This is a genomic window from Amycolatopsis sp. NPDC004378 (genome assembly GCF_053602455.1).
In genome coordinates, this window is record NZ_JBSGDR010000001.1 from 389,038 (window position 1) to 445,950 (window position 56,913).

The window sequence follows — 56,913 nt, forward strand, 5'->3', positions numbered from 1 at the left end:
GAGGTTACGAGGGGCCGCCGCCGATGCCGAGCTCGTTTCCTTCGGGGTCGCGGTAGATGATCTTGCGCACGCCGTTGCCGTAGGTTTCCCGCTCGGCGGGCTCGATGCCGCGGGCGGAGATCCCGGCGACGCGCTCGTCGAGGTCGTCGACGAAGAGGGTGTGAAAGGCCCGCCCCGCCCGCTCGGGCCGCAGCTCGACGACGACCGACCCGTGCGAAGCGACTTGCCAGAGGGCTTCGGTATCGCTGACGACGTAGGTCGGCGGGGAGCCGAAGAGGCGTTCGTACCAGGCGAGGGCCGCGGGGTAGTCGCGGACGGCGATGCCGGCGAAGAGGTCGGCGGTCACAGGACCTCGAACCCGTTGGCCTTCGCGGCATCGGCCTGACGCTCGTCGCGGGTGACGAAGGTGACCGGCTCGCCGCCGGTGAGCTCGGCGGTGTCGTGCATCGCCACCGCGATGTGGATCGCGTCCAGGGTGCGCACCGGGTAGTTCTCCACGACCAGTCGCCGGGCGGCCATGATGACCCGGTTCGGGTTGAACGGGATCAGCATCAAGCCGCCGGCAGGCGACGCGAACTCATCAAGGTGCGCGAGCAGGATCGAGGCATCCGGGATCCGCCCGGTCCGCTTGGCGGCGGTCACCGCACCGGCGAACTCGATCCGGGTGAAATCACTGCTCAGGATGAAGTCATCGCCGTCGAGCAGCAGCTCGCGGAACCTCGCGTGCTCCGGCTCGTCCGGGAGGTAGGCCGTGACCAGCGCGCTGGTGTCGGCGTAGAGCACGGTCACCATTCACCTCGCGTCCAGTCGAGAGCTTCGCTGACGGCGGTGCCCCAGCCCCGGGCGTGTTCCTCGATCTCATCGAGGGTCGGCACCCGAGCGGGCGGCTCGACGTGCACCACCTTGCCTTCCGCGATCATGCGTTGTTTCCACTCCGCGCGGGTTTCGGTCTTCGCGACCACGCCCCGCAGGGCCTCGGTGACCAGGTCGTTCATGCTGCGCCCCTCGGCTTCGGCTCTCGCCTTCAACCGAGCGTGCAGCTCGTCGTCGATCCGGGCGATCAATTGTTTCACCGGTTCATGATAACACTAACCCATTAGTGTTATCACTGTTCAATACGCACAACAAAGGGCCGCCCCGAACACTTTCGGGGCGGCCCTGACCTGCGGAAACGCTAAAACCTCAGTACCGGTAATGCTCCGGCTTGAACGGCCCTTCGACGTCGACGTCGATGTACTCGGCCTGTTCCTTGGTCAGCTTCGTCAGCTCGCCGCCCAGGGCGTCGAGGTGGATCTTCGCGACCTTCTCGTCCAGCTTCTTGGGGAGGCGGAAGACCTCCTTGTCGTACTCCTCGTGCTTGGTGAACAGCTCGATCTGCGCGATCACCTGGTTGGAGAAGCTGTTCGACATCACGAACGACGGGTGCCCGGTCGCGTTGCCCAGGTTCAGCAGGCGGCCCTCGGACAGCACGATGATCGTGTTGCCGTTCGGGAAGATCCACTCGTCGACCTGGGGCTTGATGTTGATGCGGCGGATGCCCGGGTAGCGGGCGAGCCCCGCCATGTCGAGCTCGTTGTCGAAGTGGCCGATGTTGCCCAGGATCGCCTGGTGCTTCATCTTCGCCATGTGCTCGACCAGCACGACGTCCTTGTTGCCGGTCGTCGTGATGACGATGTCGGCTTCCGGCAGCGCGTTCTCCAGCGTGCGAACCTGGTAGCCGTCCATCGCCGCCTGCAGCGCGCAGATCGGGTCGATCTCGGTGACGATCACGCGCGCGCCCTGGCCGCGCAGGGACTCCGCCGCGCCCTTGCCGACGTCGCCGTAGCCGCAGACCACCGCGACCTTGCCGCCGATCAGGACGTCGGTGCCGCGGTTGATGCCGTCGATCAGAGAGTGGCGGATGCCGTAGCGGTTGTCGAACTTCGACTTCGTCACCGCGTCGTTGACGTTGATCGCCGGGAACAGCAGCTCACCGGCCGCGGCCAGCTGGTACAGCCGCAGGACGCCGGTCGTGGTCTCCTCGGTGACGCCGCGGATGCCCTCGCCGATCTTCGTCCACTTGCCGGTGTCGGCCGCCACCGAGTCGCGCAGCAGCTCGAGGAACACCTTGAACTCGTCCGAGGTGTTCTCGTCCGGGGTCGGCACGACGCCGGACTTCTCGAACTCGGTACCCTTGTGCACCAGCATCGTGGCGTCGCCGCCGTCGTCGAGGATCATGTTGGGACCCTCGCCGTCCCAGGTGAGCATCCGCTCGGTGCACCACCAGTACTCCTCGAGCGACTCGCCCTTCCAGGCGAAGACCGGGACGCCCTTCGGTTCCTCGGCCGTGCCGTGCGGGCCGACGACGACCGCGGCCGCCGCGTGGTCCTGCGTCGAGAAGATGTTGCAGGAGGCCCAGCGCACCTCCGCGCCCAGCGCGACCAGCGTCTCGATCAGGACGGCCGTCTGCACGGTCATGTGCAGCGAGCCGGAGACGCGCGCCCCGCGCAGCGGGTAGACCTCCGCGTACTCGCGCCGGAGGGCCATCAGGCCCGGCATCTCGTGCTCGGCGAGGCGGATCTCCTTGCGGCCGAACTCCGCGGCATCGAGGTCGGCGACGGCGAACTCGACGCCGTTGCGGGTCTCGTGCCGCTTCGCAACGCTTTCGGGGGGCATAGTGGCGATTCCTCCAAGACTCGATGACACCGGAACACTACCGTTGTCCGCTCGACCTTCCCTAGAACGGTTAGGAGACCCTTACCGTGCCCATGCCCGGCCCGGACACCCGCGTCGTCGAAATCCGCGTCGCCGGGCTCGTGGGCACCAGCGGCGAGACCCTGCTCGACGCGGTCTCGACCGTCGACGTCGCCGGCGACGGGCTGGGTCGCGTGATCCGCCCGGCGGACCGGCTGCGGCGGCCGGCGCCCGGACCCGTGCTGCCGGCGCTGGGCCGGTCGATCCCGCGGACCCTCGAAGGCTACCTGTGGCACGGGATGACCTCCGGTGGCGCCGCGAAGGCCACCTGGGCCCTGCTGTTCCCGTTCTCGCTCGCCAACGTCGCCTTCTGGATGCTGCCGCCGGCGGCGCCGGGCCGCCGTCTCCCCCGCGTGCTCGGCGGGATCTGCCGCGGCCTGCTGCGCGTCGGCGCGCTGCTGCTGACCATGCTGCTGATGGGCCAGCTAGCGACGATCGCGCTCGACCTGTTCGCCGCGCAGTGCCTCGCGCCCGCTTCGGGCTGCCTGCCGGTGGTCCCGGACGTCCTGCGCTCGGTCCCCGCGCGGATCGCGGTCGGCGTGCTGCCCCTGCTGGCCGTGATCTTCGTCCTGCACCGGATCTCGAGCGCGACCTGGGCGGTGCACGCCGACGGCGACCTGTCCGAGGGGCCGCTGCGGATGCGCGCCGACCCGGAGACGCCGGCGTTGCGCTGCCTCCACACCGTCGCGGCGCTGGACTCGATCGCCCTGCTGATGCTCGGCGGGCCGTTCCGCGTGCCGGGGAACGTCTTCGACCTGGTCGTCTGGATCGTGACGCTGGCCCTGGTGCTCGCGACGATCGCGGCCGCGGCGGTCGGCGCCGACACCGGGCGCTGGGCCCGCCCGGGCGTGATCGGGCTGGCGGGCCTGCTGGTCGTCGTGGCCGCGGTCCGGATGCGGCCGGGGACCGGCCCGCTGCCGGGGACCAACGGCGTCGTCGAGGGGCTCGGCGCTGCCCTGGTCGCGGTCACCGTGCTGTTCGCGCTGTTCCTGCTCCCGGCCGCGCTGCTGGCCCGGCCTGGCTGGCAGCACAAGCCGCGGCGGCTGCGGCCGTGGCTGGGCGGCTGGGCCGCCGCACCGGTGCTAGCGCTCGCCGGCCTGCTTGGCGGCGGGTTCGGCGCCGGCCTGGCCGAAGCCGTCCGGCGGCTCTCCGGTGCGGGCCTGTTGCGGGTGCCCGACACGTACCTGCTGGTCACGGTCCTGTGGGGGGCCGGGCTCGCGCTGGCCGCCGTGCTCGCGGTGCTGGGCTTCGCGGTCGCCGTCCCGATCCGGCGGCTGCGGCGGGGCATCCCCGAGATCGTCGAGCTGATGGAACACGACGAGCGGCAGGAAGCCCAGGCCGCGGCGGCGTGGGCGCGTTCGGCGTGGGAGCGGCGGCACCTGCACCACCTCGCGCTGGCGGTCGCGTCAGCGATGTCCGTGGGCGGCGCGGCGCTGCTGGTGCTGCGCTTCGGGTTCCGGGTGGTGCCCGGCTGGTTCGGTCCTCTGTCGGCGATCGGCGTGGTCGCGCTCGGCGCGCTGGCCGCGGGCCTGTTGCGCGTCGTCTACACGGCTGCGCGGACGCCGCAGCGCAGCCGTCACCTCGGGGCATTGGCCGACCTGGTCTGCTTCTGGCCGCGGGCCGCGCACCCGACCGTGCCGCCGTGTTACGCGCTGAAGGTCGTCCCGGAACTGGCCGCGCGGGCGCGCGAGCACCTCGCCGAGCCGGGGACGCGGGTGGTGCTCTCCGGCTACAACCTCGGCAGCCTGCTCACGGTCATGGCCGCGGCCCGGCTGGCGGCCGAGCTGCCGGAGGAGGACCTGGAACGCGTCGGCGTGCTCACCGCCGGGTCACCGCTGCAGTGGGGCTACCAGCGCGCCTTCCCGGCGTTGCTGCCGCAGGAAGCGCTCGAAACGCTCTTCGCCGACCTCGGCGGCCGGTGGCGTGCCTTGTGCCGCGGCACCGACATCTTCGGCGGCGGCGTGACGACCTGGCGGCACGAGGTCTCCGACCGCTGCCTGTACGGCGTCGGCTACCAGCCCGAAGGCGGCTCGGGGCCGCTGAAGGCGAAGGCGGACCGGAACGGCGTCCTCATCCTGGGCGGCGACCACTGGCTGCCGGACCCGCTGCGCGGCCCGACCGGCCGGCACCGCTGGGCGCCGGGAGTGCTCAAGCACCAGGACTACGTGGTGGACGCGGAGTGGGACCACGCCGTCGCGATGGCCGCCGGCCTCGGCAAGCCCGCCGGCGGTGAGCAGGGCCTGCTCTTCGGGGACTTCCTCGGAAAGCCGTGAGGGCCACATCGAGTCCTTCGATGCGGCCCTCACGGCACTTCAGGTCCGGCTTACTCGGAAGCCTTGCGACGGAACTTCAGCAGCGCCAGCAGCCCGCCACCGGCCACGAGCAGCAGGCCCGCGACCCAGATCAGCCAGCTGTTGTCGAAGCCGGTGTTGGCCAGGCCTCCACCGGTACCGGACTCGTTGCCGGCCGGAACGACCGCGGCACCCGTGGTGCTGGTCGGCGCGACCGAGGTGTCCGAGGTGGCCGGAGCACTGGGCTTCGTGGTCTCGGTCGGCTTCGTCGGCTTGGTGGGAACGGTGCTCTCCGGCGGGGTGTCCTTCTTGACACCGCAGGCGAACCAGTGGCTGATGGTCGGGACGTTCCTGTAGTCCTTGCCGACCATGGGGGCGTGCAGCTTCTCCCACGGCACGGTGGCGGACAGGCCCTTCTTGCCCGGCACGTAGGTGTTGTACTCGTTGCCGCCCTTGACCACGATCGCGGCCACGGTGACACCCTTGGCCACACCGGTGACGGTGAGGAACTGGTCCTTCGTCGTGCCGCCGGTGACCGTGAGGAAGTCGGACACGTCGATGGCCTTGCCGAGGCCGATGTCCTCGCACTTGGTGGCGTTGCCGACGGTGCCTTCGGCACGGTCGTCACCGGGGACGCAGGCCAGCGCGGAGCCGGCGGTTCCCATCAGGGCGGCGGTGGTCAGCGCGACGATCGCGATCGCGCCGCGGAAGGTACGACTACGCATACAGAACTCCTGTACCGGCGGGGGAAGAGCACTGGTGAAATCTGTGATCGCGAGGCCACCGAGAGTGTGAATCACGCTGCTGTAATTCACCCGTCAGTGCCACACGAAGGATCGAAAGGTATCGCACGTCACGTCACCCGCTACACGGGGTCCCCTTTTAGGCACCAAAAGCAAGATCGTCCGATGTGAAGGCCACCAAAAAAGCCCCGCCGACCAGGGAAAACCTGGTCGGCGGGGCCTACACGATCGAGTTATGCGTCGGGGGCCTTGACCGACTCCTCGACCCCGTCCGCCTGGCGTTTGCCGAGCAGTGAATGCCGGCGGCTGTAGCCGAAGTAGATCAGCACGCCCAGCACCATCCAGGCGATGAACCGCAGCCAGGTCAGCACGGTCAGGTTCAGCATCAGCCACAGGCACGCGAGGATCGCCAGGATCGGGATCAGGGGCACCAGCGGCACCTTGAACGCGCGGGGCAGGTCGGGGCGCGTCCGGCGCAGGATCAGCACGCCCGCGGAGACCAGCACGAACGCGAACAGCGTGCCGACGTTGACCATCTCCTCCAGCTTGTCCGCCGGGAAGAAGCCGGCCGCCAGCGCGACCAGGCCGCCGACGATGAGCGTCGCGCGCTTCGGCGTGCCGTGCTCGCCCGTCTTGGCGAGCCCGCGCGGCATCAGGCCGTCGCGCGACATCGCGTAGATGATCCGGACCTGGCCCAGCATCAGCACCATCACCACGGTGGTCAGCCCGGCCAGCGCGCCGAAGGAGATGATGTTGGCCGCCCAGTCGACGCCGTTCGCGGAGAACGCCGTGGCGAGGGTCTTGTGGCTGCCGTCGCCCGCCTTCGTCGCGAGGTCCTTGTACGACGTCATGCCGACGACCACCAGCGACACCGCGACGTACAGCACGGTGACGATCGCCAGCGAGCCCATGATGCCGCGCGGCACGGCCTTCTGCGGGTTCTTCGTCTCCTCGGCGGTGGTCGCCACGATGTCGAACCCGATGAACGCGAAGAACACCAGCGAAGCACCGGCCAGCAGGCCGAAGACGCCGAACGAGCTGCTCGCGCCGCCCGCGATGAGCGAGAACAGCGACTGGTCGACGCCGGTTTCGCCCGAGCCGCCGGTCGAGCCCGGCGGGATGTACGGCGAGTAGTTCGCGCCCTTGATGTAGAAGAGGCCCAGGATGATCACGAACAGCACGACGGCGACCTTGATGCCGGTGATCACCATCGAAACCCGCGACGAGAGCTTCGTGCCGACGGCCAGCAGCGTCGTCAGGATCGCCACGACGAGCAGGGCACCCCAGTCGACGGTGACGCTCCCGATGTCGAACGTCGTCTTGGCGCCCTTGCCGAAAAGGTAGCCGAGCACCGTCTCGAGGTAGACCGACCAACCCTTGGACACGGCGGCCGCGCCGACGGCGAGCTCCAGGATCAGGTCCCAGCCGATGATCCACGCCATGAACTCGCCGAACGTGGCGTAGGAGAACGTGTACGCGCTGCCCGCGACCGGGACGGTCGACGCGAACTCGGCGTAGCACAACGCGGCCAGCGCGCACGCGATCGCGGCGAACACGAAGGCCAGCGAGACCGACGGGCCGGCGTAGTCACCGGCGGTGCGCGCCGTGAGCGTGAAGATACCGGCGCCGATGACGACCGCGACCCCGAAGACGGTGAGGTCCCACGCGCTCAGGTTCCGTCTGAGCTTGGTGTCCGGCTCGTCCGTGTCCTTAATGGACTGTTCGATCGATTTAGTGCGCCACAATCCCGTTCCGGGCACCGTTGACCTCCTGCCGCTGGCCTGCATGTATCGCGGTAGGTCACCCTATCGGGTCAAGTCCGTGACGGCTCGCCGAACGCCCGGAAGTGGATCTTGGACCTACTTCGCGAGGCTGCGGTCCAGGTCGGGCTCGAGGTAGATCAGCTTCGCGACCGGCACCTTGGCGCGCACGCGCGCCTCGGCGTCGTCGATCGCGGTGGCCACCTCGGCCGTGTCGAGCCCCGGCACCATCGCCAGCTTCGCGGCGACGAGCAGCTCGTCCGGGCCCAGGTACTGGGTGCGGATGTGGATGACGCGCTCGACCTTGCCCGCGGCGAGCTCGTCGACGATCGTCGCGAGCACCGGCTCGGTCGCGCCCTCGCCGATGAGCAGGCTCTTCATCTCGATGATCAGGATGACCGCGATGACGCCGAGCAGCAGGCCGATCGCGAGGGTGCCGACGCCGTCCCAGACCGGGTCGCCGGTGAGGACCGAAAGGCCGACGCCCAGCAGCGCGAAGACGAGACCGAGCAGCGCACCCGCGTCCTCCAGGAGGACGACCGGGAGCTCGGGTTCCTTGGCCTGGCGGATGAAACCCCACCAGGTCGCGTCGCCCTTGATCTTCCGCGACTCGCCGATGGCGGTGTAGAAGCTGTAGCCCTCCAAGCCGACCGCCACGAGCAGGATGATCACCGCGACGATCGGCGAATCCAGCGGCTCGGGGTGGCCGATCTTGTGGATGCCTTCGTAGATCGCGAAGGCGGCGCCGAGGGTGAAGAGCATCAGCGCGACGATGAAGGAGTAGAAGTACCGGTCGCGGCCGTAGCCGAAGGGGTGCTCCTTGTCCGCCTCGCGCTTCGACGTCTTCTGGCCGAGCAGGAGCAGTCCCTGGTTCGTGGTGTCGGCGAGCGAGTGCACGGACTCGGCCAGCATCGACGACGACCCGGTGACGAGGAAGCCGACGAACTTCGCGGCCGCGATCCCGGCGTTCGCCCCGAGCGCCGCGATGATCGCCTTGGTTCCGCCTCCAGCTGACACGACCGCTCCCCTGGTTGGTCCTGTATGTCCGGGTGGAGCCTAATGGGGACGGCCGGGCCGGGCCGCCACCGCCCGGGGATCCCGCGGGGACGATCAGCTCACACCCGGGGTGGCCGCGTCGGGTCCTCACGAACCGCCGGATTCTGTCGTACCCCTCCGCTAACGTGACTCTCCCTGCTCACCAGCCTGGGGAAGGTGACTCGGTGGCGTCCTTCGCCGTCCTCGGTCCGCTTGCGATCGAAAGCCCGCCGGGGCAGTGGCCGGTCCTGCGCGGCGACCGGCAGCGCACCCTGCTGGCCGTGCTGCTGCTCAACGCCAACCAGCACGTCCACGTCGACGTGCTGGTCGAGGCGCTGTGGCCGGAGCGGCCGCCGAAGTCCTACGCCTCGAACCTGCACACCTACCTCTCGCGGCTGCGCGACCGGATCGACGGCCTGCGCGTCGAGCACGGGCCGCTCGGCTACCGGCTCCGCGTCGAGACCGAGGAGCTCGACCTGCTCGTCTTCCGGTCGGCCGTCGCCGAGGGGCAGCGCGCCGGGGACGCGCTCGCCGCGGCGGGGCACTACCGGCGGGCGCTCGCGCAGTGGCGGGGTCCCGTGCTGGCCGGGCTGCACGTGCCGCGGCTCGACGCCGACGTCGCGCGCCTGGAGTCCGAGCGGCTCGCCGTGTTCGAGGACTGCGTCGACGCCGAGCTCACGGCCGGGCGGCACGGGGAGCTGACCGGCGAGCTGCAGGCCATGATCACCGAGCACCCGCTGCGGGAACGCCTCGCCGCCCAGCTGATGATCGCCTTGCACCGCGCCGGGCGGCAGGGCGACGCGCTGGAGGTCTACCGGCGGCTGCGGACCACGCTGGTCGACGAGCTCGGCGTCGAGCCCGGCGCGGAGGCCCGGCGGGTGCACGCGGCCGTCCTGCGCGGCGAAGACCCGGTGCCGCGGCTGCCGCCACCGGTGTGGCCGGTCTGCCAGCTGCCCCCGGACGTCGCGGACTTCACCGGCCGCGAAGCCGAGCTGGCCGAGCTGACCGGGGTGCTCGGCCGCGGCGACGGCGTCCCGGTCGTGGTGCTCAGCGGCGAACCGGGCGCGGGCAAGAGCACCCTGGCCGTACGGGCCGCGCACCGGCTGCGGGCGCGCTTCCCGGACGGCCAGCTGTACGTGCCGCTGGCGGGCCGCGACATCGGCGACGTCCTGGCCGACCTGCTGCGCGCACTGGGCGTGCCCGGCCCCGCGGTGCCGGACGACGGCCGGGCCCGCGCGGCCGTGTTCCGTGGTCGGCTCACCGACCGCCGGGTCCTGGTGGTGCTCGATGACGCCGTCGATCCGGAGCACGTGCGCACGCTGCTGCCGGGCACGCCGGGCTGCGCGGTGCTCGTGACGAGCCGGCGGCGGCTGAGCGGCCTGGCCGGCGCGCACCGGCTGCCCCTCGGGCCGCTGTCCGAAGGCGAAGCCGCCGAGCTGCTGAACCGGCTCGCCGGCGCGCGCGTCGAGCGTGAGCGCGCCGACGCCGGCCGGATCATCGCCGCGTGCGCGCGGCTGCCGCTCGCCCTGCGGATCGCGGGCAGCCGGCTGGCCATCCGGCCGCACCTGCGGCTCGGCGAACTGGCCGACCGCCTCGAGGACGAGGTCCGCCGTCTCGACGAGCTGACCGTCAGCGACCTCGCCGTCCGCAGCAGCATCGCGCTGAGCTACGAAGGCTTGCGGCCGCCGGCGCGGCGGGCGTTCGGGCTGCTCGGGCGGTGTCATCTCGCCGACCTGCCCGCGTGGGCCGTCACGACGCTCATCGGCACGCCGGACGCCGACGAGGCGGTCGAGGAGCTCGTCGAAGCGAGCCTGCTGGAGGCGCGCGGGCCGGACCCGACCGGCGAAGGCCGCTACCGGATGCACGACCTCGTCCGGCTGTACGCCGCGGAAGGCCCGCCGGAGACGGGCGGTGCTTCGACGGTCCTGGCCGCGACGCTCGCCCTCGCCGACGCCGCCGCGGCACGCCTGCCGCGCACGGTGCCGATGCCGGCCGTGGCGCACGGGCCGTTCGCGCAGCCGTTGCCGGACGAGCTGGTGGCGCGGCTGCTCGAGCGTCCGGAGGCGTGGTTCGCCGCCGAACGCGCGAACCTCGTGCTGCTCATCGGGTCGCTGGGCGCGCGGGAAGCGTTGCTGCTGCTGGACAAGCTGAGCGTGTACCTGTACCTGCACGGCCACTACGCCGACATGCGCGCGGCCTACGAGACGGTGCTGGCCGCGACGGACGACCGGCACTCGGCGGTGCTCGCCGAGGCGAACCTGGCGCTGCTGCGGCACGCGCGCGGGCACTACGAGGAGGCGGCGTCGGCGTACCGCGAATGCGCGAAGGAGCTCGAGGCCCACGGTGACCGTCGCACGCACGCGTGGGTTTCGGCGAACCTGGCGCACTGCCTGATCGGGCTGGGCCGCGCCGAGGAGGCCCTGTCGACCGCCCGCGGACTGTGCACTGTGGACGGTCAGGAGGAGGCGCTCCTGGTCCGGGCGGCGGAATCGGCCGCGCTGCTGCGCCTCGGCCGGGTGGGCGAGGCTCGTGAGGTCGACCGGCTGGCCCTGGCGTCGGCCCGGGAAACCGGCGACGCGCGGCAGATCGGCTCGGCACTGCACGGGTTCGCGTGGTCGTCGCTGCTGACGGGCGAAGACGCGGCGGCGGCGACGGCGATCGAGGAGTCGGTGGATCTCCTGCGCACGACGGTGGCCCGTTCGGCGCTGGCGAAGTCGTTGCGCACGCTGGGCGCGATCTCGGCGGCGACCGGTGCCCGCCACCGCGCGACGGCGGCGTTCGAGGAGGCCCGCGACCTCGCCCGCGACCTGGACGAGCGTCCCCGGGAGCTGTCGTGCACGCGCGCGATCGCGGCGAGCTGGATCGGCGAAGGCCGTGCGGCGCAGGCGATCCCGGTGCTGCGCGCGTGCCTGGACGAGTTCCGCGCCATGGGCGGCAAGCCCGCGACGGGCCTCACCTGGCTGGTCTTGGCACGGGCCTGCGAAGCCACGGGAGACGAGGACGCGGCGGCGGAGGCGGCGGCCGAGGCGGCGAACCTGGCGGAGCCCCGCGACGCGAGCGCGGCCGCTCTGCGGCGCGCCTTGCTGGCACTGACCGAGCCGACCTGATCCCCACGGCCGATCCCGGCACCGGAAACGGGGTGGTGCCGCCCCCTCGCGGCACCACCCCAGCCCACGGACGCCGGGCGCACGCCCGGCGTCACCCCCAGGGGGCTAGTGGCCCTTGCGGGCCTTGGCGTACCGGTTGATCGCCGGCAGCCACGCCAGTACGACGGCCACCAGGCCGGTCGCCAGCGCGAGCCAGGCCGTCCCGCGGACCGCCGCCGTCCCGCCCTCGACGTCGGTGGCCAGGCGCAGTGCGACGCCCGCGTTGGCCAGCGCCGCCAACGTCAGCAGCACGCGCACCCACACCGCTCCCCGCAGTGCGAGCAGGCCCCAGACCAGGAGCACCACGCCGAAGAACACCGCGACGCCCCCGCGCACCTGCAGCATGCTCTGCACCTCGTCCAGGGCCGCCTCGAACAACGCGCCGCCGTCGGCCTTCACCGAGTCCGCGGACGCGCCCGTGATCGACGCGATCGTCCGCGCCGCGACGTCCAGGGCCATGTCCCGCCCGCCGGCGATGAGCAGCACCCCGTCGACGATCGCGGCCAGCGCCGACACCACGGCCACCGCCACCAGCGCCGGCAGCGCGCCGGGCCGGGACGGGGCCGCCGCGACCGGGGCGGGCTGGGGCAGCCCGGTCGCGGCCTGGGGATGGGAAGTCACCGGCTCGTTCTCCTCGGAAATCGACGCGAAGGGGCGTAACAACCACCCCTGCGAGCGATAGTGGAGAAGAGCACCACACGGAACGCACACAGAACCGCGCGGAAGTCAGTCCTCGCAGGTTCCCGCGGTGGCGCGGAACAGCTGCGACCGCGCGCCGTCCAGCGGGCGCACGCGCACCGGCGGGTCCGCCGCCGGCAGCCACACCGACTGGCCCCGCCGCAGCTCGACCTTCTCGCCGTCGTCGGCCGTCACCAGCAGGTCGCCGGCCGTGCACAGCAGGATCTGCGGGCCGACGCTGTCGACCGCGATCTCGTCGTCCTCCCCGGCGGCCCACTCGACGCGCGACAGCTCGAACTCCGGCGCGTCCGTGCGGTACACCGCCATCCGGTCGCCCGCGTCCCCGCACTGGACCGGCATCTCGCCGCACGCGAAGTCGACCACGCGCAGCAGCTCAGGGACGTCCACGTGCTTCGGCGTCAGGCCGCAGCGCAGGATGTTGTCCGAGTTCGCCAGGATCTCCACGGCCGTGCCGTGCAGGTACAGGTGCAGGTTGCCGGCCGGCAGGTAGATCGCCTCGCCCGCGCGCAGCGTCAGCCGGTTCAGCAGCAACGCCGCCAGCACGCCCGCGTCACGCGGGTGCCCCTCGCCCAGCTCCAGGATCGTCCGGCACTCGACGGCGAACTCGCCGTGCTCCTTCACGTGCCGGACGCACGCGTCGAGCACCTCCGGCAGCAGCGAGTCCAGCGCCGACTGCGGCAGCGTGATCCACGTCGTGAACAGCGCCCGCAGCCCGGACGGGTCCGGCTGGGCCTCGAGCAGCCCGGTGTACTTCGCCAGCCCCGGCGTCTCGATCGCCTTCAGCAGCTTCACCGTGCGGTCCGGCGCGCGGAACCCGGCCAGCGCGTGGAACTCCGTCAGCGCGCAGACCAGCTCCGGCTTCGCCGTCGGGTCCGGGTAGTTGCGGTTCGGTGCGTCGCGCGGGATGCCCAGCTGCTCCTCGCGGGCGTGCCCTTCCGCGGCCTGCGCCGCCGACGGGTGCGCCTGCATCGACAGCGGCTCTTCCGCGGCGAGGATCTTCAGCAGGAACGGCAGCCGCCCGCCCCAGCGCGTCGCGCACCGCTCGCCCAGCTGCCTCACCGGGTCGGCGTCGACCAGCTCCAGCAGGCTCCGTTCGGTCCCGTCGGGGCCGATGACGTGCGACGGGTCGCCCGGGTGGGCGCCCATCCACAGCTCGGCCTCGGGGTGCGGCGCGGGTACCGGACGGCCCAGCAGCTCGGGGATCGCCGTCCGCGATCCCCAGGCGTAGGGCCGCACCGCGTTGCGCAGCAGCTCCACTGTCACCTCAACTCCACTCCTTCGGGCGCCGGCCGTGGCCGGCGCTCGGCAGCTCTCAAGCCGTCGCGGGCGCGAACCGGCCCGCGCCGCCGATGCTGCCCGCGGCGAGCCCGAGGTAGACCGCCGCCAGTTCGAACCGCAGCGCCAGCACGGCGGCCCGCACGATCTCGTCGGCCTCGATCTCCTCGGCCGGTGCGATGACGTCCGCACCGGGGAGCAGGTCCTCGGCCTGGTAGCGCGCCGCGTCCGTGGCCGGACCGGTCCGAACCGAGAGCAACAGCACCCGGGTCGGGATGTCACCTGATGGATCGTCCGGATCAGCGAAGATGTCACGCTCCGCGCCACTCGACTGCGCTGCCCGCCGCAATGCGGGACGCGCCAGCGCCTGACGATAGTCCTCGACGTCGCACACCGTGGCCGCGTGGGCCGCGAACGCGTGCGCAGCGTGTTCGCCCACGGCGACCGCGACCGGGTCCAGCCCCCACAGCAGCGGGACGCGGTCGGCGACGCGCAGCGCGAGCGCCTTGGCCGGGTTCGCGAACGACTCCCGGGCCAGGTAGTCCTTTTCGGCTTCCAGGTCGAGCTGGTCGGCCAGCACCTGGACGTCGGAGATCAGCAGGCCCAGCGCGTTCGCGGTGAGCAGCCCGGCGGCCAGGCCGCGCGGGAACGCCAGCTCCGGCGGCACCGGGATCCGCGGCGCCAGCAGCACGCCCTTGCCCGCCACGGCGGCCGCCACCGGGCCTTCCGCAGGCGCGGAGAGCACCACCGACGCGCCGTAGCGCGCGGCGCGTTCCAGCGACGCGGCGAGCTCGCGGTCGCCCGGGTCGTCGGTGTGCGCGAACACGACGTCGAGCGCGCCGATCCAGCTCGGCACGACCTCGGCGATCACGACCGGCACCGGGCACGACGGCGTCAGCAGGGCGGCGAGCAGCCGCGTCAGCGTCCGGCTCACGCCCGGCCGGTCGATCAGCACGACGGCGCGCGGCCGGCCCATGTCGAGCCGTTCGGCCAGGTCCAGCTCGGCGGCGGTCTCGGCGGTCGCGCGCACCTGGGCCCCGGCCATCGCGGCGGCCCGGAGCAGCCCCGCGCTGTCGGCCTCGGCCAGCCGCGCGGGGTCGTCGAGCAGCGAGTCGTCAAGCACTGTCGGCATCGGAGTTTCCGGTGTCGCCGGGAAGGGTCGCCTCGTCGAGGAGCAGCACCGGGATCCCGTCACGGACCGGGTACACGCGGCCGCATTCGGTGCACGTCAGTGCGTCGGCCTCCGGGTCGTCCGGCGCCCCGGGACGCAGGGGGGCGTGATCGGGCGACGGGCACGCCAGGATCTCGAGGAGCTGGGCGTCGAGCGTGATGGCCATGGTTCCTCCATACCACGCGATGAGGTGTGATGAAGGGCACCTTCGGGACACAGTTCGGCCCGGTCGCCCTCCATCGGCGGACGGTCAGTTGCGGATGATCGCGAGTACTTCGTCCACCAGCCCCTGCACCGCCTCGGCGTTCGCGGCCTCGACGTTCAGCCGGAGCAGCGGTTCGGTGTTCGACGGGCGGAGGTTGAACCAGGCGCCGCCCGGCAGCTGCACGGTCAGGCCGTCCATCTCGTCGATCTCGACGCCCGGGCGGGTGCCGAAGGTGTCCTTGACGGCCATCATCTTCGCGACCTGGTCGTCGACCGTGGAGTTGATCTCCCCCGAGGCCGCGTAGCGCGAGTACGCGCTGGTCAGCTCGGACAGCGGGCCGCTCTGCTCGCCGAGCGCGGCGAGGACGTGCATGGCCGCCAGCATGCCGGTGTCGGCGCGCCAGAAGTCGCGGAAGTAGTAGTGCGCCGAGTGCTCGCCGCCGAAGATGGCGCCGGTCTTGGCCATCTCGGCCTTGATGAACGAGTGCCCGACGCGGGTGCGGACCGGCTTGCCGCCGTGCTCGGCGACGATCTCCGGGACGCCCTTGGACGTGATCAGGTTGTGGATGATCGTGCCGCCCGGGTCCTTGGCCAGCTCGCGCACGGCGACCAGCGCGGTGATCGCGCTCGGCGAAACCGGCTCGCCGCGCTCGTCGACGATGAAGCAGCGGTCGGCGTCGCCGTCGAACGCGATCCCGGCGTCGGCGCCGACCTCGCGCACCTTCGCCTGCAGGTCGACGATGTTCTTCGGGTCCAGCGGGTTGGCCTCGTGGTTCGGGAAGGTGCCGTCGAGCTCGAAGTACATCGGGACGACCTCGATCGGCAGCCCGGCGAAGACCGTCGGGACGGTGTGCCCGCCCATGCCGTTGCCGGCGTCGACGACGACCTTCAGCGGCCGGCTGCCGGACAGGTCGACGAGGTTGCGCAGGTAGGCGGCGTAGTCGGCGAGGACGTCCCGCTCGGACACGGTGCCGCGCTGGCCCTCGAAGCCGGGCACGCCCTGCTCGACGGTGTCGCGGATCTCGGCGAGCCCGGTGTCCTGGCCGACCGGGGACGCGCCCGCGCGGCACAGCTTGATGCCGTTGTACTTGGCCGGGTTGTGGCTCGCGGTGAACATCGCGCCCGGCAGGTTCAGCGAGCCCGAGGCGAAGTACAGCTGGTCGGTGCTGGCCAGCCCGATGCTCACGACGTCGAGGCCCTGCGAGGTCACGCCCTCGGCGAACGCGGCCGACAGCTGCGGCGACGAGTCGCGCATGTCGTGGCCGATCACCACCGACGGCGCCTCCGGCTTGATGAGCAGGGCGAACGCGGCACCGAAGTCACGGACGAGCGCCGCGTCGAGCTGTTCGCCGACCACGCCGCGAATGTCGTAGGCCTTCACGATGCCCGAAAGGTCTGGCACGCCGTCTCCCCGCGAATAGTCGTCCCGGCGCCCGCTGCGCCGCGCGGAAAGCCTACCGGCGCCGGAGGTGGGTTACGCGCTCAGGCGCGGCCCGGCAGGACCCGCAGGTGGCCGCGGCGCCCGGAAGGGCCGTCCGGCTCGGGCGCGGGGGCCGGTTTGTCGGAGCGGCCGGCCTCGCGCACGGCCTCGGCCAGCGCCGTCAGCTCGTCGGCCGACGGGTCCGGCGCGGCGAAGGCGCCTTCGTGCCGGACGACTTCCCAGCCCTTGGGGACGGTCAGCCGCAGCGCGTGGGCTTCGCAGAGGTCGTACGAGTGCGGCTCGGAGGCGGTGGCCAGCGGGCCGACGACGGCGGTGGAGTCGCTGTAGGCATACGTCAGCGTGGCCACAGCCGGCTCGAGACAGCCGGTACGCGAACACTTCCGTACGCTCCGCACGATCCGAAACGATAGCGTGTCGCCGCAAGCTCGTACCGGCGACACGCGCTGCGACCCGCCGACCGCATAGACTTCGGGGGTGGCGACGGCTCGTGACTACCGACAGCGGCGGCGCCTGCGACGGGACCGGCACGGCCGGGGCCTGCGCGGGACGCTGTACCCGGCGACCCTGCCCGCCGCCGCGAGCCGCGCGGAACGCTTCGACGCGCTGGTGCTGGACGCGCTGGAGCCGATCGAAGCCCGCTGGCGCCACGAGCTGACGAAGCTGGACGTCGCGGTCGACGACGTGCCGGAGGTCCGCGAGAACGGCCGCGCCCCGGCGGACGGCGTCCTGCACGACGGCGCGGTCCCGCTGTCGCGGCTGGTCCCGGCGGGCGTCGACCGGACGGGCATGCCGACGCGCGCCCGGATCGTGCTGTACCGGCGGCCCCTGGAGGCCCGGGCGAAGGACCCGTCGGAGCTGGCGGACCTGGTGCACGACGTGCTGGTGGAGCAGGTCGCCGGCTACCTGGGCGTGGAACCGGACGTCATCGAAGGCGAGTAGGGCCGACGCCGGGCCGGGACCGCCGTCAGCAGCGTGAACAGCACCGCCGCCAGCTGGGCGAGCAGCAGCAGGTTCCGTTCCGTGCCCGGGAACTCCACCGTCACCTCGGACGACGCCGGCGGCACCGAAACCGCGACCTGGTGCCCCCACGCCGGGACGATCGGCACCGGCTTGCCGCCCACCGAAGCCTTCCAGCCCGCTTCCTGCTCGGCCGCCAGCACCAGCAGCCGCCCGGTCGGGCCGTCCGAGACCCGGACGCGCACGTCCGGCAGGCCCGCCTGCACCGGCGCCACACCCGGCGCGTTCCCGGGCGCGCTGCCGCCCGTCACGGCCGCCTTGGCCTGCTCCGGCGAAATCAAGATCACTTGCCCCGCCGGGGAAAGCAGCTTCAGGACGCCGCGGCCGTCGGACGTCGGCGCGGCCACCGAGACCATGTCCTTGGCCAGCGGGAGGTACAGCTGCGGGTCGACGCCCGCCGGCAGCACCACGAACTGCACGCCGGCCGCGGCCGCGGCGGCGAACGTGCGCTGGACCGCCGCCGCGTCACCCTGGCCGAGGTCGCGGCGCCAGCCGGCCAGCCGGGTCGTGGTGCCCGGCGTCGGGGCCAGCTCGTCGTCGCCGTAGTGGGGCAGGCGGCCGCCGGTCTGGCGGGTCGCGTCCGGGGCGAGGTCCAGCACGGACCGGCCGGACGCGGCGACCTCGGCCGCCACCTCCGGCGCGAGCGAAGGCCGGGCCCCGGCCCGCAGCGGTCCGGCCGAGCCGACCACCACCGCGCCGGCGGCCAGGGCGAGGAACACCACGACCCCGGCGACCGCGAACACCTTCGGCAGCCACGTCGCCGGCACGCCGGCCGAGCCGCCGCGCTGCCACGAGCCGAGCACGACCCACAGCAGCCCGGCGCCGACGATCAGCAGCGGCACGCCCGCGTGGCCGTGGGCCGCCGGGCCGCCCTGCATCGGCGTCGCGGTCACCAGCCGCACCAGGACCAGCCCGCCGGCGCCCAGCGCGGCCAGGGCGAGTCCCCCGGCGGCGAGCTTCGTCGGCCGGACGACGATCGCGATCAGGGCCGCCGCGATCACCGCGACGCCGATCGGCCACGCGCCCGGCCCGCCGGGGTCGAGCCCGGCCAGGTCGGTCCCGGACACCGCCGAGGCCGCGCCGCCGAGGCCTTGCACGAGCAGTTCCGGGTGCCGGAGCAGGACCGTCGGCCACGGCAGCAGCAACGCCAGCGGCAGCAGCACCACGATGCCGACCGACGCGATCCGCCGCGCCAGGCCCGTCGGCGCGGGCAGCACGACGAAGCCGACCAGCAGCCCGGCGAGCGCGAGCCCGTGCGCCAGCGGCGAGAAGGCGCCGAGCAGCGCCACGCCGAACGCCGACAGCGCGGACACGTGCAGCCAGCGCGTGTCTGCCCGGGTCAGCAGCCCGGCGATGCCCGCGGCGACCGGCGGCAGCACCAGGTGCACCACGACGACGTCGAGCCGGCCCTGCGCCACCGCGGCGGTGGCGGCGGGCAGCAGCGCGTACGTCGCGGCGACGACCGCGCGGACCCACCGGCGCACGCGAAGCCGTCGCGTGGCCACGTACGCGCTCAGCGCGGCCAAGGGGATGTCACCGAGGACGAGGATCGCCACCAGCGCGGCCGGGCCACCGATCGGCGCGAACACCGCGCCCAGCGTGCCGAGCACCGGCAGGGCCGCCGACGTCGGCGCGCCGGTGCCGCCCGCGACCGCGTGCCACGGCTCGAGGTACGACGACCAGATCTCCCCCAGCCCGCCGACCGGCAGCAGCTTGCCGCCGAAGAGGTCCAGGCCGAGGCGGGCACGGTTGACGACCAGCCCCAGCGCGGTCAGCACGACGAGCAGCACCACCGGCGGCGCGAAGATCGTCGCCGCCAGCACGCGCCGGCGGTTCACCTCGACGAAGACGAGCTCCGGCTCTTCCGCCGGTTCCTCGGTTTCGGAGACCGGTTCGGGGGCCGCGGTTTCCGGCAGCGCGACGGCGACGAGCGTGCCCGGCCGGCGCAGCCCCGACCCCCGCGAGCTGAGCCCGCGCAGCGCGCCCGCGGGCAGCGCGTCCGGCCCGACCGGGCGGGTTTCGCGCGCGTCGAGCGCTTCCGGCGTCACCCACGCCGATTCGGTTTCGACGGTCTCGGGCACCCGGCCGAGCGCGACGTCCTCCTCGACGCCGCGGCGCACGAGCCCGACGACGCCCGCGCGGACGGCGTTGCGCAGCCGCGTCACGCGTCCGGTGAAGAGCCCGCGAACGCTGCCCGGCCGCGGATTCCGCCGCCGGTGGGCCCGCGCGGCGCGCAATCCGCCGCGTCCACTGAGGAGGTACACCGCGGCGCCGAACTCGGCCCGTGCTTCGCCGGTGCGGCGCAGCACGAAGAACGCCAGCGCGCGCAGCAGCGAAAGCAGCGGGAGCCGGAGCATCCCCAGCCAGAAGGAAAACGCCGGGCAGTTGACCAGGAAGACGCGCAGCCCGTGGGCGCGGTTCGCGGCGGCGAGCGGGGTGGCGACGGCGTCGGCCGGGCGCTGCCCGGTCGTGACGGCGCGTGCGTGCCGCACCCGCGCGGTGGGCACGGAGAGAACGAGGCCGCCGGCGGCGTTCGCGCGCCAGCCGAAGTCGAGATCCTCGCGCAGCAACGGGAATTCCGGGTCGAAGCCGCCGAGCTCGTCCCAGGCGTCGCGGCGCACCAGCGAGCCCGCGCTGGGGACGGCGAGCACCTCGGCGGGTTCTTCGCCGAGGGCGGCGATCTGCTGGCGGTGCCCGGAGGCGTCGGTGGAGAGGCCGGCTTCGACGATCAGGCGGGGGTCGGTCCAGTCGAGGCCGAGCGAGCCGAGCACGGTCGCCGACGGTGTTTTGGTGGCGACGCGCAGGAGTTCGTCGAGGCAGTCGGGTTCGGGTGCGCAGTCGTCGTGCAGCAGCCACAGCCAGGATCCGGGGTCGCCCCACCGCTCGGTGGCGTGCGCGACAGCTTCGGCGATCGCGGCGGCGAAGCCGGTATCACTCGAAAGTGTGATCACCCCGGACAGGACGGGGGACGAACCGGGGCCGGGGTCTTCGGCCGCTTCGGCGAGCAGCCGCGCGGTGGCGTCGGTCGATCCGGTGTCGACGGCGAGCACGTGCCGGGGCCGGACGGTGCTGCGGCGCAACGAGGAAAGCGCCAGCGGTAACCAGTTTTCGCCGTTGTGACAGACCACAATGGCCAGAACGGGCGCGGTGCGCAGGGCGGGCGGCGCGGCGGTGCGGGGCAACGAGGACTCCGGATCAGGCGGCGGATCGGTGCGGCCACCCTACGGCCCCGGTCCGTCACCCGGCGGTGAACCCACGCCGTGCGCCCACGCAGTGGAACCACGTGGGCGCACGGACGGAGACACGATTTCCGCCGAAGCCGCGCGCTCCACGCCCAACGCGAGCCACGGCGGGGGTCCGGGGGCCTGCCCCCGGGCGGGGTCTGGGGGTTGCACCCCCAGAAGACGCTGAAACGAGCGATCGCGGTTCGCGCGTTCCGCGAACACACCTCGCCCTAGATCGCTCGTTTCTTCAGCTTCCGGCGCTCCCGCTCGGACAGACCGCCCCAGATGCCGAAGCGTTCGTCGTGGGCCAGCGCGTACTCAAGGCACTCGTCCTTGACCTCGCAGCCCAGGCAGATCCGCTTGGCTTCGCGGGTGGAGCCGCCCTTCTCGGGGAAGAACGCCTCCGGGTCCGTCTGCGCGCACAGGGCGCGTTCTTGCCAGTCCTGCTCTTCCTCGGTGGCATCGATGAGCTCGGTGAGATCGCCCAGAGCCTGCTCCGGGATCTCGCCCCAACCCATGACGTGCCCCCATTCCTTACCATCGGCTTCCAACCGCACGTCCGCCTCCTCGCTCCCTAGCACTCCCCAGGCTGGCGGTGGTGAAACGACACTCGCCGTCCCCTCTCGGCGGCGAATGACATCACTGTGATTACACCCGTGTAGTGCGGTCAGGTCAAGCGGAGTAGCGAGTTCGGGGGACGGTCGGGCCCGTTCGCGCAAGGGGACACGCCGGTAACTTCACACCGGGCATACGGAAGACTGGAACCGTGCAGAAGTCAGCAGTGCGCCCCAGCCCGGTCTTCCTCGGCATCCTCGCGCTCACCGTCGCGGGCGGCGTGATGGCCGCGTTCGGGGACATCAACACGGTTTTCGTCCGCGACCGCGATCCGCTCCTCATCGCCGGTGTGGTGATCTTCGTCGCGGCCGGCTGGGTGGCGTCGCTTTCGCTGCACGAGTTCGGCCACGCGATGGTCGCCTACCGCGGTGGCGACTTCAGCGTCGCCCACAAGGGTTACCTCACCCTGGACGTGCGGAAGTACACCGATCCGGTCCTCTCGATCGTGCTGCCGCTGATCTTCCTGATCATCGGCGGCATCCCGCTGCCGGGTGGCGCGGTGTGGATCAACCGGGGTGCGCTGCGCAGCCGCGGGACGTCGACGTGGGTGTCGCTGGCCGGCCCGCTGAGCAACCTCGCGGTCGGCGCCGCGCTGGCGCTGGTCGTCTCCCTGGTCCCGATGGCGGGCGGCCTGGTGATCGCGATGTCCTACCTGGCGCTGCTGCAGGTCGTGACGTTCATCCTGAACATCCTGCCGATCCCGGGCCTCGACGGCTGGGGCGCGATCGAGCCGTACCTGCCGCCGCAGGCCCGCGCGTTCGGCGCGCAGGTGCGTCCGTGGGCGCCGATCCTGCTGTTCGCGCTGCTGTTCTTCTTCAAGCCGGCCAACGCCGCCCTGTGGGACGGTGCGTACGCGCTCTTCAACGCGTTCGGGGGCTATGTGGACGGTGCGCAGATCGGGGTCAGCGTCTTCCAGTTCTGGCGGTGAGGCCGAGCGCCGCGCGGGGAGGTCACGTGCGGCGCTCGGTCAGCCAGACGTGTGCCCGCTTCCACACCACGCGCAGGCCCGACCGCTCACCGAGGTAGTCCCCCGCCGCGCCGACGACCGGCAACATGCCGATCGCACGGTGCAGGAAGTTGCCGCGCGGCCGCTTCTCCAGCTCTCCGGTGATGCCCAGCAACCCGCGGCCCAGGCGCCACAGCGTGCCCGCCGCCGCCTTGATCGTCGCCTTGCCGTGTTTCTTCTCCGACGCCGTCAGCTCTTCGGTGAGCTTCGCCGCTTCGTCCGCCTCCGCGGCTTCGTCGTGGTCCGGGTGCTTGCCCGCCGCGAGGTCCACGTCGATTTCGCGCTCGAAGAGCACCCACGCGATGAGCCGGACCCGGGTGCCGACGTCGGTCACGCCGTACTCGCCCGCGATCGCGCACAGCAGCAGGCCCTGCGACGCCGCCCCCAGCGCGTCCTGCACCGGCAGCCGGTCGGCCAGCGCGCCGCCCAGGCCCGGGATGGACGTCAGCAGCGCCGTGAAGCGGCCGACGCGGTTCATCCACCAGCTCGACCGGTCGTAGCCCGTCATGCGCGCCCACGCCGCCGTGCCGGGCACCTTCACCGACGTCACGCCGTTGATCAGCTTCGCCTTGAGCCCCGGCTCGACCTCGGCGAGGTCCTCGCGCGCCCGCGCCTGCAGGCCGAACGGGTCGGACTCGCGCAGTGCGTCGAGCACCGGCCCGCACGCCCGGACGAACGGCCGCAGCACCGCCACGACCTGCTTGTCGGAAATCGCCTCAGCCACGTCCCGGTTTCCTTCCCGCCGCCCGGCCCAGCCCGCCGCCGAGCACCAGCGCCGCCGGCAGCGCGCTCGCGCCGAGCAGCACCAGCGCGCGCCAGTCCTGGATCAGCACCAGGTCGCCGCCCGGGCCCAGCATGCCGAACCCGAACACGACGACCACCCACACGGCCAGGGGTACCCACGAAAGGCCGGGCCGCACCAGCTTGCCCGCCGTCGAGACCAGCCACGGCGTGGTGACCGCGCCGACGAGGACCGTCACCGGCAGCGGCACGACGCCGATCCGCAGCGGCAGGAAGAACAGCTCCAGCACGGCCAGCAGCACCGCGTCGAGGGCGAGCAGCACCAGGAACAGGACCTGCTCGGTCGTCAGCCGGTCCGGCACGGTCACAGCCCGCCGAACAGGTCGTGCGCCGCGCCCTCGGCCGGGCCGTGGGCGAGGACGAAGGCGTCGCGGGCCGGGATCGGCTGGGCGAGCTCGTTCGTCAGCGCGAAGTACGGGACGTCGCCGTCGACCACGGCCAGCTGCGTCGCGTGCGCGCGCAGGGCCGCCAGCTTCGCCGGGACGTGCGCGGCGACGTCGAGCACCGTCGTGATCTCCTCGTCGGCCGTCGTGGGCAGCTCGTCGTCCGGCGGGACGCGGTGTTCGGTGCCCCGCGCCCGCAGCGCGGCCAGCCCGGTGCGCACCGCGGTCCGGGACGCCACCGTGTGGAACACGCGGGCCACGGACTCCGCCCGCGGCGCGGCCGCCATGGTGATCTCGTGGGCCCGGATGTGGTCGGGGTGGCCGTAGCCGCCGAAGGCGTCGTAGGTGACGACGACCTGGGGCCGCACCTCGTCGAGGATCTCCGCGAGCTGCGCGGCCTGCTCCTCGGCGCTGCCGCCGGTGAACGCCCGCGGGTGCGACGCCGACGGGGTGCCCGCCATGCCCGAATCGCGCCACCGGCCGATCCCGCCCAGATAACGATGTCGTGACACCCCCAGCGCGGCGCACGCGGCCTTCAGCTCGGCGACGCGGTAGCCGCCGAGCTGGTCGGCGGCCCACGAGCCGAGCCCGGCCAGCTCGGGCAGGCCGGCCATGATCTCGCCCTCCTCGCCCAACGTGCAGGTCACCACGGTCACCTCGGCGCCTTCGGCGGCGTATCGTGCGATCGTGGCGCCGGTGGTGATGCTTTCGTCGTCGGGATGGGCGTGGACGAGCAGCAGCCTGCGCGGTACCGGGGAGATCACGGGTTGAGCGTAATTCCCGTGCTCCGACCTAAGTCGGGGACACCCTCGGTTATCCTCGCGCGAGTCGCGACCGCCGCGTCGCGCCTCGTTGTACCCCCACGAAGGGCATCTGGTGAGCACTGAAGCAACTTCGGCGGACGTCGCCGGCGTGTCAGGATCGGTTCTGTCGATCTCCGACCTGAGCGTGTCGTTCCGGACCGAGGACGGCATCGTCGAAGCCGTCAAGGGCATCGGGTTCGATGTCAAGCCCGGCGAGATCGTCGCGGTGGTCGGGGAGTCCGGGTCCGGCAAGTCCGTCACGTCGATGTCGGTGCTGGGCCTGCTGCCCAAGACCAGCAAGATCGCCGGCGAGCTGCGCCTCGGCGAGCGGAACCTGGCCAGCCTCTCCGAGAAGGAGAAGCAGAAGATCCGCGGCAACCAGGTCGCGATGATCTTCCAGGAGCCGATGACCGCGCTGAACCCGGTCTACACGGTCGGCTGGCAGCTGCGCGAGGCCCTGCGCGCGCACCAGGACATCTCGAAGGCGGCCGCCGACAAGCGCGCGGTCGAGCTGCTCGACATGGTCGGCATCCCGAACCCGCCGCTGCGGTTCAAGCAGTACCCGCACCAGCTCTCGGGCGGGCTGCGCCAGCGCGTCGTCATCGCCATGGCGATCGCCTGCGACCCGCAGGTCATCATCGCCGACGAGCCGACCACGGCGCTCGACGTCACCGTCCAGGCCGAGATCCTGGGCCTGCTGCGCAAGCTGCGGGACACCCTCGACACCGCGATCGTGCTGATCACGCACGACATGGGCGTCGTCGCCGACATGGCCGACCGCGTCATCGTCATGTACCAGGGCGAGATCGTCGAAGAGGCGCCGGTGCGCGAGCTGTTCGCGTCGCCGAAGGAGGACTACACCCGGCGGCTGCTCGCCGCGGTGCCGGTGCTCGGCCAGCGTCCCGAGGGACGCCGCCTGCTCGACGACGCCGGCGTCACCACCGACAGCTCCGAGGCGGCCAAGATCGCCGAAGAGATCCGGCTGGCGGACGAAGAGCTCGAGGCCGTGATCGAGGAGGCCGCGCCGGCCCTGGAGATCAAGAACCTGGTGCTCGAGTACCCGGGCCGCCGCGGTCAGGGCAAGAACCGCGCGGTCGACGACGTCTCGCTGACCATCGCCAAGGGCGAGATCGTCGGCCTGGTCGGCGAGTCCGGCTCGGGCAAGACGACGGTCGGCCGCTGCGCGATCCGCCTGCTCGACCCGACGTCGGGCACGGTCTCGATCGCGGGCAAGGACATCACGAAGATGTCGGCGAAGGAGCTTCGCCCGCTTCGCCGGTACTTCTCGATCGTGTTCCAGGACCCGGCGTCGACGCTGGACCCGAAGATGACGATCGGCGAGTCGATCGCCGAGCCGATGGTGCTGCACAAGGTGCTCTCCGGCAAGGAGCTCGCGGCTCGCGTGCGTTCGCTGCTCGACAAGGTCGAGCTGGGCGGGCACTACATGAACCGCTACCCGCACGAGCTCTCCGGCGGCCAGCGCCAGCGCGTGGCGATCGCCCGCGCGCTCTCGCTCGACCCGGCCCTGCTCATCGCGGACGAGCCGACGTCGGCGCTGGACGTCTCGGTGCAGGCCCGCGTGCTGGACCTGTTCCTCGACCTGCAGCAGTCGCTGCAGTTCGCGTGCCTGTTCATCAGCCACGACCTGGCGGTGGTCGACCTGCTGGCCGACCGCGTCGCGGTGATGCAGCACGGCAAGCTCGTCGAGGTCGGCACGCGCGACCAGGTGCTGCACTCGCCGCAGCAGGACTACACGCGCCGCCTGCTGTCCGCGGCGCCGGTCGCGGACCCGGTGCTGCAGGCCGAGCGCCGCGCGGCCTGGGAGGCGGGCAGGCTGGCCCCCGTGGCCGACTGAGGCACTCCGGCACGCGGAAGGCCGCCACCCGGCTCGGGTGGCGGCCTTCCGGCGTTCCGGGACCTCAGCCGACGCGGATGCGGGGGTCGAGGATGCCGTACATCAGGTCCGCGATCAGGTTCGCCACCACGACGCTCGCCGCGATCACCACCAGCCAGCCCATCAGCACCTGCGGGTCGTTCTTGTTGACCGCCTCCACCAGCAGCGTGCCCATGCCGTGCCAGGTGAAGACCGTCTCCGTGATGATCGCGCCCGTGACCGTGGCGCCGAAGTTGACCGAGAACAGCGTCATCACCGGGATCAGCGCGTTGCGGAAGGCGTGGCGCCAGATCACGCGCGTGTTCGAGACGCCCTTGGCGCGCGCCGTGCGGACGAAGTCGGCGTTCAGGACCTCCAGCATCGACGCCCGCTGGAAACGGCTGTACGCGGCGAACGTGATCGCCATGATGGACAGCGTCGGCAGCAGGAACGCGCCGACGTACTTCGCGAGCGCGTCGCCGACGCCGGTCGCCGAGAGGCTCTCCGGGCTCGTCGTGCGCAGCCACGGGTCGCCCAGGACGTCGGCTAGGCCCAGGTCGCGCACCCAGCTGTTGAGGCGGATCGCGTAGCCCTTGAGGACGATGGCGACGCAGAAGATCGGCATCGAGAACATCAGGAACGCCAGCGTCGTCGCGAGGTAGTCCCAGATCGAGTACTGCTTGACCGCGGCGAGGACGCCGACCAGCACGCCGAAGACCAGCGCCAGGACCGACGCGGCGACCACCAGCTCGAGCGTGACCCGGAACGCCGCCATCACCTTCGGCTGGACCGCCTGGAGCGCGTTGCCCTGGGCGATGGAGATGCCCCAGTCGCCGGTCAGGAAGTGGCCGAGCCAGGTGAAGTACCGCGCGACGACGCTCTGGTCGAGGCCGAGCCGGTGTTCGGTGTCGGCGATGGCCTGGGCGCTGATCCCGGGCTTGCTCCGCAGCTCACCGAGCGGGTCGCCGGTGTTGGCCACCATGACGAAGCAGAGGAAGGTGCCGACCAGCAGGACCGGGATCGAGACGGCCAGCCGGCGGAGCACGTAGAGCACGAGATTCATCCGAAACCCCCAGGTCCGGCGATCCCCGCTGGAAACGGACGCGGGGGCGACCGGAACCGGTCACCCCCGCGTCGCGCGTTCAGGCCTTCATTCTCCGCTGCCGCGGGTCGAAGGCGTCGCGAAGACCGTCACCGATGAAGTTGATCGTCAGTGAAATCAGCACGAGCACGATGAACGGGCCGAAGAACAGCGCCGGCCGCGTCTGCAGCTGGGCGTAGTTCTCCAGGATGACGCGGCCGAGCGAGGTGTCCGGCAGCTGGACACCGAGGCCGATGAACGACAGCGCGGCTTCCGCCAGCACGGCCTGCGCGACCGCGAGGGTCGCGTTGACCGTGATGCTGCCGACCATGTTCGGCACCAGGTGCTTGAAGATGATCCGGAACGTGCCGGCACCCGAGGCGCGGGCCGCGTCGACGAACTCGCGCTGGGCGAGCGACATCGCCTCGGCCCGGGTGATCCGGGCGATCTGCATCCAGCCGAACGCCGCCAGCACCAGCGCGACGATGTACCAGGAACCACCGCCGAACACCTTCGCCAGGATGGCCGCGGCGGCGATCTGCGGGATGATCAGGAACAGGTCCGTCACCCGGGAGATCGCCGAGTCGGTGAACCGGCGCAGGTAGCCCGCCAGGGCCCCGAGGACGACGCCGACCACGGTCGACAGGATCGACACCGTCAGCGCGATCAGCAGCGAGAACTGGGTGCCGCGCAGGATCTGCGACACCATGTCCTTGCCGACCTGGGTGGTGCCCAGCGGGAAGTCGGCGCTCGGCTTGGCGAACGACGGGAACGAGCTGTCCTCGTAGTTGTGCTTCCAGAAGATCGGCAAGATGATGCTGAGCAGCACGATCAGGATCAGCACCGCCGTCGACGCCATCGCCAGCTTGTGGTGCAGGAACTTCCGGAGCACCAGCTTGCCCTGGCTCCGGGGTTCGGGCAGGGACTCCGCCGGCAGGGTGCCGTCGGCGGCCGCGGTCTCGCTCGCGAGAAGAGAGTTCAAGTCAGCCAACGCGAATCCTCGGGTCCAGGATGCCGTACATCAGGTCGGCGATCAGGTTGGCGACGATCACGCTGGTGGCGATCACCACGAGCCAGCCCATCATCACCTGAGTGTCGTTCTTCCCCACGGCTTCCACCAGCAATGTGCCCATACCGTGCCAGTTGAACACCGTTTCGGTGATGATGGCGCCGGCGAGGACCGAGCCGAAGTTCACCGAGAACAGCGTCGTGACGGGGATGAGGGCGTTGCGGAACGCGTGCCGGAAGATGACCCGGCCGTTCGCGAGGCCCTTGGCCCGCGCGGTGCGCACGTAGTCCGAGCCCAGGACCTCGAGCATCGAGGCGCGCTGGAACCGGCTGTAGGCGGCGAAGCTGATCGCCATGATCGAGAGCACCGGGAGCAGGTAGGCGCCGATGGTGCTGGCTATGAAGTCGCCGACGCCGTCGGTTTTCAGCTGCTCCGGGCTGGTCGTGCGCAGCCACGGGTTGCCGAGGATGTCGGTCAGGCCGAGGTCGCGCACCCAGCCGTTGATCTCGATCGCGTAGTTCTTGAGCACGATCGCCACGCAGAAGATCGGCATCGAGAACAGCAGGAAGGCCAGCGTCGTGGCGATGTAGTCGATGATCGAGTACTGCTTCACCGCGGCGAGCACGCCGACGATGATCCCGATGATCAGCGCCAGGATCTCGGCTCCGACGACCAGCTTGAAGGTGACGCCGAAGGCGGCCATCACCTTGGGGGCGACCGGCGCGAGGGCGTTGCCCTGTGCGATGGACGTGCCCCAGTCACCCGTGAGGAAGTGCCCGAGCCACTGGAAGTACCGCGGCACGATGCCCTGGTCCAGCCCCATCTTGTGGGAGAGGGCGTCGATGGCTTCCTTGCTCATCTGCGGGTTGTGGCGGAGCTCGCCCAGCGGGTCACCGGTGGCGGCGACCATCACGAACGACAAAAAGGTCCCGACCAGGAGGACGGGAATCGATATCGCCAGACGGCGAAGGATGTAGATCACCAGGTTCAACGAACTGCTCCTCATCCGGGCCTGGTCGTCAGAAGTGCGCTGGACCGCTACCCGGTTGTCTACCGTAGTGGGGGTAACCCTACGGTCAACAGCTACTTCCGGTGGGTACCGGGGCCCGGCTCGTGGCCGGACCCCGGTACCTCCCAGGTCATCTGGAACGAGGGGAACGAAGAGGCAGGGCGGACCCTACTTCTTCTGCTCCCACTCGCCGGCGTTCCACAGCACACCGTTGTAGGACTGCATGTACACGCGGTCGATGCCCTTGAACGCCCACATGCTCGGCGTCTGGAACAGCGGCACGGTCGCGTACTTGTCCGCGATGGCCTTGTCGGCGGCCTGGTAGCTCTGCGTCTTGACCGTCTCGTCGGTCGCCTTCACCGCGGCGTTGAACGACTCGTTGATCTTCTGGTCGCAGAGGTTCTGGTAGTTCTGGTCACCGCCGTCGTTCGGGCAGACGTAGATCGAGCGCGACTGCGACTTGAACGGCGCCGAGGACCAGCCGAACAGCGCGACGTCGTAGTCACCGGTCGAGACGCGGCCGCCCTTGAGGAAGTTGGCGTCGGTCTCGTCCTTGACCTCGATGCCGGCCGCCTTGGCCTGCGAGATGATGATCTCGACGGTCTGGCTGCGGCGGGCGTTCTGGTTGTGCGTGATCTTGAACGAAGCACGCTGGCCGCCCTTGGCGAAGATGCCGTCGGCACCCTTGACCCAGCCGGCGTCGCTCAGGGTCTTGGCCGCCGCCTCGGCGCCCAGCCCGGCCTTGCTGCTGTAGAGGTCGGTGTAGCCCTCTTCACCCTGGAAGAACACGACCGAGTTCAGCGGAGCGGCGTCGGCCTGGACTTCCTTGAGCAGCTTGTCGGTGATCGCCTTGCGGTCGATCGACTCGAAGAACGCCTTGCGCAGCGCGTCGTCCTTGAACATGCGGTTGAACTGCAGGTCAAGGTGCTCGTAGGTGAGCTGCGGGGCCGAGCCGTAGGTCACGCCCTGCGGCGCGAGGCCCTTCATCGTGTTGGCCGCGGTGGCGTCCGGCTGGGTCGACGCCGCGACGTCGATCTCACCGTTCTGCAGCGCGGTCGCCATGGCCTTGGTGTCTTCCATGGCGCGCACGACGATCTTCGCCGGGCCGCCCTTGCCGCCCGCCCAGTTCGGGTTCTTCACGAGCGTGACGGACTTCTGGTTCGCGTCGAACGCGTCGATCATGTACGGGCCCGAGGCCGGCATGATCGACTTGTCGAAGCCCTTCCACTTGTTCGTCCAGAAGTCACCGGCCTTGGAGAGCTGGGCCGGGTCACCGGTCGGCGCGAGCTTGGTGATGTCCGCGATGCCGGTCTTCTGCTCGAGGATGTGCGCCGGCAGGATCGAGACGCCGCTGAACAGGCCCTTGTAGTCGAGGTACGGCTCGCTGAAGTCCGTCTCGAAGGTCAGGTTGTCCTTGCAGGTCGCGGTCTTGATCTTGTCGTAACCGGTGGTCGAGGCCGAGTTGAACGGGTTCTTGCCGTCCGTGCCCTTGGCCTGGCCGCTCTGCGAGAGCCAGTTCAGGTAGAAGTCCTTGCAGTCGAACGGCTGGTTGTCCGACCACTTGAGGTTCGGCTTGATCTTGTACGTGACGACCTGCGGGTCCTTGGAGGTCACGTCGACCGAGTCGAGGATGTCCTTGTTGAGCAGCACCTTGTTGTTGCCGTCGAGGACGAACGAGTCTTCGAGGACGGCGGTCAAGATGTAGGTGTTGTACGAGCTGTTGGTGTCCGGGGTCTGGTTGTTGTACCCCGAGTACCCGTCGTCGATCCCGACCGTGACCGTGCCGTCCCAGCCCTTGACGTCCGCGAGCTTGAACGAGTCACCCTGCTCGGCCTTGCCCACCGCCATCGCCTTGACGTCGGTCGACGATCCGTTCTGGTCGGTGCTGCCCGAGCCCGAGTCGCCACCGCTGCAGGCGCTCAGCAGCAGCGAAGCGCCTGCGACGAGCGACAAGGCGGAGACTGCTTTGGTTCTCCTCATGAAGTGTGCCCTCCTAGCACTGAGCCCCTGAATTGTGACAAGGACCCACACCGCTCCGGTTTGGTGCCGGAGCCTACGACACGCCAAGCGACACTCAACTGGCGCACTGCGGGAGCACGCTAGAAAGGAAAAGCACCGACAGTCACCAGTTCAGGGTCGATCGTGACCAAAGGGTGACTTCCAGCCGACATCCAGAAATACGACGGTTACCTCACGGATTCACTGCGTCCCACTCGAAGGCGTGTGTCAAGATCACCCGGTAGTACTGAATGCGTAGCCGAGCGATTACTTCGGGCCGCGAGTCCAGTTCACGGCGGACCCGAACGGGCCCACCATGGGGGGACCGGGTGTGACACCCGAGATACCCGAACCGATCGCCAGGGTGTCAGCCAATTGGAACAACGGGATCACCACGTTCTGACGCCAAAGTTCAGGCTCAAGGGTGGTCAGGGCCTCCCCGGCGGGGGTCGCCCCGGACAGCGCCGCGTCGATCGAGGGCTGCAGCGCCGGGTCGCAGAACCCCGCCGAATTGCCCGGTACGACGGGTTTCGTCTTGTCCGCGCCCGCGGCCGTCTGCTCGGGGCGGCAGCCGAAGGTCGACGCGAGCACCGAAGCCGAGTCGCCGCCGGCGGCCTGCGGCACGACCGCGATGTCGACGCCGACGTTGCCCGCCGAGTCGCCGGTCGGCTGCTGGACCCCGTTCACGACCGGCATCGCGAGCAGGCCGCTGAACAGGTCGCGCGGCTGCGGCGTGATCGCGTTGACCTCGATGCCCTGCGCGGCGAGCTGGCTGGTGAGCTCCTTGGCGATCGTCGCGTACGGCTCCTGCGTGCCCGGCGAGGCGATCACCAGCGAGAGGGCCTTGCCGTTCTTGCGCCAGGTGCCCGCGGTCTTCGCGTAGCCGGCCGCCTTCAGCGACTCTTCGGCCTTCGCGACGTCGGGCGCGGTCGGCGGGCCGGGCGGGATGGTCGCCGCGTAGCCCTTCACCGACGGCGCTGTCACCTGCGCGTCCGCGTGCAGCTGTGACGACGGGCCGCCGTTGACGCCCTCGGTGACGAGCTTGGGCCGGTCGACCAGGGCGGCGATGCCCGCCCGCACCTGGGCGTCCTGCAGGGTGGCGCTGACCGGGCGCAGCAGCACGTCGGCCACCAGGGGCCGGGCGACGGTGTGCAGCTGCACGGCCGGGCCGAGCTCGCCCAGCAGCTTGAGCTCGTCGCCGGTGGTCCTGGCCAGCGCGAACTGGTCGTTGCCGCTGCGCAGCGCGGCCAGCAGCGTGTTCTGGTCCGAGCGGCGCAGCACGATCCGGTCGATCGCCGCGGGCTTCTCCCAGTAGCGCTCGTTGCGCTCGAGGATCACTTCGCCGCGGGCGGTGTCGAGGCTCTTGATCGAGAACGGACCGGCGACGGCCGGGAAGTTCGAGGCCAGCGCCCCGCGCCAGCCGTCGGGCGCGTCCTTGAGCAGGTGGGCGGGCAGCAGGTCCGAGAACAGCGTCTGCCAGCCGGGGTACGGCTTGGCGAAGGTGACCTCGACGCGCTTGCCGCCCTCGCGGGACTGCAGGTCGGTGATCTGCCGGTAGCCCGCCGGCTCGATCACGCCGGGCTGGTCGCGCATCTGCGTGCGCAGGTAGTCGAAGTCCTCGGCGGCGATGGGCGCGCCGTCGGACCAGGACGCGTCCGGCCGGATCTCGTAGGCGACCACGAACGGCTGCTGCGAGACCACCTCGGCGGACTTCATGAGGCTCTTGTCGAGCAGGGTGGCGCCGTCGTCCTTCTGCCGGAACACCGAGGGCAGCAGCAGCTGCGAGAGCGCCGAGGTGACCTGCGAGGAGTCGGCGAGGTTGTGCGGGTTGTACCCGCCGAGCACGTCGTCGACCCCGACGACGATCTGCGACGGCGTCTTCCCCGTGGTCGAGGCGGGCGGGACCGACGAGGACACCACCGGTGGCGGCGGGGTGTTCGAGCAGGCGGTGACCAGCACGGCCGCGAGCGCCAGCACCGGCACCGCCTTGCGTTTCACCCGCACGCCCCGTTCCTCCCCAGAAGTCCGCCGATCGGGTCAGCCATGCTCCCACGACCGCGTCCGCGGCCGGAACCGAGATTCCCATACCCGGATCGGCCGGTCCCGGCGCCCCATGGTGCCGGTACGGGGAAAGACGCGCGAAGGACCGTCCGGGTTCCCGGACCGTTCCGGAACGGCGGAACGAACACGCGCCGGACACGGGACGGTATTCACCGGGTGGTGAACACCAGGCGCCGAGTCCGCCGGCGCCCCTATAAAGATATAAGGAGAAGAACGGCGGAATTCGTGACTTCGTGTCGGTCGATTATCCACCCAGGGTGACAAACGGGCAACGAAAAAACCTCCCGGCGGGATATGCCGGGAGGTCTTTTCGGGTTTTTCGGCTCAGCCGTTGTCGCGGCTCTTGGCGCGAGAACGCTCCTTCGCGCGGGTATTGACGTCCAGGGTGACCTTGCGGACCCGGACGACCTCCGGCGCGACCTCGACGCATTCGTCGACCGAGCAGAACTCGAGCGCCTCTTCCAGGCCCATCTTGCGCGGGCGGGCCAGCGTCTCCATCACGTCGGCGGAGGACTGACGCATGTTGGTCAGCTTCTTCTCCTTGGTGATGTTGATGTCGAGGTCCTCGAAGCGCGGGTTCTCGCCCACGACCATGCCCTCGTACACCTCGGCGCCCGGCTCGACGAAGAAGGTGCCGCGGTCGGCCAGCTGGATCATCGCGTACGCGGTGACCGGGCCGGTGCGGTCGGCGACCAAGGAGCCGCTGTGGCGGGTGCGGATCTCGCCCGCCCACGGGAAGTAGCCCTCGAACACGTGGTTCGCGATGCCGGTGCCGCGGGTCTCGGTGAGGAAGTCGGTGCGGAAGCTGATCAGGCCGCGCGACGGGAGCACGTACTCCAGCTTGATCCGGCCGGTGCCGTTGCCGCTCATGTCCTCCATGCGGCCCTTGCGCGCGGCCAGGAGCTGGGTGATCGCGCCGAGGTGCTCCTCCGGCGAGTCGATGTAGAGGCGCTCGAACGGCTCGTGCAGCTTGCCGTCGATCGTGCGCAGCACCACCTGCGGCTTGCCGACGGTCAGCTCGAAGCCCTCACGCCGCATCTGCTCGACGAGGATGGCCAGCGCCAGCTCGCCACGGCCCTGGACCTCCCAGGTGTCGGGGCGCTCGGTCGGCAGGACGCGGATCGAGACGTTACCGATCAGCTCCTGGTCGAGGCGGGCCTTGACCAGCCGCGCGGTGACCTTGTCGCCGCCGTTGCGCCCGGCCAGCGGCGAGGTGTTGACGCCGATGGTCATCGAGATCGCGGGCTCGTCGACGGTGATCCGCGGCAGCGCGACCGGGTTGTCGACGTCGGCGAGGGTGTCGCCGATCGTGATGTCCGGGATGCCGGCGATGGCGACGAGCTCGCCCGCGCTGGCCTCGGTCGCCGGGACGCGGGTGAGCGCCTCGGTGACCAGCAGCTCGGAGATGCGGACGTTCTGCGTCGTGCCGTCCTCGCGCATCCAGGCCACGGTCTGGCCCTTGCGGAGCTTGCCGGCGTGGATGCGGATCAGCGCGATGCGGCCGAGGAAGTTGGACGCGTCGAGGTTGGTGACCAGCGCCTGCAGCGGCGCGTCGAGGTCGGCGGCGGGCGGCGGCACGTGCCGGAGCAGCGTGTCGAACAGCGGGTCGAGGTTCTCGCTCTCGGGGATCTCGCCGTCGGCGGGCTGCTCCAGGCTCGCCTTGCCGGCGCGCGCGGAGGCGTAGACGACCGGGAGGTCGAGGATCGCGTCGTGGTCGGCGTCCTCGATGTCGCTGGCCAGCTCGAGCAGCAGGTCGTGGGTCTCCTCGACGACCTCGGCGATCCGGGCGTCCGGCCGGTCGGTCTTGTTGACCAGCAGGATCACCGGCAGGCCGGCTTCGAGGGTCTTGCGCAGCACGAACCGGGTCTGCGGGAGCGGGCCCTCGGACGCGTCGACCAGCAGGACGACGCCGTCGACCATGGCCAGGCCGCGCTCGACCTCGCCGCCGAAGTCGGCGTGGCCGGGGGTGTCGATGACGTTGATCGTCACCTGGCCCTCGGGCGTCTGGCGGTGGATCGAGGTGTTCTTCGCGAGGATCGTGATGCCCTTTTCGCGCTCGAGCTCCCCCGAGTCCATCACGCGGTCCACGACCTCGGCGCGCTCGGCGAAGGCGCCGGACTGGCGCAGCATCGCGTCGACGAGGGTCGTCTTGCCGTGGTCGACGTGGGCTACGATCGCGACATTGCGCAGGTCGGGCCGGGTCTTACCGGTCGGCCGGCCGGTTTCGACGGTAGCGCTGGCTGCGGGCACGCGAGAACTCCTGAGCTTCAAGGGTTGGATGGCCGCGCAAGCCGTTCAGGCATCCCGTGACCGGCTCTGGTCACACGCGGACCTCACCCAGGATACCTGCCGCCCCGGTGTGAGCGGCCCCACGCCCCCCTGTCGATTAGGCTGACCTAACGTGGAAACCCGGTGACGGTCGCCGATCCGGAAGGTGCGTGCGCGTGGGCAAGAAGCACGACGACCCGCGGAAGGTCGTGCGCAAGCTGATGAAGGCCGGCAAGGTCAAGAAGAAGTGCTGCCGGTCGAAGCCGCGCTGCAAGAAGTGCCCCGTGCTTGCCCTCAAGAAGGCCAAGCTGGACCTCGCCGCCTAGCTCAGTGGGTCACGGCTTCGTTGACCAGCCTCAGCTCGGGCGCGGTCTTCGTCGGCGAGAACTCGATCACCTCGTACTGCGCCAGGTGCTTCACCGAGAACGGGTCCGACGCCAGGATGGCGTCGAGCTTCCCGCGGGCCATCGGCCGGGTGATGATGACGCCGCCGGTGCGGGGGTTCCGCCGCCCGGACGCCAGGAAGTGGCCGCTCTCGTACTGCTTGTTCAGCCACTCGGCGTGGTCCGGGAGCGCGTAGTCGATTTCCTCGATCGGGGCCGTGTAGTTCAGCAGGACGACATACATGGTTAAGAAGGTAGACCCGCTCGCGGGTTCCCGCGCCCGGACGATGCGAAGTGGTGACAGCCCCGGCTATAGTCGCGGCATGCACGCGCAGACCAGCAGCTGGTGGCCGCCCACGGCGGCCGTCTAGTCCTGCGCTGAACCCAGCGGCCGCCCCGGACGGGCGGCCTTTTTCGTGCCTTCTCCGGGGTGGTCCCCCGCGGAAGGAAGACACGATGAGCAAGCTCTCCGGCATCACGCCCTCCGGCCACGTCCACCTCGGCAACCACCTCGGCGCCGTGCGCCGCTGGGCGCGTGAGGGCGACGTGGACGACCTGTACTTCGTCGCCGACCTGCACGGCATGACGACCCCGCACAACCCGGCGAAACTCCGATCCTTGGCGAGCGAGCAGCTCGCCGTCCTCATCGCCGCCGGGATCGACCCCGAGCGCGTGTTCGTCCAGTCCGACCTCGCGCGCGAGCTGGGCGCGCTGACCTGGGTCCTCGAGTGCACCTGCAACTACGGCGAGGCCGCCCGGATGATCCAGTTCAAGGAGAAGTCGAAGGGCCAGGCGGGGGTGCGGCTGTCGCTGCTGACGTACCCGGCGCTGATGGCGGCGGACATCCTGCTGCAGGGCGCGGACGAGGTCCCGGTCGGCGAGGACCAGCGCCAGCACGTCGAGCTGACGCGGACGCTGGCCAAGCGGTTCAACGGCACCTACGGCGACGTGTTCACCGTTCCCCGCGCGGTGCTGCCGCCGGCCGGCGCGCGCGTCCGGGACCTCGCGGACCCGGCCCGCAAGATGTCGAAGTCGACGCGGGACGCGGTGGGCGTGGTGTTCGTGCTGGACGAGCCGGACCAGATCCGCCGCAAGATCCGCCGCGCGGTCACCGACGGCGGCTCGGTGCCGGTGCACGACCCGGACAACCGGCCGGGGATGGCGAACCTGCTGGAGATCCTCGCGGCCTGCCGCGGCGGCTCCCCGGCCGAGCTGGCGGAGGAGTTCTCGTCGTACGGCGCGGTGAAGGACGCCGTCGCCGACGCCGTGATCGAGGAGGTCGGCCCCCTGCGTGAACGAGCGTTAACGCTGCTCGACGACGTCGCGGAGCTGGACCGCGTGCGCAAGGCGGGCGCGGACCGTGCCCGTGAGCGCGGCTCCCACCGGCTCGACGCGGCGTTGCGGATGATCGGCGCCTGTTGAAGAGCCGTGAAGGCCACATCGAGGTCTCGATGTGGCCTTCACGGACTCGCGAGCAGTTCGCGGAAGGCCGGGAGCAGGATGCGGTCGGCGGGCAGCCAGTCGACGTCGTCGAGGTCGTCGGGCCCGAGCCAGCGGACGGCCAGGTGCTCGACGGCCCGCGGCTCCTCACCGGGCGAAACGAGCTTCGCGGCATAGATGCGGAGGACCTTCTCGCCGGGCAGCGGGACGTCTTCACCGACGCGCCGCCCGACCTCGATGACGACGTCGAGCTCCTCGCTGCACTCGCGGGCCAGCGCGAAGGCTTCGGACTCGCCCGCCTCGACCCGGCCACCGGGCAGTTCCCACTGCCCCGCGTGCCCCGGCGGCCAGGCCCGCTGCTGGGCCAGCAGCTTGCCGTCGCGCACCAGGGCGGCACCCACGATCACACCGTTCACAGCCCCGGAATCTACCCGGAAGCCCCCACGGCCGACCGTGTCGTCCCGCCAATCACACGTGATGCCCCTCCAATCACGCGAGATGCCTCCCCAATCACGCGAGATGCCTCCCCAATCACGCGAGATGCCCTTTCAGTCACCCGAAGCGGGCCGCCAGGTGACGACGAACCGGGCCCCACCGTCCGGCGACTCGCCCACCTGGACCCGGCCACCCCGCCGCCGGACGGTCTCCGCGACCATCGCCAGCCCGAGTCCCGTTCCCCCCGACGAGCGGGCCCGGTCGTCCGCGATGCGGTAGAACCGGTCGAAGACCTTCTCGCGGTGCTCCGGCGCGATGCCCGGGCCGTCGTCGTCGACCACCACGCGCACCGACGAACGCGACGCCAGCACCGAGACCACGATCTCGCCGCGCGCGTAGCGGCAGGCGTTGCGCAGCAGGTTGTCGAGCACCAGCTCCACCTCCGCGTGCGCCGCCGATGCCCAGGCCTGCTGGACCGCGTTGCTCACCCGCGCTTCCGGCGCCCCGGCCGGCAGTCGCGCGACGGCCGCGCGCACCTCGCTGACCAGCTCGACCGGCTCCGACGCGGGCACCTCCCCCGCGTCCGAACGCGCCAGCGACAAGAGCCCGTCCAGCAGCGACGACAGCCGCTCGGCCTCGGTGAGGATGTCCGAAAGGGTCTCCTGGGCCAGCTCCGGATCGGGGTTGGTGACCGCGACCTCGGCCTGCACCCGGATGGACGCGACCGGCGACCGCAGCTCGTGGGCCGCGTCGCCGGTGAACCGGCGCAACCGTTCGGCCGCCTGCTCCTGCCGCGCCAAAAGGGCGTTGAACTCCTCGGCGAGCGCGCGCAGCTCGTCGTGCGAGCCCGGCAGCGCCAGCCGCGACCCCGGCGGCAACGACCGCACCGAGCCCCGCATGCGCGCGACCGGACGCAGCGAAAGCCGCACCACCAGCCACGTCGCCAGCCCCGCGACCAGTGCCCCGACCGAGGCGACCACCACCAGCCACACCCCGCCGTAGTGCACCGCGGCGGAGAACCCGACCAGGCCCGCGCCCGCGACGACCAGCCGTTGCGACCCGTCGGGCGTGCTGACGACCGTGCCGAGGTACCGGGCGCCGTCGCGCTGCACCGGCTGGCCCGCCTTGAGCGTCGAGACGTCCGAGGGGGCGAGCCCGGTCGGCGTGCCGCCGTCCGCCGGCGCGCCCGAGATGTCCAGCACCCGCAGCGTCACCGGAGCCGTGCCGGCCAGCGGACGCCCGGCGCCCACCTCGGCGCCGGCCGGGCCGAGCGCACCCGTCAGCTCGCGGTCGACCGAGTCGATGAGCAGCGGCGAGAGGTTCGACGCGGCCAGCGCGGCCAGGCCGAGCAGGCAGCCGAGGGTGATCGTCGCGGCCAGCAGGGTGATCCGGACCTGCAGGGACCGGCCCCGCCACCAGGAGCTCACGGGGTGATGACCTCGTCGAGCTGCGCGTCGGAGGCCAGGTAGCCGTGCCCGCGGACGGTCCGCAGCAGCGCACCGGCGCCGACCGCGTCGAGCTTGCGCCGCACGTACCCGACGTACACCTCGACGAGGTTGCGCGTGACGGCCTGCTCCTCGCCCCAGACCGCCCGCAGCAGCTCGTCCTTCGTGACGACCGTGCCGGCCCGGCCGACGAGCACCTCGAGCAGGGCGAACTCGCGCGGGCTCAGCCCGACCTCCTCGCCGTTCCAGCGCACCTGACGCAGCCCGCGGTCGACCTCCAGCGCGCCGAGCCGCAGCGTGCCGCGGCCGGCCTCGGGCCCGGCACGGCGCAGCGTCGCGCGGACCTGCGCGACCAGCACCACGAAGGAGAACGGCTTGACGAGGTAGCCGTCGGCGCCGAGGTCGAGGCCGTCGGCCTGGTCGATCTCGCCGTCCTTGGCCGAGACGAGCAGCACCGGCGTGGTGACGCCGTCCTTGCGCAGCCGCTCCAGCACGCGGTAGCCGGACAACCCGGGCAGCATGATGTCGAGCAGGATGACGTCGAACGAGCCGGTGCTCGCCAGCTGCAGCCCGGTGGGCCCGTCCGCGGCCGTGACCACGTCCATGTCCTCCGCGCGCAGACCGCGCTGCAGCGCCTTCCGCACGCCCGGTTCGTCGTCGACCACCAGCACCCGAGGTTTCACGAGGTTCATCATGGCCGGTTTGCGCAGGTCGTGCGTCAGCTCTCAGCACGATCTCAGTGTTGGAGGGAGAACCTTCAGGGGTATCTCAGCCTCGAGAGGGAAGCGTCGTGGCCAGGGAGCCGGGCACACTCGAGCCCGGGACACCACAGGGAGAGACGCATGAAACCGAAGACGAAGGGCATCACGGCCGCGGTCGTCGGCACCGCGCTCGGCGCGGGCGGGCTCGCGTTCGTCGCGATGCCGGCCAGCGCCGACGACAAGCCGGCGCTGCCGCAGGTGAGCGCCGAGGACCTGGTCCAGTCGGTGGTCAAGGCGAAGCCGGGCGCGTTCGACGGCACGGTGAAGGTCAGCAACGACCTGGGCCTGCCCGCGGTGGGGAACGCGGTGCCGGGCGCGCAGGCGCTGAACATGGACTCGGCGCACATCTTCAGCGACGGCGCGGGCAAGAGCCGCCTGGCCGTGACGCAGGGGGCCAGCCAGGAGACCGTGGTCCACGACGGCACGACCGTCTGGGACTACAGCTCCAAGAACAACACCGCGACCAAGGTGACCATCCCCGCCGACGTCGCGAAGCAGAAGGGCGCCGGCAGCGAAAAGACGGCCGACCCGGTCGCGGCTTCGACGGAACTGCTGGCGAAGGTCCGCGAGAGCAGCACGGTGTCCGTCGACGGCACCGCGACCGTCGCGGACCGGCCGGCCTACGAGCTGGTCCTGACGCCGAAGCCGACCGAGCGGACGCTGCTGCGCGAGATCCGCGTGGCGGTCGACTCGCAGACGCGCATGCCGCTGCGGGTGTCGGTGCTGAGCAACGGCACGTCGACGCCGGCGCTCGAGGTCGCGTTCAGCCAGATCGAGTTCACCCAGCAGCCGGCCGACCTCTTCACCTTCACCCCGCCGAAGGGCGCGAAGGTGCAGGAGAAGACGCCGACGGTCGACCAGGCGGACAAGGACCGGGCCGAGCAGGCCAAGCAGGACGTCAAGGTCGTCGGCGACGGCTGGGACACCGTCGTCACCGGCAAGGTCCCGGCGGACGCGCTGAACGCGGCGCCGAAGCAGCAGCAGTCCGGTCGTGAGGGCCGCAACGCCGACCCGAAGGCGCTGCTCGAGCGCTTCGCCAAGAAGGTCAGCGGCCCGTGGGGCAGCGGCTACCTCGTCACCACGAAGGTCGGCACCGCGGTGCTGACCGACGACGGCCGGTTCGCGGCCGGCGCGGTGCCGGAGCAGGTCCTGTACGAAGCCCTGGGCCAGAAGTGACCAGCACAGCGGTCGAGTCCGGGGCGGACGTCTCTTCGGAGGCGTCCGCCCCGGCGGTCCCGCTGGCCGCGCGGACCCGGGGCCTGCGCAAGGTCTACCGCGGCACGGTCGCGGTGGACCACGTCGACCTCGACATCCCCGAAGGCGCGGTCGTCGGGATGCTCGGCCCGAACGGCTCGGGCAAGACGACCACCATCCGGATGCTGCTGGGCCTGGTGCGCCCGACCGAAGGCGAGGTCGAGCTGCTCGGCCGGCCGATGCCGGACGCCGCCGCGCACGCGCTGCCGGACGTCGGCGCGCTGGTCGAAGGGCCGGGCTTCCACCCGTTCCTGTCCGGGCGCGACAACCTGCTGCGCTTCGCCGCGGCCGAACCGCGGCTGACGTCGGCCGGGATCCCCCGGGCCGTCGATTCGGCGCTGGAGCGCGTCGGGCTGACGGACGCCGCGCGCCGGCGGTACAAGGGGTACTCCCTCGGCATGAAGCAGCGGCTGGGGCTCGCTTCGGCGTTGCTCGTGCCGCGCAAGATGGTCGTGCTCGACGAGCCGACCAACGGCCTCGATCCTGCGGGTACCAGGGAGATCCGCAGGATCGTGGCCGAGCTGCACGCCGACGGCGTCACCGTGCTGGTGTCGTCGCACCTGCTGGCCGAGGTGGAGGCGACGTGCACGCACGTGGCCGTGCTGCAGGCCGGCAACGTCGTCGCGCAGGGCGAGCTGGCGGAGCTGCTGGAGTCGGGGAACGCGGCCCTGCTGGTCCGCACGCCGGACGCCGAGCAGGCCGTGGAAGTGCTGCGGGAGCACCGGATCGGCGCGCGGCTCACGCCGGACGGCGTCCGCGCCGACCTCACCGCGGCCGAGGCCCCGCGGGTGCTGCAGGTTCTCGTGGGCGCGGGGGTCGCGGTCCACGAGGCGACGCGGGCCCGCACCGGGCTGGAAGACCTGTTCGCGCGGCTGACGGAGGGGGCGGAATGACGGCCGTACTGGAGGCACCGGCGGCCCGCACGGGCCACGACACGGTGCCCTTGCCGCGGCTGCTGGCCGCGGAGCTGCGCTGGATCTTCCGCCGGCCGCGCACGGTGGCGGTGCTCGGGCTGCTGGCCCTGATCCCGATCGTCATCGGCATCGGCCTGACGCTGGTGAGCGAGAACGCGCAGACCGGCGGCGGCCCGGACGGCGGCGGTGGCGCGCTGCTGGCTTCCGCGGTCAACAACGCCTTCGTCCTGCCGATCGCGGCGATCGTGATGACGCTGACCCTGCTGCTCCCGCTGGCCTCGGCCATGGCGGGCGCGGACGCGATCGCGGGCGAGACGGCGCACGGCACGCTCCGCGGCTGGCTGATCGCCCCGGTGAGCCGCGGCCGGCTGCTGGCGGTCAAGGCGTTCGGCGTCGCGACGGTGTCGGTGGTCGCCGTGCTGGCGATGTGCTTCACCGGCGTCGTGACCGGGCTGATCATCAACGGCACGGACTCGCTGTTCACGCTCTCGGGCACGACGTTGTCGCTGGGTGCCGCGCTGGCCCGGATCCTGCTGGTGGCGGGCTGGGTGGTGCTCCAGCTGTGGGCGGTCGGCGCGGTGGCGCTGGCGATCTCCAGCTGGACCGAGCACCCGATGCTGGTGGTGGCTTCGGTGCTGGCGGCCGACATCGTGTTCACCATCCTCGGGTTCCTGAGCTCCCTGAACTGGCTGCACCCGTTCCTGCTGACGCAGAACTGGTCGTTGGCCCCCGCCGAGGTGCTGCAGGACCCGATGGGGACGCAGATGCTCGGCGAGGGCGCGCTGCGGGCGGCGTGCTACATCGTGATCGGGCTGTCGCTGGCCTACGCGCGACTGTCCACACGGGACGGCTGAGTGAAGGCGAGGACGCGGCGCCAGGCGTCGTCGCAGGCCTCGCCCCACTCCGCGTACGAGCGGTCGAAGAACGAATGCGGCGCGCCCGCGTACACGTGCCGCTCGTACCGCACGCCGGACTGCTCCAGCCGCGCGGTGAAGGCGTCGAACTCGGCTTGGCCGGTCGCGACGTCTTCACCGGCCAGGAGCAGGAGCATCGGTACTTCCAGGTCGTCGATCACGTCGGTGACCAGCTTCGGCAGGCCGTAGAAGCCGATCACGCCGGCCAGGCCGAGGCCGGCCGCCGAGAGGCGCCACGACTGGCCCGCGCCGAAGCAGAAGCCCACCGTGTAGACGTCACCCTCGCCGAGGAAGTCCTTCGCCGCGGCGACGTCCGCGGCCACCTCTGCCGGTTTCACCTCCGGGAGATGCCGCTCCCAGTCGAAGCCGTCGCCGCGCTCGCCGAGGCCGGCGGTGCGGCCGTAGTAGTCGATCGCCACCGTCTCGAACCCCGCTTCGGCGAAGCGCCGGGTCAGGTCGCGGTAGAACGCGTGCACTCCGCGGACGTCCGGCAGCAGCACGACTTTGCGGCCGTTCGGTGCGGCCGGAACGGCGTGGTGGGCGAGGAAGTCGACGTCCGAAGTCAGCGTCACGGGTTCGTCCGCCGCCACCTCGCCCCGGGTCGGCGGCGCGGGCGGGCGGCTGTCGGTGCGGTGGCACATGGGGAAGTCCTTTCGTCCCGGCCGAGCCTGCCGCGCGCCGGGCCGCGGACCCAGCCCCTGTCCGGGGGTCGGTCCGCCGGTCCTGGTACCGGCAGGGCCAGGCTCGCGACGGCCCGAAGCCGCACACTGGCCCGCATGGACCGGGAACTGGGCAGCTTCCTGAAGTCGCGCCGGGAAGCCGCGACGCCGGCCGACAGCGGCATCCTCACCGGCCCCCGGCGGCGGGTGAGCGGCCTGCGGCGCGAGGAGGTCGCGCAGCTCGCCGGGATCAGCGTCGAGTACTACGTCCGGCTGGAGCAGGGCCGGGCGCGCGGCCCGTCCCCCGAGGTCCTCGACGCGCTGGCCCGGACCCTGCGGCTGGACGACGTCGAACGCGCGCACCTGTACGACCTCGCCGCGGCCCGGCCCGCCCGGCCGCCGTCGGCCCGCCGGGTGCGGCCCGAGCTCGCGGACCTGCTGGCGAAGCTGGACCGCGTCCCCGCGCTCGTCTTCGACCACCGGCTCGACGTCCTGGCGTGGAACCCGTTGTCCGCACAGCTGTTCTTCGACTTCGCGGCGACGCCGGCCCGCAACCTCGCCCGGTTCTGCCTGCTCGACCCGGCGAGCCGCGAGGTGTTCCCGGACTGGCCCGACGTCGCCCGCGCGACCGTCGGCCAGCTGCGGCTCGTCGCCGCGAAGTACGCGACGGACAAGGCACTCGCGACGCTCGTCGGCGAGCTGACCCTGCGGAGCGAGACGTTCCGGACGTTGTGGTCGGGCCGGGTGGTGCAGCAGCGCACGCACGGGCGCAAGCGGTTCCGCCACCCGGTCGCGGGCGAGCTGACGCTGCGGTTCGAGAACTTCGAGCTGCCGGACTTCTCGGGGCAGCGGCTGATCACGTTCACCGCGGACCCCGGCAGCCCGTCGGAGTCCGCGCTGGACCTCCTCGCGCACTGGGCCGGCTGAGTCAGCCCACCAGCGCGACGCCGTCCGGATCGAGTTCCAGCTCGACCGCGTCCCCGGCGCGCAGGTCGGACGCCGCCGGGGCGACGGCGTCCACAGTGGACTCTTCGAGCCGCACGACGAGCCGCACATGCTCGCGCCGGTGCACCGCCGCGACGACCTCGCCGGGCACGCCGTCGGCCGCCACCCGCAGCGCGTGCGGGCGCAGGCCGAGCCGCACCGGGCCGTCGTCGGCGTCCGGGAGCGGGACGTCACCCAGTGGCGTGTGCGCCACCCCGCCCGCCACGACACCGTCCACGAACGTCGTCACGCCGAGGAAGCGCGCCACGTCGTCGTCCGCCGGGTTGCGCCAGACGCGCCGGACCGCGCCCTCCTGGCGGACCTCGCCGTCGTCGAGGACGGCGACGCGGTCGGCCAGCGTGAACGCCTCCTCCTGGTCGTGCGTCACGAGCAGGGCCGTGATCTTGCTGCGCCGCAACAGGTCCGCGAGGTCGATGGCCAGCTGCTCGCGCAGGCCGGCGTCCAACCCGGACAGTGGCTCGTCGAGCAGCAGCAGCCGCGGCTTCGGCGCCAGCGCCCTGGCCAGCGCCACCCGCTGCGCTTGGCCGCCGGACAGTTCCGTCACCCGGCGCTTTTCGAAGCCCGTCAGGCCGACCAGGGCCAGCAGCTCGGCGACCCGTGCCGCCCACTGCGCGCGTGACACGCCGTGCATCCGCAGGCCGAACGCGATGTTCGCGGCGACGTCGCGGTGGCCGAACAGCTGGCCGTCCTGGAAGACGAGGCCGAACCCGCGGCGGTGCACCGGCACCGCGCCGAGGTCTTCGCCGTCCCAGCTCACCGCGCCCCGCGCCGACGGCTCCAGCCCGGTGATCGCGCGCAGCAGCGTCGACTTGCCCGAGCCGGACGGCCCGAGCAGCGCCAGCACCTCACCGTCGGCGATGTCCAGCCGGACGTCGCGGACCGCCGCGAACGATCCGTAGTGGACGGTCAGGTCCCGCACCGACAGCGCCATCAGAACTCTCCCACCCGGCCGCGTCCGAGCCGGTCGATCAGCGCGACGGCCAGCACCGTCACGAGCATCAGCACCGCGCACGCGGCGTACGCCATCTGGTTGTTCAGCTCGCCGGGGCGTCCCATCAGCGACGCGATCGCGACCGGCAGCGTCGGCGCGGCCGGCCGGGCGAGGAAGCTGGTGGCGCCGAACTCGCCGAGTGCCACGACGAACCCGAACCCGGCCGCCGCGACCAGTGGACGCAGCGTCAGCGGCAGGTCGATCTCGCGCCAGACCCGAAGCGGGCTCGCGCCGAGCGTCGACGCGGCCTGCCGCAACCGGACGTCGACCGAGCGCAGCACCGGCAGCACCATCCGCACGATCAGCGGGATGATCACCAGCGCCTGGGCCAGCGGCACGAGGTAGGGCGACGTCCGGAGGTCGCCGGGCAGCGCGTCGAGCGTCACCAGGTAGCCGAACCCGACGGTCACCGCGGACACCCCGAGCGGCAGCATCAGCACGGCGTCCATCGTCTCGCCGAGCCCGCGCGCGGCCTTCGCCGGCGAGCGCCGCAGCGCCACCAGCACGACGGACGCGAGCACGCCGACGACCATCGCGAGCAGCGTCGCGTCGATCGCCACCTTGAGCGAGTTGACCGCGGCGTCCCAGCCGGAAACCTGCAGCGCGCCCTTCTCTCCGGTGGTGGTCAACGCTCGATAACCGGCCAGGCTCCAGCCGTTCCCGGCGGACACCGATTCGGCGAGCAGCGCCACGATCGGCGTCAGCAGCAGTGCGAGCACCACGCCCGCGGCGCCGATGACCCACCACTCCCCGCGGCGGGGTCGTCGCACCCGGCCGGACCCGGTCCGGGCGCCGTCCTTGCGCCGTCGCGCCAGGCCGCCGAGCACCAGCGCGGCGACCACGGCCGCGAACTGGATCAGCGAAAGCGCCGCCGCGCCCGAAAGGTCCAGGAGGTCGACGGTCCGCAGGTAGATCTCGGTCTCGAGAGTCCGGTACTTCGCGCCACCGAGGATGAGCACGACGCCGAAACTGGTGGCGCAGAACAGGAACACGACGGCCGCGGCGGACGCGATCGCGGGGGCCAGCGCGGGCAGCGTCACCGACCGGAAGGCCCGCCACGGCGACGCGCCGAGCGCGCGGGCGGCGTCGGTTGTCCGCGGGTCCAGCCGGGCCCACAGCCCGGCCACGGTCCGCGCGACGACGGCGACGTTGAAGAAGGCGTTGGCCAGCACGATCGGCAGCACGCCGCCGTCCGGCCAGAGCGCCCGGAACGCCAGGCCGACGACCACGGTCGGCAGCACGAACGGAACGAGCACCAGCGTCCGCGCAAGACCGACGCCGGGCAGCTTCACCCGGGCCAGCAGGAACGCCACGGGCAGCCCGGCGACCACGGCGACGACCGTCGACGCGGCCGCCGTCGCCACGGTGAAGCCGGCCAGCTGCCAGGTGCGCACGTCGCCGAGGACGGTGTCGAGACCGCCCGCGGCGAACCCGCGGCCGATGATCGCGAGCACCGGCCAGGCGAAGAACACCACCAGGAACCCGATCGGGGCCAGGCCGAGCAGCGCCAGGCCGACCCCTCGAGCGGTCCTGGGCGGGGCCAGGACCGGTGGTTTTCGGGGGTTCCGGGCGGCGGAACCCCCGGCCCGAGGCGAGGCCTCGGATGTCACTGCACGAGCGTGCGCCATTCGCCGATCCACTTCTCGCGCCCGGCTTGGACCTGGTCCGCGGGCAGCGTCTGCGGCTTCTGCGGCAGCGGCGCGACCTGCGCCCAGCCCGCGGGCAGCTCGACGTCCTGCCGCGCCGGGTAGACGTACATGTTCGCCGCGACGGTCGTCTGGAACTGCTGCGAGAGCAGGAAGTCCACGACCTTGCGCGCGCTGTCGGTCTGCTTGCCGTTCGCCAGCACGCCGGCGTACTCGACCTGCCGGTAGCAGGTGTCGAGCAGCGCCTTGGTGCGCGGCTTGCCGTCGTCACCGACCTCGGCGGCGGGCGAAGACGCGTACGAGACGACGATCGGGCGCGGCCCCTTGCCCGCCGAGCCGGAGAAGTCCTTGGTGTAGGCCTCTTCCCAGCCGCTGACGACCTTGACCCCGTTGGCCTTCAGCTTGCTCCAGTAGTCCTTCCAGCCGGCCTCGCCGTACTTCGCGATCGTGCCGAGCAGGAACGCGAGCCCCGGGGACGCCGTCGCCGGGTCCTCCGCGACCAGCAGGTCCTTGTACTTCGGGTCGGCGAGGTCGTCGTAGGTCCCGGGCGCCGGGATGCCCTTGCTCGTGAAGTAGTTCGTGTCGACGTTGACGCAGACGTCGCCGACGTCGACCGCGGAGAGCCGGTGCTCGGGGTCGACGGCGTAGCGCTGCGGCCCGCGGTCGGCCTCGGGGCTGGTGTAGGCGTCGAAGACGCCCTCCTTGAGCGCGCGCGAGGCGAAGGTCGAGTCGACGCCGTACGCGACGTCCCCGATGGGGTTGGCCTTGGTCAGCACGAGCTTGTTGGTCAGCGAACCGGCGTCGCCCTGCTTGAGCACGGAGATCTTGATGCCCGACTGCTTCTGGAAGGCGTCGAGCACCTCCTGCGGCGCCAGGAAGGAATCGTGCGTCACGAGGGTGACGGTGGGCGTCTGCTGGGTGCCGCCGTCGCCGCTCGACAGCGAGCACCCCGCGGTGACGGCCCCCACGACGACAACGGCCGTCGCGGCGCGCGCAGCCCTGCGTTTCATCTACCCCTCCTGCACTTCACCGGACGAAGAGGGGTGAAGCCCTCCCTACGCCGGCATGATCCGGTCAGGTGCGAACGGTCGCGGATACCCGCCTCTCAGCCCGGCACCGGCCGGACTCCCGTGGCAACCGTGCAGCGTAGTCCAGGACGTAAGACCATGGAGACATGACGGAAATCTTGAGCGACTCCGAGGCCGACGAACGCCTGGGCACGGGCTGGACCAGGTCGGGAGCGGTGATCTCCCGCGAGGTGGAGCTCGCCTCGTTCCCGCAGGCGATCGAGGTGGTGGACCGCGTGGCGGTGCTGGCCGAGCAGGCCGACCACCATCCGGACATCGACATCCGCTGGCGCACGCTGACGTTCCGGCTCTCGACGCATTCGGCGGGCGGCCTGACGGCGAAGGACTTCTCGCTGGCGGCCGAGATCGACTCGGTGCTCGACTCGGTGTGACTTCGGTAACTCTGGGTGCACTTTTTCGCGATTTCGACGTCTCTCGGTAAACGACCTTTGCTAGGAGAGACGGATCATGACGCAGGCGATCGTGGTGGGCACGGCGGCATTCGCGGCGATGGTGGCAGCGGCCGGCGGCGTGCTCTGGTTCACCGCCCGCGGCCGTCGTCACCCGGATGCCGGTGAGTTCGATCACAGCCGCTAACGAAGGGCATGATCAGCGCGCTGAGCAGGGCGGAAGCATCGGTTTTCGGCCCAAGGAAACGCCATGAACAGCACCGCCGCCCTCACCCCCGCCCAGCGCGCCTGGATCAACGCCCTCGCCCCCGCGGTGGTGCTGATCACGATCGCCCTGATGGGCATCCTCGGCTGAGCCGGACCCGCCGATCGAGCGCCGTCGCCCTGGCTTCCAGTGCGGCGGCGTACTCGTCGGAGTGGCTGTCGCTACCCGGCTCGCTGGATCTGCTCCGGCGGCGGGAACTCCGCTGGGACGTCGTCACGCACGGACCAGTACTCGAGTCCCGACAGCCGCCCTTCCTCGGCGAACACGATGATGCCGCCGTCGGGTGCGTCGGCCTCCACCACCACCCGGCCGTCGAGGTCGGCCGCGGGCAGGGCCGGGTCCACCACGAAGTCGATCGTCGGGCACCCACAGGCGCAGGTTCCGGTGACCCGCGCCGTGGGCAGCTGGGCACGCAGCCGCGGCGCGCCGGGGAACTCGCCGGCGAGCAGGTGGTCCAGCACGGCTCGCTCGGCCGGCGACAACGGCCGCGTCATACGTTGAAGCGGAACTCCACCACGTCGCCGTCGGCCATGACGTAGTCCTTGCCCTCCATGCGGACCTTGCCCGCCGCTCGGGCCGCCGCCATCGAGCCGGCCTCCATCAGGTCGTCGTACGAGACGATTTCCGCCTTGATGAAGCCGCGCTCAAAGTCCGTGTGGATGACGCCCGCCGCCTGCGGGGCCGTTGCGCCCTGGGGGATCGTCCAGGCGCGGGACTCCTTCGGGCCCGCCGTCAGGTACGTCTGCAGGCCCAGCGTGTGGAAGCCCGCGCGGGCCAGCGCGTACAGGCCCGGCTCCGGCTGGCCGACGGACTCGAGCAGCTCGCGCACCGACTCTTCGTCGTCCAGCTCCAGCAGCTCCGCCTCGACCTTCGCGTCGAGGAACACCGCGTCCGCCGGGGCGACCAGCTTGGTCAGCTCCTCGCGGCGGGCTTCGTCGGTAAGCACCGACTCGTCCGCGTTGAAGACGTAGAGGAACGGCTTCGTCGTCAGCAGGCTCAGCTCGCGCAGGGCGTCGAAGTCGACTTCCTTCTGCGCCTGGAAGAGCGTGCGCCCGGCGTCGAGGATCTCCTTCGCCTTCTGGGCGTTGTCCAGCGCGGGCTTGTTCTCCTTCTTCGTCCGCGCTTCCTTCTCCAGCCGCGGCAGCGCCTTGTCCAGCGTCTGCAGGTCGGCGAGGATCAGCTCGGTGTTGATCGTCTCGATGTCGCTCGACGGGTCGATCCGGCCGTCGACGTGCACCACGTCGGGGTCGTCGAACACCCGGATGACCTGGCAGATCGCGTTGGCTTCACGGATGTTGGCGAGGAACTTGTTGCCCAGCCCGGCACCCTCGGACGCGCCCTTCACGATGCCCGCGATGTCCACAAAGGACACCACGGCCGGGACGATCTTCTCCGACTTGTGCAGCTCCGCCAGCTTGTCCAGCCGCGGGTCCGGCAGCGGCACCACGCCGACGTTCGGCTCGATCGTCGCGAACGGGTAGTTCGCGGCGAGCACGTCGTTGCGGGTCAGCGCGTTGAACAGGGTGGACTTGCCGACGTTGGGCAGGCCGACGATACCGAGGGTGAGGCTCACGACCCCGCAGTCTACGTGGCTCGCCCCCGCCACCCGGCGTGCACCCAACGCGGCGTCGGATTTCCGCCAGCAACGGCCCTGACCTGCTGGCATGCTCGGATTCATGGTCACCGACACGCTCGCCCTGTGGCGGGACGCCGAACGCTGCTACCGCGTGGTCACCGCCCGCGACTCGCGCTTCGACGGCCAGTTCATCATGGCGGTCCGCACCACCGGTATCTACTGCCGCCCGTCGTGCCCGGCCTCGACGCCGAAGGAGCAGAACGTCCGCTTCTTCCCGACGTCGGCGGCCGCGCAGGCCAACGGCTTCCGCGCCTGCCGCCGCTGCCTGCCCGACGCCGTCCCGGGCTCGCCGGACTGGAACGTGCGCGCCGACCTCGCGGCGCGCGCGATGCGCCTGATCTCCGACGGCACGGTGGAGCGCGAAGGTGTCCCCGGCCTCGCCCGGCGCCTCGGCTACTCGGAACGCCAGCTCGGCCGGGTGCTCACCGCCGAGCTCGGCGCGGGCCCGCTCGCCCTGGCCCGGGCCCACCGCGCGCACTCGGCGCGGCTGCTCATCGAGGTGTCCGGGCTGCCGCTCACCGACGTCGCGTTCGCGGCCGGCTTCTCCAGCGTCCGGCAGTTCAACGAGACGATCCGCGAAGTGTTCGCGACGACGCCTTCGCAGCTTCGCGCCTTCGCCGCGTCACGACGACGCCAAGGCGAGGTGAGCGGAACCCGCTTGAGCCTGCGGTTGCCGTTCCGGCCGCCGTTCGACGCGGCCGGGTTGCTTCGCTACTTCGCCGCGCACGCGATCCCGGACGTCGAAGAGGTGACTTCGACCGCCTACGCGCGGACGCTCCGGCTCGCCCACGGCACCGGCCTCGTCCGGCTGACCCCGGAGCCGAACCACGTCCGCTGCGAGCTGCTGCTCACCGACCTGCGCGACCTCGGCAGCGCGGTGAGCCGGGTCCGCCGGCTGCTCGACCTCGACGCGGACCCCGCGGCGGTCACCCGCGTCCTCGGCGCGGACCCGGCGCTGGCACCGGTCGTCGCGGCGGTGCCGGGGATCCGGGTCCCGGGGGCCGTCGACGGGGACGAGCTGCTGCTCCGCGCCCTGCTCGAAGGTCCGCCTCCGCCGGGCGACGAGGTGCCGGGCGAGTGGGGCGTGACCAGGCTGTTCCCGACGGCGGCCCAGATCGCGACAGCCGGCTGCGGCGCGACCGTGACCGGCGTCGCCGCCGCACTGGCCGAGGGCCGGCTGGACATCCACGTCGGCCGCGACGCGGCGGAGCTGCGTGCCGACCTGCTCGCGTGCCCGGGAATCGATGCCGCCATCGCCGATCACGTGCTCATGCGCGTGCTCGGCGCTCCGGACGTGCTGCCGGCCGGCGACGCCGAGGTCCGCCGCGGCGCCGAGGCACTGGGTATCCCGCCCGCCTCGCTGCCGGAGCGGGCCCGCGCGTGGACGCCGTGGTGCTCCTACGCCGGGATGTACCTCCGCCACGCGGCCTGACCCTGCACGCCCTGCCACAGCGCGCCCGCACGTGGACACCGTGGTGCTACGCCGGAACGTACCCCTGGCACGCGGCCTGACCCGGCCTCAGCCCTGCTCGCCCTGCCACAGCAACGCCTGCGCGACGATCACCTGGTCACCGTCGAACGTCGCGGACGGCGAGCCGTACAGGCGGTACCCAAGCTCGAGCGCTTCGCTGACCCGGTGGCAGAACTTCGCGTCGTCCGGGCCGGTGAGCAGGCGGTAACGGGGCAGGTCGTTCGGCGGCTGGTCGGTCATGCCTTCATCTTGTCCGAGAATTCAGCCGGCCCGCACCTCCAGCGTCGAGCCCGTGCGGGCCTTCCGGACCCGCAGCCGCGTCGGGATGCGCTGCCGCAGTTCCTCGACGTGCGAGACCAGGCCGACCACCCGGCCGCCCGCGCGGAGTTCGTCGAGGATGTTCATGACGACGTCGAGGGTTTCGGCGTCCAGGGTGCCGAACCCCTCGTCGACGAACAGGGTGTCCAGCAGCGCGCCACCGGTCTCCCCCGCGACGACGTCGGCCAAGCCCAGCGCCAGGGCCAGGGACGCGAGGAACGACTCGCCGCCGGAAAGCGTCTTCGCCGGGCGGATGGTGCCCGAATAGTCGTCCAGCACGTCGATGCCGAGCCCGCCCCGGGTGCCGCGTGCCCCGGCCGCATCGGAGTGCACGAACGAATACCGGCCCTGGCTCATCGTGCGCAGCCGGTGCGTGGCGGCGACCGCCACCTCTTCCAGCCGCGCCGCCAGCACGTACGAGCGCAGCGACATCTTCCGGCTGTTCTGCCCGCGCCCGTTGACGACCTCCGCCAAGGCTTTCAGCTCGGCGTACGCCGCCTCGGCCGGCGCGAGCCCGGTGAGGGCCTTGCGCAGCAGACCGGCCAGCCGTGTCAGTTCTTCGTGCTGGGCCGTCGCGACTCGCAGCGCCGCATACGCGGAGTCGGAGCGGGCCCGGGCCAGCTCCGCCGCGTCGGCCGCACGGCCGACGTCCGCGACGTCGTCCGGCGAGATCCCGAAGAGGTCCGGTTCGGACAGCAGGGCCCGCGCGCCCGCCGCGGCCGCCTCGGCCTCGGCGATGCCCTGTTCCAGCTTCTCGATCTGCTCGTCCGGCAGCATCGCGGCCCGCGCCTTCTTCAGCGACGTGAACCCCTTCGCCTTGACCGCCGCCTCGACCAGGGCACGCTGTTGCGCGACACGCTCCCGGGCGCCCGCGACGGCGGTCCGGGCCTCGGCGACCGCTTCCAGGGCCTCGGCCAGCCCGATGAGGTGCGCGCGCCGGGCACCGACGTCCGCGAACTCGCCGCGGCCGGCGACCAGCCGGCGTTCGCGCTCGGCCAGCCGTTCGTCCAGGGCCCGGACGTCGGTCGCCGCCTCGGTCATTTCCTGTTCGGCCTTGCGACGGCGGTCCGTCCGGACCTCGAGGTCGCGCTCCAGCAGCACGACCTGCTGACCGAGCTTGGCCTTGCCGGCCGCCTGCTCGGTCAGGGCGGCGACGGCGGAGCGTGCTTCGGCCAGCTCCGCCGTGATCGACTCGGCGGTGCGCCCACCCAGCCGGTCCAGCAGACCCGCCAGCCGCGCTTTGGCCTCTTCCAGCGCGACGACGACCCGCTGCCGCACCGCGTCGGCCGCCTGCTCGGCCTCTTCGGCGGCACGCTCCTCGGCCGGGTCGACGAGGGCGATGTCCCGGTTCGCCGGCGCCGGGTGCTCGGCTGACCCGCAGACCGGGCAGGGCGCCCCGTCGGGCAGTGCGGCGGCCAGCTCGGCCGCCATCCCGTCGAGCCGCCGCTCGCGCAGGTCGAGCCGACGCTGGCGAGCCGCCTGGTGGGTGTCGACGACCTCGCGCAGCTTCGCCTCACCGCGTCCGACTTTCGCCTGGGCTTCGGGCAGCTCACTTGCGTCGCGCGCGAAGGCCCGCAGCTCCTCGACCTTGGCCTTGGCGCCCTCGAGCTTGGCCTCGGCTTCGGCCGCTTTGAGGGCGTCCGCCCGCAGTTCGGCGAGCCGGCCGGGGATCTCGGCCAGCTCGGCGGTCAGCGCTTCGACCTGCTGCTGGGCGGTGACCGCGGCCAGCTTGCGGTCGTCGCGCCGCATGATGTCGAGCTGCTGCAGCTCGGCCTCGGCGACCAGTTCCGCGACCGCGCCGGCCTCTTCGCGCGCGGTGGCCGCCCGCGCCTTCAAGTCCCCGGTCGCGCGGGTGCCGAACTCGCGCAACTGGGCGCCACAAGCCTTTTCCGCCTGCTCGGCCTCGGTCAGCTCGGCGGCACGCCGGTCGAGCAGGTCGGCCTCCACCGCGACCCCGGCCGCGCGCCGCGCGGCCGCGACCTCCTGCGCCCATTCGGCGCGCTGCGGCGCCTGCTCGGTGATCTCGACGAGCCGCAGGTGCGCGGTCCGGACCCGCCGGATCTTCTCGGCGCCGGCGCGTTCTTCCTGCAGGTAGACGTCCGCGCGCTGGGCCGCCGCCCGCGTGCGCTCCTCTTCGGCCGTGACCTGTCGGACGCGCTCGGCGGACGCCTCCAGCACCGCACCGACCCACTCCGCGACCTCCGCCTCGGGCGGGTCCTGCTGTGCTTCCTGCGCGTACCTCGCCAGCAGTTCGCGCACTTTTCCCTGCTGGTGCTCCAGTTCCCGGCCGCGCTCGGCACGCAGGTCGGCGAACCAGCGCTCGACGTCGGCGAAGCGTTCGGTGCCGAAGAGCCGTTCGAGGAGCTTCTCGCGCTCGGCGGTGTCCGACCGCAGGAACCGGGCGAACTCGCCCTGCGGTAGCAGGACCACCTGGAAGAACTGCGCCGCCGTCATCCCGAGCAGCCGCTCGACGGTGCGCGCGACCTCCTCGATCCGGATCAGGCCCTCCGGTGGCAGCCCGGCGGGCGCGGTGCCGATCCAGCTCAGCGACACCCGCGCCTGCTGGGTGGTCGTGCCTTCGCCGCGCCGCTTCGGCCGCTGGTACTCGGGGTTGCGCACGATCTTCAGCCGGTGCCCCTGCACGGTGAGCTCCAGCGCGACCTCGGTGACCTGGTCGGTCTCGGCCAGGTCGCAGCGCAACCGCTTGGCTTCGTTGCGGGCACCGGGAACCACGCCGAACAACGCGAACGCGATCGCGTCGAGCAACGTCGTCTTGCCCGCGCCCGTTTCGCCGTGCAGGAGGAAGAGACCGTCGGCGCCCAGCACGTCGAAGTCGACCACCTCGCGTGCGCAGTACGGCCCGAAGGCTTCGACCTCCAGCCTGTGCAGCCTCATTTCGCGAGCGCCCCCCGGTCGGCCGCTTCGAGGGCCTCGAACAAGAGCTGCTCTTCGCTCTCGGTCGGCGGGGCACCGCGGCAGTCGTCGAGGAAGCCGCGCGAGATCTCGATGTCCGACCGGCCGCGCACGGCGTCGGAGTACCGGAGCGGGGCGCCGGCATACCCGCCCTCGGGTTCCCACTCCAGGTGGACCGCGTACCGGAACCGCTCGCGCAGCCGCCGCATCGCGTCGACCGGGCGCACCCGGTCGGTGACCGTGACCGACAGGAAGTGCTCGAGGTACGCGTCGTGCGCCGGGTCGGCGAGCAGGTCGTCGAGCTCGCCGCGGAGAGTCGCCAGTGCCCGCGGCACGGGCAGCTCGTGCCGCCGGACTTCGGCGAGGCCGTGCGCGTCCAGGTCGACCAGCCAGACCGATTTGCGTTGCCGCGCTTCGGAAAACGAATACGCGAGCGGGCTGCCGGAGTACCGGAGGTGCTCGGCGAGCGTCTGCGGCCCGTGGAGGTGGCCGAGCGCGACGTAGTCGACGCCGTCGAAGACCGAGCCGGGCACCTGCTCGACGCCGCCGACCGCGATCGTGCGCTCGGATTCGGTCGGCTCGCCGCCGGTGACGAACGCGTGCGCCAGCACGACCGAGCGCACGCCCGGCCGGGTTTCGAGGTCCGCCCGGATCCGCCGCATGGCCTCGGTGAGCACGCCGGTGTGGCCGCGCGCCTCCGGCACGCCCAGCGCGTGCCGGGCCGGTTCCGGCTCCAGGTAAGGGATTCCGTAGACGGCGACCGGGCCGTCCGCGTCGTCCAGCAGCACCGGCTCGGCCAGGCCGCCGACCGTGGTGCGCAGGTGCAGCCCGCCCGCCGCCGCGAACTCCGCGAAGGCGCCGAGCCGCGGCGCCGAGTCGTGGTTCCCCGGCGTGACGACGAGCTGCGCGCCCGCCGCGCGGATCCGCGCGACCGCCGCGGTGGCCACCCGGACGGCCTCGGCCGACGGGACCGCGCGGTCGTAGATGTCGCCCGCCACCAGGACGGCGTCGATCGCCTCGCCGGCCACGAGGTCGGCGAGGTGCCCGAGCACCGCTTCCTGTTCCGCGAGCAGGTCGGCGCCGTGGAACGTGCGCCCGACGTGCCAGTCGGAGGTGTGCAGGAATCTCACGGGCCCAAGGTACGACCCGGCTCCGACGAAATCGCGAAGGCTCGCCGCCGGCTCACTCGAACGTGTGTACTAACTCGGCAGGTACCGGGGGTCGTCCCCCGCGACCTGCCGTCGCCGGGTGACGGCGTCGAGCTGCTCGGCCAGCCGCGGGAGCGTGGTCGAGGCCAGATAGGTCTCGGCACCGGCGTCGAGCATGCGGTGGATCGGGCC

At 71.8% G+C, this 56,913-nt stretch carries 52 protein-coding genes and 1 riboswitch (1 of these 53 only partly in view); of the genes, 14 read left to right on the forward strand and 38 right to left on the reverse strand.

What is annotated here, in order from left to right; all coding sequences use genetic code 11:
- Positions 1–4: 4 nt before the first annotated feature.
- The 4 genes from ACWEN0_RS01950 to ahcY form a co-directional block, all read right to left on the reverse strand.
- Positions 5–346 carry a VOC family protein gene (locus ACWEN0_RS01950; RefSeq protein WP_451968061.1) on the reverse strand — a complete coding sequence of 114 codons (342 nt, stop codon included), beginning with the start codon at positions 344–346 and terminating at the stop codon, positions 5–7.
- The gene (locus tag ACWEN0_RS01955) at positions 343–792 is read right to left on the reverse strand and encodes a type II toxin-antitoxin system VapC family toxin (protein ID WP_451968063.1); all 450 of its coding nucleotides are present in this window, start codon (positions 790–792) and stop codon (positions 343–345) included. The genes ACWEN0_RS01950 and ACWEN0_RS01955 overlap by 4 nt, the downstream gene beginning before the upstream one ends.
- A complete protein-coding gene (locus tag ACWEN0_RS01960) occupies positions 786–1,073 on the reverse strand; it encodes a FitA-like ribbon-helix-helix domain-containing protein (RefSeq protein WP_451968065.1) in 288 nt (95 codons plus the stop codon). Before ACWEN0_RS01960 ends, ACWEN0_RS01955 begins: the two co-directional genes overlap by 7 nt.
- A 109-nt stretch (positions 1,074–1,182) precedes the next feature.
- On the reverse strand, positions 1,183–2,655 hold the full coding sequence (gene ahcY, locus ACWEN0_RS01965) for an adenosylhomocysteinase (RefSeq protein WP_451968067.1): 1,473 nt from the start codon (positions 2,653–2,655) through the stop codon (positions 1,183–1,185).
- A 92-nt stretch (positions 2,656–2,747) separates the two neighbouring features.
- On the opposite strand from ahcY, the gene ACWEN0_RS01970 reads away from it, so the two are divergent.
- A complete protein-coding gene (locus tag ACWEN0_RS01970) occupies positions 2,748–5,006 on the forward strand; it encodes a hypothetical protein (RefSeq protein ID WP_451969805.1) in 2,259 nt (752 codons plus the stop codon).
- A 50-nt stretch (positions 5,007–5,056) separates the two neighbouring features.
- Here the strand turns inward: ACWEN0_RS01970 and ACWEN0_RS01975 are convergent, their stop codons facing one another.
- The 3 genes from ACWEN0_RS01975 to ACWEN0_RS01985 all read right to left on the reverse strand — a co-directional run bounded on the left by ACWEN0_RS01975 (position 5,057) and on the right by ACWEN0_RS01985 (position 8,544).
- On the reverse strand, positions 5,057–5,749 hold the full coding sequence (locus ACWEN0_RS01975; RefSeq protein WP_451968069.1) for an LPXTG cell wall anchor domain-containing protein: 693 nt from the start codon (positions 5,747–5,749) through the stop codon (positions 5,057–5,059).
- Between the two features lie 251 nt (positions 5,750–6,000).
- Positions 6,001–7,527, reverse strand: a complete 1,527-nt coding sequence (locus tag ACWEN0_RS01980) for an amino acid permease (RefSeq protein WP_451968071.1) — start codon at positions 7,525–7,527, stop codon at positions 6,001–6,003.
- 99 nt (positions 7,528–7,626) lie between these two features.
- On the reverse strand, positions 7,627–8,544 hold the full coding sequence (locus ACWEN0_RS01985) for a cation diffusion facilitator family transporter (RefSeq protein WP_451968073.1): 918 nt from the start codon (positions 8,542–8,544) through the stop codon (positions 7,627–7,629).
- Between the two features lie 203 nt (positions 8,545–8,747).
- Between ACWEN0_RS01985 and ACWEN0_RS01990 the strand changes: the two genes are divergently transcribed.
- Positions 8,748–11,669, forward strand: a complete 2,922-nt coding sequence (locus ACWEN0_RS01990; RefSeq protein ID WP_451968075.1) for a BTAD domain-containing putative transcriptional regulator — start codon at positions 8,748–8,750, stop codon at positions 11,667–11,669.
- Positions 11,670–11,774: 105 nt separating this feature from the next.
- Here ACWEN0_RS01990 and ACWEN0_RS01995 read toward each other — a convergent pair whose 3' ends face one another.
- The 6 genes from ACWEN0_RS01995 to ACWEN0_RS02020 form a co-directional block, all read right to left on the reverse strand.
- Positions 11,775–12,329, reverse strand: a complete 555-nt coding sequence (locus ACWEN0_RS01995) for a hypothetical protein (protein ID WP_451968077.1) — start codon at positions 12,327–12,329, stop codon at positions 11,775–11,777.
- A 105-nt stretch (positions 12,330–12,434) separates the two neighbouring features.
- A complete protein-coding gene (gene manA, locus ACWEN0_RS02000; RefSeq protein ID WP_451969807.1) occupies positions 12,435–13,664 on the reverse strand; it encodes a mannose-6-phosphate isomerase, class I in 1,230 nt (409 codons plus the stop codon).
- Between the two features lie 55 nt (positions 13,665–13,719).
- The gene (locus ACWEN0_RS02005; protein ID WP_451968079.1) at positions 13,720–14,814 is read right to left on the reverse strand and encodes a hypothetical protein; all 1,095 of its coding nucleotides are present in this window, start codon (positions 14,812–14,814) and stop codon (positions 13,720–13,722) included.
- Entirely contained in the window at positions 14,798–15,019 is a 222-nt protein-coding gene (locus ACWEN0_RS02010; RefSeq protein ID WP_451968081.1) for a Trm112 family protein, read from the reverse strand. The genes ACWEN0_RS02005 and ACWEN0_RS02010 overlap by 17 nt, the downstream gene beginning before the upstream one ends.
- Before the next feature lie 84 nt (positions 15,020–15,103).
- Positions 15,104–16,459, reverse strand: a complete 1,356-nt coding sequence (locus ACWEN0_RS02015) for a phosphomannomutase/phosphoglucomutase (protein WP_451968083.1) — start codon at positions 16,457–16,459, stop codon at positions 15,104–15,106.
- A gap of 80 nt (positions 16,460–16,539) precedes the next feature.
- Complete coding sequence (locus ACWEN0_RS02020; protein ID WP_072476464.1) at positions 16,540–16,893, reverse strand: DUF3499 domain-containing protein; 354 nt, start codon at positions 16,891–16,893, stop codon at positions 16,540–16,542.
- Positions 16,894–16,972: 79 nt separating this feature from the next.
- Between ACWEN0_RS02020 and ACWEN0_RS02025 the strand changes: the two genes are divergently transcribed.
- On the forward strand, positions 16,973–17,437 hold the full coding sequence (locus ACWEN0_RS02025; RefSeq protein WP_257918203.1) for a metallopeptidase family protein: 465 nt from the start codon (positions 16,973–16,975) through the stop codon (positions 17,435–17,437).
- Here ACWEN0_RS02025 and ACWEN0_RS02030 read toward each other — a convergent pair.
- Together ACWEN0_RS02030 and ACWEN0_RS02035 are read right to left on the reverse strand one after the other, a co-directional pair.
- Entirely contained in the window at positions 17,398–20,697 is a 3,300-nt protein-coding gene (locus tag ACWEN0_RS02030; protein ID WP_451968085.1) for a glycosyltransferase, read from the reverse strand. The two genes, ACWEN0_RS02025 and ACWEN0_RS02030, sit on opposite strands and share 40 nt — an antisense overlap.
- A gap of 272 nt (positions 20,698–20,969) precedes the next feature.
- Complete coding sequence (locus ACWEN0_RS02035; RefSeq protein WP_257918562.1) at positions 20,970–21,257, reverse strand: WhiB family transcriptional regulator; 288 nt, start codon at positions 21,255–21,257, stop codon at positions 20,970–20,972.
- Between the two features lie 263 nt (positions 21,258–21,520).
- On the opposite strand from ACWEN0_RS02035, the gene ACWEN0_RS02040 reads away from it, so the two are divergent.
- Positions 21,521–22,282, forward strand: a complete 762-nt coding sequence (locus tag ACWEN0_RS02040; protein ID WP_451969809.1) for a site-2 protease family protein — start codon at positions 21,521–21,523, stop codon at positions 22,280–22,282.
- Positions 22,283–22,304: 22 nt separating this feature from the next.
- Here the strand turns inward: ACWEN0_RS02040 and ACWEN0_RS02045 are convergent, their stop codons facing one another.
- From ACWEN0_RS02045 to mshB, 3 genes are read right to left on the reverse strand one after another with little or no spacing between them, the layout of a single operon-like run.
- Positions 22,305–23,084 (reverse strand): hypothetical protein, encoded by a 780-nt coding sequence (locus tag ACWEN0_RS02045; protein WP_451968087.1) that lies wholly within the window; start codon positions 23,082–23,084, stop codon positions 22,305–22,307.
- The gene (locus ACWEN0_RS02050; RefSeq protein ID WP_451968089.1) at positions 23,077–23,469 is read right to left on the reverse strand and encodes a hypothetical protein; all 393 of its coding nucleotides are present in this window, start codon (positions 23,467–23,469) and stop codon (positions 23,077–23,079) included. The genes ACWEN0_RS02045 and ACWEN0_RS02050 overlap by 8 nt, the downstream gene beginning before the upstream one ends.
- Positions 23,466–24,308, reverse strand: a complete 843-nt coding sequence (gene mshB / locus ACWEN0_RS02055; protein ID WP_451968091.1) for an N-acetyl-1-D-myo-inositol-2-amino-2-deoxy-alpha-D-glucopyranoside deacetylase — start codon at positions 24,306–24,308, stop codon at positions 23,466–23,468. Before mshB ends, ACWEN0_RS02050 begins: the two co-directional genes overlap by 4 nt.
- A gap of 112 nt (positions 24,309–24,420) precedes the next feature.
- Here mshB and ACWEN0_RS02060 point away from each other — a divergent pair, with 112 nt between their 5' ends.
- On the forward strand, positions 24,421–26,202 hold the full coding sequence (locus ACWEN0_RS02060; protein WP_451968093.1) for an ABC transporter ATP-binding protein: 1,782 nt from the start codon (positions 24,421–24,423) through the stop codon (positions 26,200–26,202).
- Positions 26,203–26,266: 64 nt separating this feature from the next.
- Here the strand turns inward: ACWEN0_RS02060 and ACWEN0_RS02065 are convergent, their stop codons facing one another.
- The 6 genes from ACWEN0_RS02065 to typA all read right to left on the reverse strand — a co-directional run bounded on the left by ACWEN0_RS02065 (position 26,267) and on the right by typA (position 35,628).
- Complete coding sequence (locus ACWEN0_RS02065; RefSeq protein ID WP_451968094.1) at positions 26,267–27,283, reverse strand: ABC transporter permease; 1,017 nt, start codon at positions 27,281–27,283, stop codon at positions 26,267–26,269.
- 79 nt (positions 27,284–27,362) lie between these two features.
- The gene (locus tag ACWEN0_RS02070) at positions 27,363–28,292 is read right to left on the reverse strand and encodes an ABC transporter permease (protein WP_451968095.1); all 930 of its coding nucleotides are present in this window, start codon (positions 28,290–28,292) and stop codon (positions 27,363–27,365) included.
- Complete coding sequence (locus ACWEN0_RS02075; protein WP_451968097.1) at positions 28,285–29,301, reverse strand: ABC transporter permease; 1,017 nt, start codon at positions 29,299–29,301, stop codon at positions 28,285–28,287. The genes ACWEN0_RS02070 and ACWEN0_RS02075 overlap by 8 nt, the downstream gene beginning before the upstream one ends.
- A 186-nt stretch (positions 29,302–29,487) precedes the next feature.
- Complete coding sequence (locus tag ACWEN0_RS02080; RefSeq protein ID WP_451968099.1) at positions 29,488–31,299, reverse strand: ABC transporter family substrate-binding protein; 1,812 nt, start codon at positions 31,297–31,299, stop codon at positions 29,488–29,490.
- Positions 31,300–31,584: 285 nt separating this feature from the next.
- Positions 31,585–33,321, reverse strand: a complete 1,737-nt coding sequence (locus ACWEN0_RS02085; protein WP_451968102.1) for an ABC transporter family substrate-binding protein — start codon at positions 33,319–33,321, stop codon at positions 31,585–31,587.
- Positions 33,322–33,702: 381 nt separating this feature from the next.
- Complete coding sequence (gene typA, locus ACWEN0_RS02090) at positions 33,703–35,628, reverse strand: translational GTPase TypA (RefSeq protein ID WP_451968103.1); 1,926 nt, start codon at positions 35,626–35,628, stop codon at positions 33,703–33,705.
- A 194-nt stretch (positions 35,629–35,822) separates the two neighbouring features.
- On the opposite strand from typA, the gene ACWEN0_RS02095 reads away from it, so the two are divergent.
- A complete protein-coding gene (locus tag ACWEN0_RS02095; RefSeq protein WP_166641800.1) occupies positions 35,823–35,972 on the forward strand; it encodes a hypothetical protein in 150 nt (49 codons plus the stop codon).
- Between the two features lies 1 nt (position 35,973).
- On the opposite strand, the gene ACWEN0_RS02100 is transcribed toward ACWEN0_RS02095, so the two are convergent.
- Positions 35,974–36,273, reverse strand: a complete 300-nt coding sequence (locus ACWEN0_RS02100; protein ID WP_451968105.1) for a YciI family protein — start codon at positions 36,271–36,273, stop codon at positions 35,974–35,976.
- A gap of 212 nt (positions 36,274–36,485) precedes the next feature.
- Between ACWEN0_RS02100 and trpS the strand changes: the two genes are divergently transcribed.
- A complete protein-coding gene (gene trpS, locus ACWEN0_RS02105) occupies positions 36,486–37,451 on the forward strand; it encodes a tryptophan--tRNA ligase (RefSeq protein WP_451968107.1) in 966 nt (321 codons plus the stop codon).
- Positions 37,452–37,489: 38 nt separating this feature from the next.
- Here trpS and ACWEN0_RS02110 read toward each other — a convergent pair whose 3' ends face one another.
- The 3 genes from ACWEN0_RS02110 to ACWEN0_RS02120 all read right to left on the reverse strand — a co-directional run bounded on the left by ACWEN0_RS02110 (position 37,490) and on the right by ACWEN0_RS02120 (position 40,044).
- Entirely contained in the window at positions 37,490–37,885 is a 396-nt protein-coding gene (locus ACWEN0_RS02110) for a (deoxy)nucleoside triphosphate pyrophosphohydrolase (RefSeq protein ID WP_451968109.1), read from the reverse strand.
- Positions 37,886–38,017: 132 nt separating this feature from the next.
- Complete coding sequence (locus tag ACWEN0_RS02115) at positions 38,018–39,331, reverse strand: sensor histidine kinase (RefSeq protein WP_451968111.1); 1,314 nt, start codon at positions 39,329–39,331, stop codon at positions 38,018–38,020.
- Positions 39,328–40,044 carry a response regulator transcription factor gene (locus ACWEN0_RS02120; RefSeq protein ID WP_451968113.1) on the reverse strand — a complete coding sequence of 239 codons (717 nt, stop codon included), beginning with the start codon at positions 40,042–40,044 and terminating at the stop codon, positions 39,328–39,330. Before ACWEN0_RS02120 ends, ACWEN0_RS02115 begins: the two co-directional genes overlap by 4 nt.
- 147 nt (positions 40,045–40,191) lie before the next feature.
- Here ACWEN0_RS02120 and ACWEN0_RS02125 point away from each other — a divergent pair, with 147 nt between their 5' ends.
- Genes ACWEN0_RS02125 through ACWEN0_RS02135 form a run of 3 tightly spaced genes read left to right on the forward strand, consistent with a single transcriptional unit; the run spans position 40,192 to position 43,132 of the window.
- Positions 40,192–41,286 (forward strand): LolA family protein, encoded by a 1,095-nt coding sequence (locus tag ACWEN0_RS02125; protein ID WP_451968115.1) that lies wholly within the window; start codon positions 40,192–40,194, stop codon positions 41,284–41,286.
- Positions 41,283–42,257, forward strand: a complete 975-nt coding sequence (locus tag ACWEN0_RS02130; RefSeq protein ID WP_451968117.1) for an ABC transporter ATP-binding protein — start codon at positions 41,283–41,285, stop codon at positions 42,255–42,257. The genes ACWEN0_RS02125 and ACWEN0_RS02130 overlap by 4 nt, the downstream gene beginning before the upstream one ends.
- Positions 42,254–43,132 (forward strand): ABC transporter permease, encoded by an 879-nt coding sequence (locus tag ACWEN0_RS02135; RefSeq protein ID WP_451968119.1) that lies wholly within the window; start codon positions 42,254–42,256, stop codon positions 43,130–43,132. Before ACWEN0_RS02130 ends, ACWEN0_RS02135 begins: the two co-directional genes overlap by 4 nt.
- Here the strand turns inward: ACWEN0_RS02135 and ACWEN0_RS02140 are convergent.
- Positions 43,102–43,833, reverse strand: a complete 732-nt coding sequence (locus ACWEN0_RS02140; RefSeq protein WP_451968120.1) for a dienelactone hydrolase family protein — start codon at positions 43,831–43,833, stop codon at positions 43,102–43,104. The two genes, ACWEN0_RS02135 and ACWEN0_RS02140, sit on opposite strands and share 31 nt — an antisense overlap.
- A gap of 135 nt (positions 43,834–43,968) precedes the next feature.
- Here ACWEN0_RS02140 and ACWEN0_RS02145 point away from each other — a divergent pair, with 135 nt between their 5' ends.
- Positions 43,969–44,778 (forward strand): helix-turn-helix transcriptional regulator, encoded by an 810-nt coding sequence (locus ACWEN0_RS02145; RefSeq protein ID WP_451968121.1) that lies wholly within the window; start codon positions 43,969–43,971, stop codon positions 44,776–44,778.
- A 1-nt stretch (position 44,779) separates the two neighbouring features.
- Here the strand turns inward: ACWEN0_RS02145 and ACWEN0_RS02150 are convergent, their stop codons facing one another.
- From ACWEN0_RS02150 to ACWEN0_RS02160, 3 genes are all read right to left on the reverse strand, one after another.
- Positions 44,780–45,787: an ABC transporter ATP-binding protein gene (locus ACWEN0_RS02150; protein WP_451968122.1), complete on the reverse strand. Its 1,008-nt coding sequence runs from the start codon at positions 45,785–45,787 to the stop codon at positions 44,780–44,782.
- Positions 45,787–47,343, reverse strand: coding sequence for an ABC transporter permease (locus ACWEN0_RS02155; RefSeq protein WP_451969811.1), 1,557 nt, complete (start codon positions 47,341–47,343; stop codon positions 45,787–45,789). Before ACWEN0_RS02155 ends, ACWEN0_RS02150 begins: the two co-directional genes overlap by 1 nt.
- Positions 47,344–47,453: 110 nt before the next feature.
- Positions 47,454–48,503 (reverse strand): thiamine ABC transporter substrate-binding protein, encoded by a 1,050-nt coding sequence (locus ACWEN0_RS02160; RefSeq protein WP_451968124.1) that lies wholly within the window; start codon positions 48,501–48,503, stop codon positions 47,454–47,456.
- 24 nt (positions 48,504–48,527) lie between these two features.
- A riboswitch (TPP riboswitch) is annotated at positions 48,528–48,635 on the reverse strand.
- A 32-nt stretch (positions 48,636–48,667) separates the two neighbouring features.
- Here ACWEN0_RS02160 and ACWEN0_RS02165 point away from each other — a divergent pair.
- Both ACWEN0_RS02165 and ACWEN0_RS02170 read left to right on the forward strand, forming a co-directional pair.
- Positions 48,668–48,952, forward strand: a complete 285-nt coding sequence (locus tag ACWEN0_RS02165) for a 4a-hydroxytetrahydrobiopterin dehydratase (protein ID WP_451968126.1) — start codon at positions 48,668–48,670, stop codon at positions 48,950–48,952.
- Positions 48,953–49,028: 76 nt separating this feature from the next.
- Complete coding sequence (locus tag ACWEN0_RS02170; protein WP_451968128.1) at positions 49,029–49,157, forward strand: hypothetical protein; 129 nt, start codon at positions 49,029–49,031, stop codon at positions 49,155–49,157.
- 239 nt (positions 49,158–49,396) lie between these two features.
- Here the strand turns inward: ACWEN0_RS02170 and ACWEN0_RS02175 are convergent, their stop codons facing one another.
- Entirely contained in the window at positions 49,397–49,729 is a 333-nt protein-coding gene (locus tag ACWEN0_RS02175; RefSeq protein ID WP_451968130.1) for a hypothetical protein, read from the reverse strand.
- Complete coding sequence (gene ychF, locus ACWEN0_RS02180) at positions 49,726–50,808, reverse strand: redox-regulated ATPase YchF (RefSeq protein ID WP_451968132.1); 1,083 nt, start codon at positions 50,806–50,808, stop codon at positions 49,726–49,728. Before ychF ends, ACWEN0_RS02175 begins: the two co-directional genes overlap by 4 nt.
- Positions 50,809–50,911: 103 nt before the next feature.
- Here ychF and ACWEN0_RS02185 point away from each other — a divergent pair, with 103 nt between their 5' ends.
- Positions 50,912–52,303, forward strand: a complete 1,392-nt coding sequence (locus ACWEN0_RS02185; RefSeq protein WP_451968134.1) for a DNA-3-methyladenine glycosylase 2 family protein — start codon at positions 50,912–50,914, stop codon at positions 52,301–52,303.
- An 87-nt stretch (positions 52,304–52,390) separates the two neighbouring features.
- Here the strand turns inward: ACWEN0_RS02185 and ACWEN0_RS02190 are convergent, their stop codons facing one another.
- The 4 genes from ACWEN0_RS02190 to ACWEN0_RS02205 form a co-directional block, all read right to left on the reverse strand.
- The gene (locus ACWEN0_RS02190) at positions 52,391–52,582 is read right to left on the reverse strand and encodes a DUF1737 domain-containing protein (RefSeq protein WP_451968136.1); all 192 of its coding nucleotides are present in this window, start codon (positions 52,580–52,582) and stop codon (positions 52,391–52,393) included.
- 21 nt (positions 52,583–52,603) lie between these two features.
- Entirely contained in the window at positions 52,604–55,555 is a 2,952-nt protein-coding gene (locus tag ACWEN0_RS02195) for an AAA family ATPase (RefSeq protein WP_451968138.1), read from the reverse strand.
- A complete protein-coding gene (locus ACWEN0_RS02200; protein WP_451968140.1) occupies positions 55,552–56,703 on the reverse strand; it encodes an exonuclease SbcCD subunit D in 1,152 nt (383 codons plus the stop codon). The genes ACWEN0_RS02195 and ACWEN0_RS02200 overlap by 4 nt, the downstream gene beginning before the upstream one ends.
- A 69-nt stretch (positions 56,704–56,772) precedes the next feature.
- Positions 56,773–56,913: the 3' portion of a hypothetical protein gene (locus ACWEN0_RS02205; RefSeq protein ID WP_451968142.1), read on the reverse strand. It continues 384 nt past the right edge of the window; the window shows 141 of its 525 coding nt (coding positions 385–525); its start codon lies off the right edge, out of view; the stop codon is at positions 56,773–56,775.

Bases quoted from the DNA above. Each gene is read 5' to 3' on its own strand.
- ACWEN0_RS01955 (WP_451968063.1), bottom strand. From the start codon at position 792: ATGGTGACCGTGCTCTACGCCGACACCAGCGCGCTGGTCACGGCCTAC.
- ahcY (WP_451968067.1), bottom strand. From the start codon at position 2,655: ATGCCCCCCGAAAGCGTTGCGAAGCGGCACGAGACCCGCAACGGCGTC.
- ACWEN0_RS01970 (WP_451969805.1), top strand. From the start codon at position 2,748: ATGCCCGGCCCGGACACCCGCGTCGTCGAAATCCGCGTCGCCGGGCTC.
- ACWEN0_RS01975 (WP_451968069.1), bottom strand. From the start codon at position 5,749: ATGCGTAGTCGTACCTTCCGCGGCGCGATCGCGATCGTCGCGCTGACC.
- ACWEN0_RS02005 (WP_451968079.1), bottom strand. From the start codon at position 14,814: ATGCCGACAGTGCTTGACGACTCGCTGCTCGACGACCCCGCGCGGCTG.
- ACWEN0_RS02010 (WP_451968081.1), bottom strand. From the start codon at position 15,019: ATGGCCATCACGCTCGACGCCCAGCTCCTCGAGATCCTGGCGTGCCCG.
- ACWEN0_RS02035 (WP_257918562.1), bottom strand. From the start codon at position 21,257: ATGGGTTGGGGCGAGATCCCGGAGCAGGCTCTGGGCGATCTCACCGAG.
- ACWEN0_RS02065 (WP_451968094.1), bottom strand. From the start codon at position 27,283: ATGAATCTCGTGCTCTACGTGCTCCGCCGGCTGGCCGTCTCGATCCCG.
- ACWEN0_RS02080 (WP_451968099.1), bottom strand. From the start codon at position 31,299: ATGAGGAGAACCAAAGCAGTCTCCGCCTTGTCGCTCGTCGCAGGCGCT.
- ACWEN0_RS02100 (WP_451968105.1), bottom strand. From the start codon at position 36,273: ATGTATGTCGTCCTGCTGAACTACACGGCCCCGATCGAGGAAATCGAC.
- trpS (WP_451968107.1), top strand. From the start codon at position 36,486: ATGAGCAAGCTCTCCGGCATCACGCCCTCCGGCCACGTCCACCTCGGC.
- ACWEN0_RS02120 (WP_451968113.1), bottom strand. From the start codon at position 40,044: ATGATGAACCTCGTGAAACCTCGGGTGCTGGTGGTCGACGACGAACCG.
- ACWEN0_RS02125 (WP_451968115.1), top strand. From the start codon at position 40,192: ATGAAACCGAAGACGAAGGGCATCACGGCCGCGGTCGTCGGCACCGCG.
- ACWEN0_RS02135 (WP_451968119.1), top strand. From the start codon at position 42,254: ATGACGGCCGTACTGGAGGCACCGGCGGCCCGCACGGGCCACGACACG.
- ACWEN0_RS02140 (WP_451968120.1), bottom strand. From the start codon at position 43,833: ATGTGCCACCGCACCGACAGCCGCCCGCCCGCGCCGCCGACCCGGGGC.
- ACWEN0_RS02145 (WP_451968121.1), top strand. From the start codon at position 43,969: ATGGACCGGGAACTGGGCAGCTTCCTGAAGTCGCGCCGGGAAGCCGCG.
- ACWEN0_RS02150 (WP_451968122.1), bottom strand. From the start codon at position 45,787: ATGGCGCTGTCGGTGCGGGACCTGACCGTCCACTACGGATCGTTCGCG.
- ACWEN0_RS02160 (WP_451968124.1), bottom strand. From the start codon at position 48,503: ATGAAACGCAGGGCTGCGCGCGCCGCGACGGCCGTTGTCGTCGTGGGG.
- ACWEN0_RS02165 (WP_451968126.1), top strand. From the start codon at position 48,668: ATGACGGAAATCTTGAGCGACTCCGAGGCCGACGAACGCCTGGGCACG.
- ACWEN0_RS02170 (WP_451968128.1), top strand. From the start codon at position 49,029: ATGACGCAGGCGATCGTGGTGGGCACGGCGGCATTCGCGGCGATGGTG.
- ACWEN0_RS02175 (WP_451968130.1), bottom strand. From the start codon at position 49,729: ATGACGCGGCCGTTGTCGCCGGCCGAGCGAGCCGTGCTGGACCACCTG.
- ACWEN0_RS02185 (WP_451968134.1), top strand. From the start codon at position 50,912: ATGGTCACCGACACGCTCGCCCTGTGGCGGGACGCCGAACGCTGCTAC.
- ACWEN0_RS02190 (WP_451968136.1), bottom strand. From the start codon at position 52,582: ATGACCGACCAGCCGCCGAACGACCTGCCCCGTTACCGCCTGCTCACC.
- ACWEN0_RS02195 (WP_451968138.1), bottom strand. From the start codon at position 55,555: ATGAGGCTGCACAGGCTGGAGGTCGAAGCCTTCGGGCCGTACTGCGCA.